This window comes from Streptococcus sp. Marseille-Q6379, from assembly GCF_965119505.1.
Window position 1 is genome coordinate 57,672 of the sequence record NZ_CBCPLV010000002.1, and the last position, 57,671, is coordinate 115,342.

48 protein-coding genes, 2 pseudogenes and 1 CRISPR repeat array (2 of these 51 cut by a window edge) are annotated in these 57,671 nt (G+C 37.9%); of the genes and pseudogenes, 44 read left to right on the forward strand and 6 right to left on the reverse strand.

From position 1 onward, the window contains the following. The 19 genes and pseudogenes from ACWPVZ_RS07025 to ACWPVZ_RS07115 form a co-directional block, all read left to right on the forward strand. Nucleotides 1–237 carry the 3' portion of a chloride channel protein gene (locus ACWPVZ_RS07025; RefSeq protein ID WP_454381564.1) on the forward strand. It extends 1,011 nt beyond the left edge of the window, so the window shows 237 of its 1,248 coding nt (coding positions 1,012–1,248); its start codon lies beyond the left edge, outside the window; the stop codon is at nucleotides 235–237. Further along, nucleotides 234–947 carry a type 1 glutamine amidotransferase gene (locus ACWPVZ_RS07030; RefSeq protein ID WP_201709876.1) on the forward strand — a complete coding sequence of 238 codons (714 nt, stop codon included), beginning with the start codon at nucleotides 234–236 and terminating at the stop codon, nucleotides 945–947. Before ACWPVZ_RS07025 ends, ACWPVZ_RS07030 begins: the two co-directional genes overlap by 4 nt. Before the next feature lie 396 nt (nucleotides 948–1,343). Further along, nucleotides 1,344–2,054 (forward strand): purine-nucleoside phosphorylase, encoded by a 711-nt coding sequence (gene deoD / locus ACWPVZ_RS07035; protein WP_070577184.1) that lies wholly within the window; start codon nucleotides 1,344–1,346, stop codon nucleotides 2,052–2,054. Between the two features lie 340 nt (nucleotides 2,055–2,394). Continuing rightward, nucleotides 2,395–3,855, forward strand: coding sequence for an LCP family glycopolymer transferase CpsA (gene cpsA, locus ACWPVZ_RS07040; protein WP_454381566.1), 1,461 nt, complete (start codon nucleotides 2,395–2,397; stop codon nucleotides 3,853–3,855). Next, nucleotides 3,856–4,587 (forward strand): capsular polysaccharide biosynthesis protein Cps4B, encoded by a 732-nt coding sequence (cps4B, locus tag ACWPVZ_RS07045; RefSeq protein ID WP_048790944.1) that lies wholly within the window; start codon nucleotides 3,856–3,858, stop codon nucleotides 4,585–4,587. Nucleotides 4,588–4,595: 8 nt separating this feature from the next. Further along, nucleotides 4,596–5,288 (forward strand): capsular polysaccharide biosynthesis protein, encoded by a 693-nt coding sequence (locus tag ACWPVZ_RS07050; protein ID WP_048790943.1) that lies wholly within the window; start codon nucleotides 4,596–4,598, stop codon nucleotides 5,286–5,288. Nucleotides 5,289–5,297: 9 nt separating this feature from the next. Further along, complete coding sequence (locus tag ACWPVZ_RS07055; RefSeq protein WP_454381569.1) at nucleotides 5,298–6,038, forward strand: tyrosine-protein kinase; 741 nt, start codon at nucleotides 5,298–5,300, stop codon at nucleotides 6,036–6,038. A gap of 56 nt (nucleotides 6,039–6,094) precedes the next feature. Then, nucleotides 6,095–7,462 carry a sugar transferase gene (locus ACWPVZ_RS07060; protein WP_454381571.1) on the forward strand — a complete coding sequence of 456 codons (1,368 nt, stop codon included), beginning with the start codon at nucleotides 6,095–6,097 and terminating at the stop codon, nucleotides 7,460–7,462. A gap of 32 nt (nucleotides 7,463–7,494) precedes the next feature. Then, nucleotides 7,495–8,667: a beta 1-4 rhamnosyltransferase Cps2T gene (cps2T, locus tag ACWPVZ_RS07065; RefSeq protein WP_454381573.1), complete on the forward strand. Its 1,173-nt coding sequence runs from the start codon at nucleotides 7,495–7,497 to the stop codon at nucleotides 8,665–8,667. 2 nt (nucleotides 8,668–8,669) lie between these two features. Next, entirely contained in the window at nucleotides 8,670–9,815 is a 1,146-nt protein-coding gene (locus ACWPVZ_RS07070; protein WP_454381575.1) for a glycosyltransferase family 4 protein, read from the forward strand. A 60-nt stretch (nucleotides 9,816–9,875) separates the two neighbouring features. Continuing rightward, nucleotides 9,876–10,477, forward strand: a pseudogene (locus tag ACWPVZ_RS07075) (DUF1919 domain-containing protein). A 25-nt stretch (nucleotides 10,478–10,502) separates the two neighbouring features. Continuing rightward, on the forward strand, nucleotides 10,503–11,477 hold the full coding sequence (locus ACWPVZ_RS07080) for a glycosyltransferase (protein ID WP_454381577.1): 975 nt from the start codon (nucleotides 10,503–10,505) through the stop codon (nucleotides 11,475–11,477). Nucleotides 11,478–11,496: 19 nt separating this feature from the next. Then, nucleotides 11,497–12,489, forward strand: a pseudogene (locus tag ACWPVZ_RS07085) (glycosyltransferase family 2 protein). A gap of 28 nt (nucleotides 12,490–12,517) precedes the next feature. Next, entirely contained in the window at nucleotides 12,518–13,684 is a 1,167-nt protein-coding gene (locus ACWPVZ_RS07090) for a polymerase (protein ID WP_454381579.1), read from the forward strand. A 49-nt stretch (nucleotides 13,685–13,733) separates the two neighbouring features. Continuing rightward, nucleotides 13,734–15,149, forward strand: a complete 1,416-nt coding sequence (locus ACWPVZ_RS07095) for a flippase (protein ID WP_454381581.1) — start codon at nucleotides 13,734–13,736, stop codon at nucleotides 15,147–15,149. Nucleotides 15,150–15,151: 2 nt separating this feature from the next. Continuing rightward, the gene (locus ACWPVZ_RS07100) at nucleotides 15,152–16,150 is read left to right on the forward strand and encodes an acyltransferase (RefSeq protein ID WP_454381583.1); all 999 of its coding nucleotides are present in this window, start codon (nucleotides 15,152–15,154) and stop codon (nucleotides 16,148–16,150) included. 13 nt (nucleotides 16,151–16,163) lie between these two features. Beyond that, complete coding sequence (glf, locus tag ACWPVZ_RS07105) at nucleotides 16,164–17,264, forward strand: UDP-galactopyranose mutase (protein ID WP_156246699.1); 1,101 nt, start codon at nucleotides 16,164–16,166, stop codon at nucleotides 17,262–17,264. Next, nucleotides 17,261–18,253, forward strand: a complete 993-nt coding sequence (locus ACWPVZ_RS07110; RefSeq protein WP_454381586.1) for a stealth family protein — start codon at nucleotides 17,261–17,263, stop codon at nucleotides 18,251–18,253. The genes glf and ACWPVZ_RS07110 overlap by 4 nt, the downstream gene beginning before the upstream one ends. A 10-nt stretch (nucleotides 18,254–18,263) precedes the next feature. Further along, nucleotides 18,264–19,316, forward strand: coding sequence for a galactofuranosyltransferase (locus ACWPVZ_RS07115; RefSeq protein WP_454381588.1), 1,053 nt, complete (start codon nucleotides 18,264–18,266; stop codon nucleotides 19,314–19,316). Nucleotides 19,317–19,352: 36 nt separating this feature from the next. On the opposite strand, the gene ACWPVZ_RS07120 is transcribed toward ACWPVZ_RS07115, so the two are convergent. Then, the gene (locus ACWPVZ_RS07120) at nucleotides 19,353–20,372 is read right to left on the reverse strand and encodes a phosphodiester glycosidase family protein (protein ID WP_454381590.1); all 1,020 of its coding nucleotides are present in this window, start codon (nucleotides 20,370–20,372) and stop codon (nucleotides 19,353–19,355) included. A gap of 145 nt (nucleotides 20,373–20,517) precedes the next feature. Here ACWPVZ_RS07120 and ACWPVZ_RS07125 point away from each other — a divergent pair, with 145 nt between their 5' ends. The 10 genes from ACWPVZ_RS07125 to ACWPVZ_RS07170 all read left to right on the forward strand — a co-directional run bounded on the left by ACWPVZ_RS07125 (nucleotide 20,518) and on the right by ACWPVZ_RS07170 (nucleotide 29,523). Beyond that, the gene (locus ACWPVZ_RS07125; protein ID WP_454381592.1) at nucleotides 20,518–21,339 is read left to right on the forward strand and encodes a Cof-type HAD-IIB family hydrolase; all 822 of its coding nucleotides are present in this window, start codon (nucleotides 20,518–20,520) and stop codon (nucleotides 21,337–21,339) included. A gap of 17 nt (nucleotides 21,340–21,356) precedes the next feature. Beyond that, the gene (locus ACWPVZ_RS07130) at nucleotides 21,357–21,959 is read left to right on the forward strand and encodes a histidine phosphatase family protein (RefSeq protein ID WP_454381594.1); all 603 of its coding nucleotides are present in this window, start codon (nucleotides 21,357–21,359) and stop codon (nucleotides 21,957–21,959) included. Further along, entirely contained in the window at nucleotides 21,956–22,564 is a 609-nt protein-coding gene (locus ACWPVZ_RS07135; protein WP_002890907.1) for a histidine phosphatase family protein, read from the forward strand. Before ACWPVZ_RS07130 ends, ACWPVZ_RS07135 begins: the two co-directional genes overlap by 4 nt. Then, entirely contained in the window at nucleotides 22,561–23,157 is a 597-nt protein-coding gene (locus ACWPVZ_RS07140) for a histidine phosphatase family protein (protein WP_454381596.1), read from the forward strand. The genes ACWPVZ_RS07135 and ACWPVZ_RS07140 overlap by 4 nt, the downstream gene beginning before the upstream one ends. A gap of 77 nt (nucleotides 23,158–23,234) precedes the next feature. Beyond that, entirely contained in the window at nucleotides 23,235–24,371 is a 1,137-nt protein-coding gene (locus ACWPVZ_RS07145) for an AI-2E family transporter (protein ID WP_175064805.1), read from the forward strand. A 123-nt stretch (nucleotides 24,372–24,494) separates the two neighbouring features. After that, nucleotides 24,495–25,931, forward strand: a complete 1,437-nt coding sequence (locus tag ACWPVZ_RS07150) for a glycoside hydrolase family 1 protein (protein WP_454381598.1) — start codon at nucleotides 24,495–24,497, stop codon at nucleotides 25,929–25,931. A 246-nt stretch (nucleotides 25,932–26,177) separates the two neighbouring features. Beyond that, nucleotides 26,178–26,456, forward strand: coding sequence for a phasin family protein (locus tag ACWPVZ_RS07155; RefSeq protein WP_013990645.1), 279 nt, complete (start codon nucleotides 26,178–26,180; stop codon nucleotides 26,454–26,456). 17 nt (nucleotides 26,457–26,473) lie between these two features. Then, nucleotides 26,474–28,051 (forward strand): ABC1 kinase family protein, encoded by a 1,578-nt coding sequence (locus ACWPVZ_RS07160; protein ID WP_454381601.1) that lies wholly within the window; start codon nucleotides 26,474–26,476, stop codon nucleotides 28,049–28,051. A 3-nt stretch (nucleotides 28,052–28,054) separates the two neighbouring features. Then, the gene (locus ACWPVZ_RS07165) at nucleotides 28,055–28,675 is read left to right on the forward strand and encodes an SGNH/GDSL hydrolase family protein (protein WP_454381603.1); all 621 of its coding nucleotides are present in this window, start codon (nucleotides 28,055–28,057) and stop codon (nucleotides 28,673–28,675) included. Next, entirely contained in the window at nucleotides 28,672–29,523 is an 852-nt protein-coding gene (locus ACWPVZ_RS07170; protein WP_454381605.1) for a patatin-like phospholipase family protein, read from the forward strand. Before ACWPVZ_RS07165 ends, ACWPVZ_RS07170 begins: the two co-directional genes overlap by 4 nt. 26 nt (nucleotides 29,524–29,549) lie before the next feature. Here the strand turns inward: ACWPVZ_RS07170 and ACWPVZ_RS07175 are convergent, their stop codons facing one another. The 3 genes from ACWPVZ_RS07175 to ACWPVZ_RS07185 all read right to left on the reverse strand — a co-directional run bounded on the left by ACWPVZ_RS07175 (nucleotide 29,550) and on the right by ACWPVZ_RS07185 (nucleotide 33,852). Next, a complete protein-coding gene (locus ACWPVZ_RS07175) occupies nucleotides 29,550–30,890 on the reverse strand; it encodes a D-alanyl-D-alanine carboxypeptidase family protein (protein WP_454381607.1) in 1,341 nt (446 codons plus the stop codon). A gap of 190 nt (nucleotides 30,891–31,080) precedes the next feature. Then, entirely contained in the window at nucleotides 31,081–32,427 is a 1,347-nt protein-coding gene (locus ACWPVZ_RS07180) for a DUF1958 domain-containing protein (RefSeq protein ID WP_454381609.1), read from the reverse strand. A gap of 228 nt (nucleotides 32,428–32,655) precedes the next feature. Then, nucleotides 32,656–33,852, reverse strand: coding sequence for a cation diffusion facilitator family transporter (locus ACWPVZ_RS07185; protein ID WP_454381611.1), 1,197 nt, complete (start codon nucleotides 33,850–33,852; stop codon nucleotides 32,656–32,658). A gap of 213 nt (nucleotides 33,853–34,065) precedes the next feature. Between ACWPVZ_RS07185 and ACWPVZ_RS07190 the strand changes: the two genes are divergently transcribed. The 11 genes from ACWPVZ_RS07190 (at nucleotide 34,066) to cas2e (ending at nucleotide 47,653) form a co-directional block, all read left to right on the forward strand. Further along, complete coding sequence (locus ACWPVZ_RS07190) at nucleotides 34,066–34,719, forward strand: uracil-DNA glycosylase (RefSeq protein ID WP_454381613.1); 654 nt, start codon at nucleotides 34,066–34,068, stop codon at nucleotides 34,717–34,719. 19 nt (nucleotides 34,720–34,738) lie between these two features. Then, nucleotides 34,739–36,007: a dihydroorotase gene (locus ACWPVZ_RS07195; protein WP_454381615.1), complete on the forward strand. Its 1,269-nt coding sequence runs from the start codon at nucleotides 34,739–34,741 to the stop codon at nucleotides 36,005–36,007. Nucleotides 36,008–36,082: 75 nt separating this feature from the next. Continuing rightward, nucleotides 36,083–38,026 carry a DUF2207 family protein gene (locus ACWPVZ_RS07200; RefSeq protein WP_454381617.1) on the forward strand — a complete coding sequence of 648 codons (1,944 nt, stop codon included), beginning with the start codon at nucleotides 36,083–36,085 and terminating at the stop codon, nucleotides 38,024–38,026. A 298-nt stretch (nucleotides 38,027–38,324) separates the two neighbouring features. Continuing rightward, a complete protein-coding gene (gene cas3, locus ACWPVZ_RS07205) occupies nucleotides 38,325–41,105 on the forward strand; it encodes a CRISPR-associated helicase Cas3' (RefSeq protein WP_454381619.1) in 2,781 nt (926 codons plus the stop codon). Next, complete coding sequence (locus ACWPVZ_RS07210; RefSeq protein ID WP_454381621.1) at nucleotides 41,092–42,759, forward strand: type I-E CRISPR-associated protein Cse1/CasA; 1,668 nt, start codon at nucleotides 41,092–41,094, stop codon at nucleotides 42,757–42,759. The genes cas3 and ACWPVZ_RS07210 overlap by 14 nt, the downstream gene beginning before the upstream one ends. 9 nt (nucleotides 42,760–42,768) lie before the next feature. Beyond that, nucleotides 42,769–43,362 (forward strand): type I-E CRISPR-associated protein Cse2/CasB, encoded by a 594-nt coding sequence (gene casB, locus ACWPVZ_RS07215; protein ID WP_454381623.1) that lies wholly within the window; start codon nucleotides 42,769–42,771, stop codon nucleotides 43,360–43,362. Continuing rightward, entirely contained in the window at nucleotides 43,352–44,419 is a 1,068-nt protein-coding gene (gene cas7e, locus ACWPVZ_RS07220) for a type I-E CRISPR-associated protein Cas7/Cse4/CasC (protein ID WP_454381625.1), read from the forward strand. The genes casB and cas7e overlap by 11 nt, the downstream gene beginning before the upstream one ends. A gap of 13 nt (nucleotides 44,420–44,432) precedes the next feature. Further along, on the forward strand, nucleotides 44,433–45,158 hold the full coding sequence (cas5e, locus tag ACWPVZ_RS07225; protein WP_024704120.1) for a type I-E CRISPR-associated protein Cas5/CasD: 726 nt from the start codon (nucleotides 44,433–44,435) through the stop codon (nucleotides 45,156–45,158). A 4-nt stretch (nucleotides 45,159–45,162) separates the two neighbouring features. Then, on the forward strand, nucleotides 45,163–45,801 hold the full coding sequence (gene cas6e, locus ACWPVZ_RS07230) for a type I-E CRISPR-associated protein Cas6/Cse3/CasE (protein ID WP_024704119.1): 639 nt from the start codon (nucleotides 45,163–45,165) through the stop codon (nucleotides 45,799–45,801). Nucleotides 45,802–45,804: 3 nt separating this feature from the next. Next, nucleotides 45,805–46,746: a type I-E CRISPR-associated endonuclease Cas1e gene (gene cas1e / locus ACWPVZ_RS07235; protein ID WP_454381627.1), complete on the forward strand. Its 942-nt coding sequence runs from the start codon at nucleotides 45,805–45,807 to the stop codon at nucleotides 46,744–46,746. A gap of 1 nt (nucleotide 46,747) precedes the next feature. Beyond that, a complete protein-coding gene (cas2e, locus tag ACWPVZ_RS07240) occupies nucleotides 46,748–47,653 on the forward strand; it encodes a type I-E CRISPR-associated endoribonuclease Cas2e (RefSeq protein ID WP_454381629.1) in 906 nt (301 codons plus the stop codon). Nucleotides 47,654–47,673: 20 nt separating this feature from the next. Further along, a CRISPR array of direct repeats spans nucleotides 47,674–48,862; the repeat unit is 28 nt; unit sequence GTTTTTCCCGCACACGCGGGGGTGATCC. A 709-nt stretch (nucleotides 48,863–49,571) separates the two neighbouring features. On the opposite strand, the gene ACWPVZ_RS07245 is transcribed toward cas2e, so the two are convergent. Continuing rightward, nucleotides 49,572–50,861 carry a hypothetical protein gene (locus ACWPVZ_RS07245; RefSeq protein ID WP_454381631.1) on the reverse strand — a complete coding sequence of 430 codons (1,290 nt, stop codon included), beginning with the start codon at nucleotides 50,859–50,861 and terminating at the stop codon, nucleotides 49,572–49,574. Further along, the gene (locus tag ACWPVZ_RS07250; RefSeq protein ID WP_454381633.1) at nucleotides 50,851–51,966 is read right to left on the reverse strand and encodes a hypothetical protein; all 1,116 of its coding nucleotides are present in this window, start codon (nucleotides 51,964–51,966) and stop codon (nucleotides 50,851–50,853) included. The genes ACWPVZ_RS07245 and ACWPVZ_RS07250 overlap by 11 nt, the downstream gene beginning before the upstream one ends. Before the next feature lie 335 nt (nucleotides 51,967–52,301). Between ACWPVZ_RS07250 and ACWPVZ_RS07255 the strand changes: the two genes are divergently transcribed. From ACWPVZ_RS07255 to lpdA, 4 genes are all read left to right on the forward strand, one after another. Then, nucleotides 52,302–53,273, forward strand: a complete 972-nt coding sequence (locus ACWPVZ_RS07255) for a thiamine pyrophosphate-dependent dehydrogenase E1 component subunit alpha (protein ID WP_021144192.1) — start codon at nucleotides 52,302–52,304, stop codon at nucleotides 53,271–53,273. Nucleotides 53,274–53,297: 24 nt separating this feature from the next. Next, a complete protein-coding gene (locus tag ACWPVZ_RS07260; RefSeq protein ID WP_013990622.1) occupies nucleotides 53,298–54,296 on the forward strand; it encodes an alpha-ketoacid dehydrogenase subunit beta in 999 nt (332 codons plus the stop codon). 235 nt (nucleotides 54,297–54,531) lie between these two features. Further along, nucleotides 54,532–55,914, forward strand: a complete 1,383-nt coding sequence (locus ACWPVZ_RS07265; RefSeq protein ID WP_070577207.1) for a dihydrolipoamide acetyltransferase — start codon at nucleotides 54,532–54,534, stop codon at nucleotides 55,912–55,914. 173 nt (nucleotides 55,915–56,087) lie between these two features. Beyond that, nucleotides 56,088–57,671 carry the 5' portion of a dihydrolipoyl dehydrogenase gene (lpdA, locus tag ACWPVZ_RS07270; protein WP_454381636.1) on the forward strand. It continues 174 nt past the right edge of the window, so the window shows 1,584 of its 1,758 coding nt (coding positions 1–1,584); it begins with the start codon at nucleotides 56,088–56,090; the stop codon falls past the right edge of the window.

A 57,671-nucleotide genomic window follows, 5' to 3' on the forward strand; every position in this document is an offset into this window, starting at 1 on the left:
GTCGGATCGGGTTTCTTATTAACAAGGTGTCTTGAGACTTTTGGTTTATCCCTAAATCCTAATCTAGGAATGTTACTTGGTGCAACTATATTTTTAGTAACAACTTTGGATGCTCCTCTGACGGGAATAGCCTTAGTTCTAGGTTTTACCGGTCAAGGAGGACTGGTAGCAGTTCCTCTAATCTTAGCGGGTCTACTATCAAGGATAATTAATAATAGATGGAAGAAAAAACAATGAATATTCATTTTATCTTACACGAAACGTTTGAAGTTCCAGGAGCCTATTTAAAATGGGCTCAAGACCGTGGACATAATATCACATCAACCAAGGTATATGAGGAAGAGTTCCTTCCTGAAACCGTTGAAGGTATTGATTTTCTAATTGTGATGGGTGGTCCTCAGTCACCTGATGAGGATCGTCAGACCTTTCCTTATTATGACCCAAACGCTGAGATTGTATTTATGCAAAAAGCAATTGCTGCTGATATCTATATTGTTGGTGTATGTTTGGGAGCTCAGCTTCTGTCTGTAGCCTATGGTGGTAAGTATGAGCATAGTCCAGAACGCGAAATTGGTGTGTTTCCAATAACACTTACGGATGATGGATTAGCTGATGAGCATGTCAAAGGTTTTGGCACAACTCTCAATACTGGCCACTGGCATGGTGATATGCCTGGATTGACTGATAATGCAGTTGTTCTTGCTACTAGTCAAGGTTGTCCACGTCAAATTATTCGCTTTAGTCCTAAACACTATGCCTTCCAAGCACACCTAGAGTTTGATTCCCAAGCCATTGATTTACTCATAGCTGCGGATGGCGAAGAACATTTGCGTAAGCAAAATAAGGAGTTACCTTTTGTTCAAACACCTGAACAATTGCGTACCCACGATTATTCAGAAATGAACAAGAAGTTATATGATTTTCTTGATTCATTGACTCAAGCTTAATCCACTTTTAAAAAGTATTTCTTTATCAACTATATAATAGTAGAAAAATTATTTAAAAATAAAAAATAAGAATGGTAGATAGTGTGTTCAGGTTGCTCTTTTACCATCTAAAATAGAAATTACGGGTTAACTGTATTCACTAAATTGAATACGGGCGGAGAACGAAGTAAAAAGATAAACTGTCTAGCATTTATAATGTGTTGTCAGTTTCCAATTATTATTTTGTTCTCTGTCGCCTGTCCTGTATATAAAAAATGAAAGGAAGGGTAGTTCAGGTTTGAAACTGAACCCGGACTAGAGTATGTGTAAAAAAGATAAATCCTCCTAGATGCGAAGCATCTTTGTTGGATTTCCTATTTTTACTTTGCCTCTTTAACGCCCTTGGTATCTTATATTATGTCTATCCATATTGCTGCTAAGCAAGGTGAAATTGCTGATAAAATTCTCCTACCTGGAGATCCTTTACGTGCGAAATTCATTGCCGATAATTTCCTCGAAGATGCTGTATGTTTCAATGAAGTTCGTAATATGTTTGGTTACACAGGAACATACAAAGGTGAACGTGTCTCAGTAATGGGAACTGGAATGGGGATGCCATCTATCTCTATCTATGCTCGTGAGCTTATTGTTGACTACGGGGTTAAAAAATTGATCCGTGTGGGAACTGCTGGTTCATTGAATGAGGATGTTCACGTTCGTGAGTTAGTTCTAGCGCAAGCGGCAGCGACAAACTCTAACATTATTCGTAACGATTGGCCACAATACGATTTCCCACAAATTGCAAGTTTCAATCTCTTAGATAAGGCTTACCACATTGCTAAAGAGCTTGGTATGACTACACATGTTGGTAATGTCTTGTCTTCTGACGTCTTCTATTCGAACTATGGTGAAAAGAACATCGAGCTTGGTAAATGGGGTGTGAAAGCTGTAGAAATGGAAGCAGCAGCACTTTACTACCTTGCGGCTCAACACCAAGTAGATGCTCTTGCCATCATGACTATTTCTGATAGTTTGGTTAATCCAGATGAGGACACAACAGCTGAGGAACGTCAAAATACTTTCACTGACATGATGAAAGTTGGTCTTGAAACACTAATTGCAGACTAGTTTGTAAAAGGACGCCATTTGGTCGTCCTTTTGTGTTGTAGCTAATATCTGTTCGAAGTGACAATAGGTTAAAATTTTTCAAACTACTATAAAAAAATAAAAATATTCGGAAGAAGGATGCTTTTAAGGAATAAGTAAATATCCGACAATTTAAAAAACAACCGCTAAAAATGTGAAAAAGAACTTACAAAACAATGAAAAATGATAGAAATTAAATGCTTGATATCATAATGAAAAACGGTTTCTTCTTTTTTAAAAAGAATGACAATTGAAATGAAGTTATAGTAATGTTATAATGATAATGGGAAATGTCTAATTTTAATTTTTAGGAGCAATTTATATGAGTTCGCGTACGAATCGTAAGCAAAAACGTACGAGTAATAGATCGTGGGGGATGGTCAACGTTGGGTTGACCATTCTGTATGCTATTTTAGCATTGGTCTTATTATTCACCATGTTCAATTATAATTTCCTATCCTTTAGGTTTTTGAACATCATTATCACCATTGGTTTGTTGGTAGTTCTTGCTATTAGCATCTTCCTTCAGAAGACTAAGAAATCAGCACTAGTGACAACGGTTGTACTGGTTATCTTCTCGCTAGTTTCTCTGGTTGGTATTTTTGGTTTTAAACAAATGATTGACATCACTAACCGTATGAATCAGACGGCAGCATTTTCTGAAGTAGAAATGAGCATCGTGGTTCCTAAGGAAAGTGACATCAAAGATGTGAGCCAGCTTACTAGCGTACAGGCACCTACTAAGGTTGATAAGAACAATATCGAGACCTTGATGTCAGCTCTCAAAAAAGATAAAAAAGTTGATGTTAAAGTTGATGATGTTGCCTCATATCAAGAAGCTTATGATAATCTTAAGTCTGGCAAATCTAAAGCTATGGTCTTGAGTGGCTCTTATGCTAGCCTATTAGAGTCTGTCGATAGTAATTATGCTTCAAATCTAAAAACAATTTATACTTATAAAATTAAAAAGAAGAATAGCAACTCTGCAAAACAAGTAGATTCAAAAGTCTTCAATATTTATATTAGTGGTATTGATACCTACGGTTCGATTTCAACAGTGTCACGTTCAGATGTCAATATCATTATGACCGTTAACATGAACACACATAAGATTCTCTTGACGACCACTCCACGTGATGCGTACGTTAAGATTCCTGATGGTGGGGCAGACCAGTATGATAAATTAACCCACGCAGGTATTTATGGTGTCGAAACATCTGAAAAAACTCTGGAAAACCTTTATGGCATTAATATTGATTACTATGCACGAATTAATTTCACATCTTTCCTTAAGTTGATTGACCAACTTGGTGGTGTGACAGTCCATAATGATCAAGCTTTCACAAGTCTTCATGGGAAGTTTGATTTCCCAGTTGGAGATATCCAAATGAATTCAGAGCAAGCACTTGGATTTGTTCGTGAACGCTATAGTTTAGATGGCGGAGATAATGACCGTGGTAAAAATCAGGAGAAAGTTATTTCTGCGATTGTAAACAAGTTGGCTTCACTAAATTCAGTATCAAACTTTACTTCAATCGTTAATAATCTCCAAGACTCTGTTCAGACAAATATGTCTTTGGATACCATTAATGCTTTGGCTAATACACAACTTGATTCAGGCTCTAAATTTACAGTAACGTCTCAAGCAGTAACAGGTACAGGTTCAACCGGACAATTGACCTCTTATGCTATGCCAAATTCTAGTCTTTACATGATGAAACTAGATGATTCGAGTGTGGCAAGTGCCTCTCAAGCTATCAAAAATCTGATGGAGGAAAAATAAGTGATTGACGTTCACTCACATATTGTTTTTGATGTTGATGATGGTCCTAAAACTTTAGAAGAAAGTTTAGACCTTATTGGTGAAAGCTACGCCCAAGGGGTACGTAAGATTGTTTCAACATCTCACCGTCGTAAGGGGATGTTTGAGACTCCAGAGGATAAAATTTTTGCCAACTTTTCTAAGGTGAAAGCAGAAGCAGAAGCACTTTATCCAGACTTAACTATTTATTATGGTGGTGAACTTTATTACACCTCAGACATTGTGGAGAAACTTGAAAAGAATCTTATTCCGCGTATGCACAACACTCAATTTGCTTTGATTGAGTTTAGTGCTCGCACATCTTGGAAAGAAATTCATAGTGGGCTTAGTAATGTTTTGCGAGCGGGGGTAACGCCTATTGTTGCTCATATTGAGCGCTATGATGCCCTCGAAGAAAATGCTGACCGTGTTCGAGAAATCATCAACATGGGGTGCTATACTCAAGTTAATAGCTCTCATGTTCTAAAACCAAAGCTCTTTGGAGATAAAGATAAAGTAAGAAAAAAACGTGTTCGTTATTTCTTGGAGAAAAATTTGGTTCATATGGTTGCTAGTGACATGCATAATCTTGGTCCAAGACCACCATTTATGAAAGATGCTTACGCTATTATCGAAAAGACTTACGGAACGAGACGTGCTCGTAACCTTTTTATCGAAAATCCACAAACACTACTTGAAAATCAATATATATAGGAGAAACTATGACTCAGGAAAACACGAAGCGTGTTGAAATCGATGTACTTGCACTATTGCAAAAACTTTGGACTAAAAAAGTATTTATTTTATTTACAGCCTTTTATGTCGCTGTCTTTGCCTTCTTGGGAACTTACTTCCTCATTCAGCCAACATATACATCGTCTACACGTATTTATGTGGTTAATCAAGCTAATGATGGCAAAAACCTTTCTGCTCAAGATTTGCAGGCCGGTACATTTTTGACAAAAGACTACAAAGAAATTATTACATCAAACGATGTCTTGTCAGAAGTTATCAAAGATGAAAAATTGAATATGACAGAAGCAGAACTTGCTAAAATGATTTCAGTTAATATTCCTACTGATACTCGTCTTATTTCAATTTCTGTTAATGCTAAAACTGGTCAAGATGCGCAAACACTTGCCAATAAGGTTCGTGAAGTTGCTTCAGAAAAAATCAAGAACGTTACAAAAGTTGAAGATGTCACAACACTTGAAGAAGCAAAATTGCCAGAGTCACCATCTTCACCAAATATCAAACGTAATGTGCTTCTTGGAGCAGTGCTTGGAGGATTCCTTGCAGTGGTTGGTGTGTTGGTACGTGAAATCCTAGATGATCGTATTCGCCGTCCAGAAGATGTGGAAGATGCCCTTGGAATGACACTTCTTGGAATTGTCCCTGATACAGATAAAATTTAAGGAGAAGAAATGCCTCTATTAAAGTTAGTAAAATCTAAAGAAAACTTTGCCAAACAAACAGAAGAGTATTACAATACCATTCGCACAAATATTCAATTTTCTGGTGCTCAGATGAAAGTGATTGCGGTTAGCTCTGTTGAAGCTGGTGAAGGAAAATCAACGATATCTGTTAACTTGGCGATTTCATTTGCTAGTGTTGGGCTCCGAACACTTCTCATTGATGCGGATACCCGTAACTCTGTTTTGTCAGGTACATTTAAATCAAATGAGCCTTATAAAGGCCTTTCAAATTTCCTTTCTGGAAATGCTGATCTAAATGAAACGATTTGTCAAACTGATATTTCAGGTTTGGATGTCATTGCATCTGGTCCTGTACCACCTAATCCAACAAGTCTTTTGCAAAATGACAATTTTAGACATTTGATGGAAGTTGCTCGTAGTCGTTATGATTATGTCATCATTGATACGCCACCAATTGGTTTGGTCATTGATGCTGTTATTATTGCCCATCAGGCTGATGCCAGTCTTTTGGTTACAGCAGCTGGAAAAATTAAACGTCGTTTCGTTACTAAGGCCGTTGAACAATTGGAACAAAGTGGTTCACAGTTCTTAGGTGTCGTCCTTAATAAAGTTGACATGACAGTTGATAAATATGGATCATATGGTTCTTACGGATCATATGGTGAGTACGGGAAAAAATCAGACCAAAAAGAAGGTCATTCAAGAGCACATCGTCGTAGAAAAGGATAGCATTAATGGGGATGATGCGGCTCCTTATACCTTAACAGATTAAAAAGGGGTTTAGAGTGAAAGAAAAACAAGAAATTCGTCGCATTGAAATTGGTATTATACAGTTGGTTGTGGTTGTTTTTGCAGCCATGGTAGCTAGTAAAATACCATATACAGAGATTACCCAAGGAAGCATTGTCCTTTTAGGTGTCGTACATGTAGTGTCTTACTATATCAGTAGTTATTATGAAAATCTTAAGTATAGAGGCTACTTGGATGAACTCATTGCAACTGTCAAATATTGTTTCATATTTGCTCTAATTGCAACTTTCCTCTCGTTTTTTGCAGATGGAAGTTTTTCTATCTCACGTCGCGGACTTCTTTATGTTACTCTGATTTCAGGTGTTCTCTTATACGTTACAAATACTGTTCTTAAGTATTTCCGCTCTTCTATCTATACACGTCGTAAAAGTAACAAGAATATTCTTTTGATTTCTGATCAGGCACGTCTTGATAATGTTTTATCTCGTATGAAGGACAATATGGATGGTAGGATTACAGCAGTTTGTGTCTTGGATAATCCTTATTTCTCTGATCCATTTATCAAGAGTGTTAAACCTGAAAATTTGATTGAATATGCGACTCACTCAGTGGTAGACCAAGTTTTGATTAATCTGCCAAGTGAGCAGTATAAGATTTGGGATTATGCATCACCTTTTGAGCTCATGGGAATTCCGGTATCCATTAATTTGAATGCCTTTGAATTTATGAGTCAGGGTGAAAAACGTATCCAACAATTGGGTCCTTTCAAGGTTGTTACCTTTTCAACGCATTTTTATAGCTATGGAGATATCTTGGCGAAACGCTTCCTTGATATCTGTGGAGCTCTAGTTGGTTTGGTGCTCTGTGGGATTGTTGGAATCTTCCTTTATCCACTTATTCGTAAAGATGGTGGACCAGCCATTTTTGCTCAAGATCGTGTAGGTGAGAATGGACGTATCTTCAAGTTTTATAAATTCCGTTCTATGAGAGTAGATGCTGAAGAAATCAAGAAGAATTTGATGGCACAGAATCAAATGTCTGGTGGTATGTTTAAGATGGACAATGATCCACGTATTACCAAAATCGGACATTTCATTCGTAAAACGAGTCTTGATGAACTTCCACAATTTTGGAATGTTCTAAAAGGTGATATGAGCTTAGTAGGGACACGTCCACCAACCTTGGATGAGTACGAATCTTATACACCTGAACAAAAACGTCGCCTCAGCTTTAAACCAGGAATTACTGGTCTTTGGCAAGTAAGCGGTCGAAGTGAAATTACGGATTTTGATGAAGTTGTAAAACTAGACGTTGCTTATATGGACGGATGGACAATCTGGCGCGATATCAAAATCTTATTGAAAACAATTAAAGTAGTAGTAATGAAGGATGGAGCAAAGTGATGGCTTTCTCCATTTCTTTTAATGGTGATTAAATGACAAAAACAGTTTATATCGTTGGTTCTAAGGGAATTCCAGCAAAATATGGTGGATTTGAGACCTTTGTTGAGAAGTTAACTGAGTTCCAACAAGACAAAGATATCCAATACTATGTAGCTTGTATGCGTGAAAACTCTGCTAAATCAGGTATTACAGCAGACACTTTCGAACATAATGGTGCTAAATGCTACAATATTGACGTCCCAAATATTGGGCCTGCACGTGCCATCGCTTATGATATCGCAGCTCTCAATAAGGCCATTGAAATTGCTAAGGAAAATAATGATCAAGCACCAATCTTTTATGTTTTGGCCTGCCGAATTGGTCCTTTTATCTCAGGTATTAAAAAGAAAATCAAGGCTATTGGTGGTACCCTTATGGTTAACCCAGATGGTCATGAATGGCTTCGTGCAAAATGGAGCCTTCCAGTTCGTAAGTATTGGAAAATCTCAGAGCAACTCATGGTAAAACATGCAGATTTCTTGATTTGTGATAGTAAGAACATTGAATCATATATTCAAAAGGATTATGCGAAGTATCGTCCTCAAACAACCTATATTGCCTATGGGACAGACACAACTAAATCTCGATTGACTAAGGTTGATGATAAGGTTCGCACATGGTATTTTGAAAAGGGTGTCATTGAAAACAATTATTACCTAGTTGTAGGACGCTTCGTGCCTGAGAATAACTATGAAGCAATGATTCGTGGTTTTATGGCATCTAAGTCTGACAAGGACTTTGTTCTCATTACCAATGTTGAAGAAAACAAGTTCTATGACAAATTGCGTCAGGAAACTGGTTTTGACAAGGATCCTCGTGTGAAGTTTGTCGGGACTGTCTATGACCAAGAATTGCTCAAATACATTCGTGAGAATGCTTTTGCTTACTTCCATGGTCATGAAGTAGGTGGTACCAATCCATCCCTTCTTGAGGCTCTTGAGTCTACTAAGCTCAACCTCTTGTTGGATGTTGGCTTTAACCGTGAAGTCGGTGAAGATGGTGCTCTCTATTGGAAGAAAGACCAATTGGCAAGTGTCATTGATCAAGCTGAGCAATTGGATGAACAAGCTATCGAAGACCTTAATCAAAAATCAAGTAAACGTATCGCTGAAGCCTTTACTTGGGAAAAAATTGTTACAGACTACGAGAAAGTATTTAAAGGATAGAAATGCAGAAAATTTTATATCTTCACGCTGGTGCCGAAATGTATGGTGCTGACAAGGTTTTGTTGGAGCTTATTAAGGGGTTGGATAAAGATGCCTTTGAAGCTCATGTCATCTTGCCTAACGATGGTGTCTTAGTGAGTGCATTGAAAAAGGTTGGGGCTAAGGTAAAAGTTATCGATTATCCAATCTTGCGCCGTAAATATTTTAATCCTAAGGGAATTCTTGAGTATTTTGGTTCTTATAATCGTTATTCAAAGCAAATTGCTAAATATGCTAAGGAAAATGGCATTACTCTTATTCACAATAATACGACTGCGGTACTTGAGGGAATTTATCTCAAACGTAAGTTGAAACTTCCTTTGATTTGGCATGTTCACGAGATTATCGTCAAACCAAAAGCAATCTCTGATTTCATCAACTTTTTGATGGGACGTTATGCTGATACGATTGTGACAGTTTCAAATGCTGTGGCCAACCACGTGAAGCAGTCTCGCTTTGTAAAAAATGACCAAGTTCAGGTCATCTATAATGGTGTTGACAATGCCGTCTATCATGAAATGGATGCCAGCGCAGTTCGTGACCAGTTTGGTATCGCACAGGATGCTTTGGTTATCGGAATGGTTGGTCGAGTGAATGCTTGGAAAGGTCAAGGCGATTTCTTGGAAGCATTGACTCCAATCTTAAAGGCTAATCCAAAAGCAGTAGCCTTTCTGGCAGGGAGTGCTTTTGAAGGTGAAGAGTGGCGTGTTGATGAGTTGGAAAAGGCAATATCAGACTCACCAGTAGCTGGACAAATCAAGCGTATCGATTATTATAGTAAGACAACAGAGCTCTATAATATGTTTGATATCTTTGTCTTGCCAAGTACCAATCCAGATCCCCTACCAACCGTAGTTCTCGAATCAATGGCTTGTGGCAAACCTGTAGTCGGCTACCGTCATGGTGGTGTCTGTGAAATGGTTAAAGAAGGCGAAAACGGCCTTCTTGCCACACCAAATCATCCTGCAGAATTGTCTAAAGCTATTCAAGAATTAGCTGATAACGCTGAGAAGAGAGAACAATTTGGCAAGGCCTCTGTCAAACGCCAAACAGAACTCTTTTCATTACAAAGTTATATTCGTAATTTCTCGGAGTTATATAAGAAATAAAAAGAAGTTCTAAGAAGTACTAATATGAACAGTGAAACACTAAAAAATAAATTATAACCAATCGTTTATCCAATTATTAATTTTATTCCTAGACGAAGACTTAAGAATAAAAATTTTACGATCATTTGTGATAATTGTTGGGCTGGAAAAGTCTATCAGGAATTGGGCTTACCTTATCAAACACCATTTGTAGGGATGTTTGTCTTTTCTCCTGATTACATCAAGATGCTTAAGAATTTAAAACACTATTTGAGTGGTAGTATCTCTTTGACATTTGTTAAGGAATCGAAATACATCAAAGACTTTGATAATGCCTATCCTTTAGCACTTCTTGATGATATTGAACTTCATTTCCTGCATTATGCTGATGAAGAGGAAGCAACTCAAAAATGGAACCGCCATTTGAAGAGAATACATTGGGATAATTTGTATTTCAAGTTCAATGATAATGATGCTTGTACTACGAGCTGATGAAAGAGTTCGAAGAGCTTCCATACAAGAGTAAGGTGATTTTCTCTTCGAAGAATTACAGTGATCTACCTTCATTGGTCCATTTTAAATCAGCTGAGAAGCAAGGACATGTTGGGATTGATTTGAAAACTTACCACCGCTATTTTAATGTTGTAACTTGGTTGAATAAGGGCGGAGAAGATTTAACATAAAATAAAAAATTTAGGTGAAGAATCCATGAAACCACTTTTAACTGTTGTAATTCCAGTATATAATGTCGAAAAGTATTTAAAACGTTGTGTAGAAAGCGTTCTTGTCCAAGAGTGGCATAATTATGATATTTTACTTGTAGATGACGGAAGTACTGATAGTTCTCCTCAAATCTGTGATGATTATGCTAAAGTTTATGACTTTATCTCAGTAATTCATAAAGAAAATGGAGGGCTTTCTGAAGCTCGCAATACAGGGATTTTACATGCAAAGGGTGACTATGTTTATTTCCCTGATTCTGATGACTGGCTTGAACCACAAACTTTTAAAGAATTAGCAGAGGTGCTGGAATCTCAAGAGTTTGAGATTGTTTCTTTTAACCGTGAGTTTGTGAAGGGTGAAGAAGATGCTATAGTTTCAGATCCATTAGTAACTCAAGTGTTTGAAGGTAAAGATGCTTTTGTCCAAATGCTAAAGCATAGTTATATCACAGGTTTTGCAAACGACAAAATATATAAAAGGTCTCTATTTATTGATAATAATATTTCTTTTCCGAAAGGAAAATATTATGAAGATTTGGGAACCAATTACAAGCTTTTTCTTTCAGCCAAAAATGTCTTTGCTACCAATCAAAAGTATTATCACTATTTAATTGATAATCCTGATTCCATTACACAGTCTTGGAAAGAGCAGAAGTTTAGTGATATGTTTGGATTTTATAAAGATATTTTCTATTCTGATTTTGTTCGTTCTCAATTGAATCAAGAAGAAATACAAATTTTACAGCTATATTATGTGAATGGCTTGACTCATATCTTGGCAAGTTTATATAAATCTAAATTAGATAAAAAATATATAGACATTACTAAAGAAGTAAAACAAGAATTAGTTAAGAATAGTGTTTCTCTTTCTCAAATGAAAGACCAACCAAATAAGTTAAAATATATACTGTTTAGACTTAAAGTATTAAGACTAGCCTTCAGTATTCAAAACATTTTCTGAAATGATTTAGGAGTTTAATTTGAAATACTCTGTTATTATTCCAGTCTATAACGTTGAAAAGTACATAAATCGTTGTGTAAAAAGTATTCTTTCTCATCGTTATAATGACTTGGAAATTATATTGATAGATAACGGTTCTACAGATAGTAGTGGTAGTATTTGCGATACTTATGCTAGTGAGTACTCAAATATCTCAGTCTATCATATTGAAAACCATGGTGTTGGTGCGGCACGTAATTTTGGCTTGTCCAAAGCCAGGGGAGAGTTTATCTACTTTGTTGATAGTGATGATTATCTTGTTGGTAATCTCTTTGCTGATTTTGCTGATAAGCTAGTGTTAGATTTGGATTTGGCTGTTTTTAGTTATTACAATTCTTTTTAGGAAGATTTAACTGAGAAGCATCGTACTGAAAAGTCACTTCCATTTAAAGGGAATTACGAAAAGGATGGTTTTATCAAGATATTTAAAGAACTATTCCTATCGGATATGCTTTACACAGTTTGGAATAAGATATATCGCAGAGAATTTCTTCTTGAAAATAACCTTTCTTTTGAGCAGTATGAGTTAGGTGAAGATGTTCGTTTTAATCTTGATATTTATCGTAAAGTCAACAAGATTTATCTTTCTCAAGATTCCTACTACGTTTATGTCATTGGTAGAAAAGGTTCCGCCATGTCGGGTTATAACCCCAAACGTCTTCAGTATCAACTTCAAGAATTGAAGATGGTTGATGATCTACTTTCTGACTGGAATTTGGATAGTTCAGAGCTTGTTAATACTGTAAAAGCAAGAATACTGATGAGTAACATCTACAATATAACGAAACAGGATTTATCTGTAAATTGAAAAGTTAAGCTCGTTAAAGATACATGTGAAAGACAAGAGATAGAGGATTTTATAAAGAATGATTCTTCTGCATTGAATCCACTCATAAAACTGTTGTTGAAATGTCGAATGTATGTTGTTCTGATTTATCTTAAAAAAATACAGATGTTATTACAACATTTATAAGAATAATTGAAAGGTATGGAAAGTACTTGTGAATAGCAGTCGCTTTATCTCAGAGAAAATCTATTTATTTACTCTTTTTATTTGGGTATTATTTGCATCTCTGGTAACTACAACTTATTTTGTAAGGGTGGATGGTTTTTTGTCACTCTATCGTATCTTGCTATATTTTACAATAGTTTTGATTACGATAAAGGAACTCATTAATCTTCCTGATACCATAAATTATTTCAGATACCACTTGAAGGAATTAATAATTTTCCTATTATTTACCTTGACCATGTTAATTGTGTCAAAAAATCGAGATGGTCTTCCTGATATTAATGTTTTGCTGTTGGTTTTTTCAGCTAGGGATATAGAGTTCAAGAAGTTATTAGGGACTTTCTCCTTCGCCACCTTTTTAGTGCTGTTTGTAACTATTCTAGCTAGTAAGATGGGCATTATTTCTAATATGTTGATGAGTGCTGATAGTGGTTATCGTTATAGTTTAGGATTTAACTATGTTTCCTTTGCTTCTCAACGTATGTTTTTTGCCCTATGTAGCTATCTTATGTTTAGAGGGAAGAAGGTTACTTATATAGAGTTGTTAGCTCTACTATTTGCTACGTTTTATATGTACCAACAGACCTCAACCTCAAGTCCACTTTATCTAAGTCTCTTGATTTTGACTTATGCTTTAATTAGTCTTAAGGTCTTTAAATTTGATTTTATAGATAGAAATGTTATAACAGCAAATCTTGCCAAATATGGTTTTATTATAGCATTGGCTATAATCCTCTATTTCTGTTTCTATTCAACTGGTGATTTATTCCATCTTGTTGACCAATTTACACATAATCGTCTAAGACTTAGTGTTCAAGGATTCCGAAACTTCGGAGTTTCCTTATTAGGTCGACCAATTTCATTTACAACCATGGACATCTTCGGTAATTTTTCAAGCAACTATAACTTTATTGATAGCTCGTTTGTGCAGTTACTCGTAATTGATGGATTGGCTGTTAGTGCATTTATGTTATTTGCTTTAACACGTGTCATGAATTATTTTGTGACTAATCGAAAAGATATTGTCCTTGCTTGCTTAGGTGTTATGATTATTCATGGCATGTTTGATCCGCAAATGCTTGTTCTTCGTTACTCACCTCTTATCTTATTGATTAGTCGACTCTTTGTGATGAAGACTGATAAAGATTTTTTGTAATTGAAACAGAGGTATATCATCAAGAAAGTCTAAACAGAGTCATATACATATGAAAGTTTTAAAAAATTACGCCTACAATCTTTCCTATCAATTACTGGTCATTGTTTTACCAATCATTACGACACCTTATGTTACTAGGATTTTTAGTTCAAAGGATTTAGGTACTTATGGTTACTTTAATTCGATTGTGACCTACTTTATTCTTTTGGCAACTTTAGGTGTTGCTAACTATGGTACTAAAGAGATTTCAGGACATCGAAAGGATATTCGTAAAAATTTCTGGGGTATTTATACCCTCCAATTGATTGCGACTATTTTGTCTCTTATCTTGTATACATCATTATGTTTGTTCTTTCCTGGTATGCAAAATATGGTGGCTTATATCTTAGGATTAAGCTTGATATCGAAAGGAATGGATATTTCTTGGTTATTCCAAGGTTTGGAGGATTTTCGTCGTATTACCGCAAGGAATACAACGGTAAAGGTTTTAGGAGTTATTTCTATCTTCCTATTTGTGAAAACACCTGGTGATTTGTATCTCTATGTTTTCCTATTGACCTTCTTTGAATTGCTTGGGCAATTAAGTATGTGGTTACCAGCGAGACCTTACATTGGAGAACCACAATTTGATTTATCCTATGCTAAGAAACATCTTAAACCTGTTATTTTGCTGTTTCTCCCTCAGGTTGCCATTTCACTATACGTGACTTTGGATCGTACAATGTTGGGTGCCTTGTCATCGACAAATGATGTAGGGATTTATGATCAGGCTTTGAAAATAATTAATATTTTGTTGACGTTGGTGACTTCATTGGGAAGTGTAATGCTTCCAAGGGTATCTGGTCTTTTGTCTAGTGGAGACTATAGGGCTGTTAACAAGATGCATGAATTCTCTTTCTTGATTTATAATCTCGTCATTTTCCCAATTATTGCTGGTCTCTTGGTTGTCAATAAAGACTTTGTTAGTTTTTTCCTAGGAAAGGACTTCCAAGCAGCTAATATTGCCATTGCCATCATGGTCTTTAGGATGTTCTTTATTGGTTGGACAAATATTATGGGAATCCAGATTTTGATTCCACACAATAAACATCGTGAGTTTATGCTCTCTACGACTATTCCGGCTGTTGTCAGTGTTGGACTTAATCTCTTGTTAATTCCTCCATTTGGCTTTGTTGGGGCCTCAATTGTATCAGTTCTAACAGAGGCTTTGGTATGGTTCATTCAATTGTACTTCAGCCTTCCTTACCTCAAGGAAGTACCGATTCTTGAGTCTATGGCAAAAATTGTATGCGCATCTGCTATGATGTATGGCTTGTTGCTAAGTGCAAAACCATTCTTGCATTTTCCACCTACTTTAAATGTTCTTGTGTATGCAGTGCTTGGTGGCCTCATTTACCTTCTTGCTATTCTAGTTTTGAAAGTGGTAGATGTTAAAGTATTAAAAGAAATAATAGGAAAAAATTAGGAATGAAGAAAACACGGAATATAAACTTAGACTTGATAAAAGTAATTGCTTGTATAGGAGTTGTTTTGCTTCATACTATGATGCCAGGGTTTAAGGAAACAGGGCGATGGAATTACTCATCTTATTTATATTATCTAGGTACTTATTCAATTCCCTTGTTTTTTATGGTAAATGGTTATTTATTATTGGGTAAGAGCAAGATAACATATCCCTATATACTACATAAAATAAAATGGGTTCTAATAACAGTGTCTTCATGGACCGTTATCATTTGGTTTCTTAAAAGAGACTTCACAATTAATCCAATTAAAAAAATTTTGGCTTCTTTGATACAAAAGGGTTATTTCTTCCAATTTTGGTTTTTCGGCTCACTAGTACTTATTTATTTATGCTTGCCGATATTGAAGAAGTATTTACATTCAAAAAGAAGTTATTTATACTTTCTATCTGTATTAACAATTATTGGTTTGATTTTTGAATTGATAAATTTTTTGCTTCAAATGCCAGTGCAAATTTATGTTATACAGACGTTTAGATTATGGACTTGGTTCTTTTACTACATTTTAGGTGGTTTTGTAGCACAATTCAATATAGATAATTTAAAATCAATCTTTAAGGGATGGATGAAAATAGTTAGCATACTTTTGTTATTGATTTCACCGATAATATTATTTTTCATAGCAAAAACTACTTATCATAATCTTTTTGCTGAATATTTTTATGACAATCTTTTGGTAAAAGTAATTAGTTTAGGACTATTTCTTACCTTATTGACGCTAACCATTGATGCTTCTAAACATAGAATGATCTACTTGTTATCAGTCCAAACGATGGGGGTATTTATTATACATACCTATGTTATGCAAATATGGCAAAAGTTGATAGGGTTTAACATAGAAGGTGCACACTTATTTTTCCCTGTTTTCACATTAGTGATTAGTTTTCTAATAAGTATGATATTAATGAAAATCCCTTATATCAATCGAATAGTTAAATTATAAAAAGGAGTTTATAATGTACGATTATCTTATCGTTGGTGCTGGTTTGTCTGGAGCAATCTTCGCACATGAAGCTACAAAACGTGGCAAAAAAGTAAAAGTGATTGACAAGCGTGATCACATCGGTGGCAATATTTACTGTGAAGATGTTGAAGGTATCAACGTTCACAAGTATGGTGCTCACATTTTCCATACCTCAAATAAAAAAGTTTGGGATTATGTCAACCAATTTGCTGAGTTTAATAACTATATCAACTCACCAATTGCTAACTACAAGGGCAGTCTTTACAACCTTCCATTTAACATGAATACATTTTATGCTATGTGGGGCACTAAGACTCCGCAAGAAGTTAAGGACAAGATAGCTGAGCAAACGGCTGATATGAAAGATGTTGAGCCTAAAAACTTGGAAGAACAAGCTATCAAGTTGATTGGCCCAGATATCTACGAAAAGTTGATTAAGGGATACACTGAAAAACAATGGGGACGTTCTGCCACAGACCTTCCACCATTTATCATCAAACGTCTCCCAGTCCGTTTGACTTTTGATAATAACTACTTTAATGACCGTTACCAAGGAATTCCGATCGGTGGTTACAATGTCATCATTGAAAATATGCTTGGAGATGTAGAAGTAGAGCTTGGAGTCGACTTCTTTGCCAATCGTGAAGAGCTTGAAGCTTCAGCTGAAAAAGTTGTCTTTACAGGAATGATTGACCAGTACTTTGATTATAAACATGGTGAGTTGGAGTATCGCAGTCTTCGTTTTGAACACGAAGTCTTGGATGAAGAAAATCATCAAGGAAATGCCGTGGTCAACTACACAGAGCGTAAGATTCCTTATACTCGTATCATTGAGCATAAGCACTTTGAGTATGGTACACAACCTAAGACAGTTATTACACGTGAATACCCAGCTGATTGGAAACGTGGAGATGAACCATATTACCCAATCAATGATGAAAAGAACAATGCCATGTTTGCTAAGTACCAAGAAGAAGCTGAGAAAAATGACAAGGTTATCTTCTGTGGTCGTCTTGCAGATTATAAATACTACGACATGCACGTGGTCATTGAGCGTGCCTTGGAAGTCGTTGAGAAAGAATTTACTAAATGACACAAGAAAAGATTGATATCGTTGTTCTCTGGGTTGATGGTAGTGATCCAGAGTTTATCCGTGAGAAGCAAGCTGTGATTGGTCAAGTTGCAGATTTGGACCAAGAAATTGATGGAGAGCAACGTTATCGTGATTATGGCATTTTTAATTACTGGTTTCGAATGATTGAAAAGCATGCTCCTTGGGTAAATCGTGTTTACTTAGTCACCAATGGACAAAAACCTGAATGGTTGAACTTGGAGCATCCAAAACTTAAATTGGTAACTCATAAGGAATTTATCCCTAAAGAGTATTTACCTACTTACAATTCAGCAGCAATTGAGCTTAATCTCCATCGTATCGAAGGCTTGTCGGAAAACTATCTCTATTTCAATGATGATATGTACTTGATTAAAGATAGTCAGCCTTCAGATTTTTATAAGAATGGGCAACCTAAGCTTTTAGCTGTATATGATGCTTTGGTTCCTTGGTCACCATTTACGAATACTTATCACAATAATGTTGAATTGATCTATCGTCATTTTCCTAATAAGAAGGCTTTGAAATCTTCACCTTGGAAATTCTTTAATTACCGTTATGGGTCCTTGATTTTGAAAAACCTGTTACTCTTGCCATGGGGACCTACGGGATATGTAAACCAGCATTTACCTGTTCCGATGAAAAAGAGTACCTTAGCACATTTGTGGGAAATTGAGGGACCAACATTAGATAAAACGTCACGAAATAAAATTAGAGACTATGGAGTAGACGTCAATCAATACATCTGTCAGCATTGGCAAATTGAAAGTAATCAGTTTTATCCTATGTCAAAGAATTTTGGAGAGTCGATAGATCTGAATCAAGTTGATAGGTTAGAGAGTATCTTTAAAGATAAACATAAAAAACTGCTTTGTGTGAATGATGATGTTGACTTTAAAGAGGAGAATATCCTTCGTTTTAAGGAAATCTTGAAAGAACGCTATCCTGAAAAATCAGCTTTTGAAAAATGAGAAATAAGAGATGAAATACTATTTAAAAGAAGAATTTTTACACGATAACAATGTTAAAAATGCCGGTAATAAGGCACGGAATGATGTTGAAGAAATTGTAAAGAGAGAAGGTTATCAAGCCTTGGTTCTTTCAGTTGATAATTGGTACGAGATGAGTACACTTAAAGCACAGCTTCATAAATCTAAGGCTTTTGATCAGGCCTTAAATGAACTAAAGCAAGGTGATGAGTTACTTATCCAGTTCCCAATGCTTCATCATAGCTTTTTCACAACACATCATGTAAAGAAAGCACAGAAAAAAGGCGTAAAAGTTAATTTTATTATCCACGATTTAGAAGCTCTTCGTTATATCAATGTTGAGAATTTCCCATTGAAGCATAAGGTTCGCATTCAAATTCAAGAATCAGGTCTTCTTGGTGCTGCTGATGGTATCATTGCCCACAATCCAATTATGAAATCTGTTTTAGTGGATAAAGGGGTTGCAGAAGATAAGATTGTCAGTCTTGGTATTTTTGACTATTTGATTCCAAATTTCCAAGAGAAGACAGGTTTCACGAAGAATCAGCCAATTATTGTAGCTGGTAACTTGGCACAAGAAAAAGCTGGTTATCTTTACTCTCTTCCTGCAGAACCTGCTTATAACCTTTATGGTGTCGGCTTCGACGAAAGCAGAGCTCTTGAGAATGAGAACTACTTTGGTTCCTTCCTACCTGATGAGCTTCCTGCAGCTCTTGAGGGTGGTTTTGGGCTTGTCTGGGATGGCGACAGTGCTGAGACATGTAGTGGTGTTTTCGGCGAGTACCTTCGCTATAACAACTCTCACAAGGCGTCACTTTACTTGGCCTCAGGATTCCCGCTTGTCGTTTGGAAACAGTCAGCCTTATCTCATTTTGTGCTTGAGAACGGCTGTGGAATTGCAGTAGAGTCACTTCATGAATTGAAGGCGACAATTGACAATCTTTCAGATACTGATTACCAAGATTTGGTTGAAAACACCAAGCGTATCGGTAAAGGTATTCGTGATGGTCACTACCTACTTACTGCATTGAACAATTTAAAATAAGATAAAAAATCCTCATTTTAGTGAGGATTTTTTGCATTATTTGGAGACTTCAAACTGGTATTGGGTTCCTGGAACTTTTCCATTTGAATAGATTGCTTCAATATAGTCGTCATAAGTGATTGACTTGGATTTACCTACTTTTACGAGCTCTGGATCACGCCATATATTTGGATCAGCAGCATTAGTATCACGCTTGGTGAGGTAGAGGTACTCAATATAGGTTCTATTGTCGACAAAGGCACCAGCAACCTTTTCCTTACCATTATCAGATCGCGTGTACATACGAGTCGTTCCACCACCATCTAGTAGGAAGGCAAGACGAATATTACAGTAGCCTATATTTTTTAAAAGCTTATAGACGTCTTCGTGATTCAAGCCCTTATTAAGGGAGTTGTGGCCATAGGTTTGGATAATACGGATAATACCATCATAGGTCTCTACGTAAATGGAACGAGCATTTGGTTGGTCAGGATCACCTTTTTCCCAGGTTTTATCTACTTTTTTATCTTTAATGAGAATACCAAAGGCACCTGTATCCCAACCGTTGCTTCCCATGTGGGTAAACATTTTAGCTGTGTCGATATTTGGATAGGTTCCGGCAGTGATATTATTTTGATCATCTCCATATAGAAGGCCTGTTTTGCCCAATTCGATTTCTTTTTGAGCGAAAGGACGATCTAGCCCTTCGTAAGACCAAAAACCAGAGTTAATAAGAGCAAGAGCTTCTCGTCGCTTAGCTTCGTACTTAATACTTTGCTCTGTGAGTTCAGGATTATTATCTTCGGTTCTTCCTTTTTGTAGGACATACTTTCCGTCCTTCTTGAAGGAGAGAATCTGCATGTCTACATTTTTAATATTGCCTTTTTCAAGTAAGACAGATTGATCTAAGAGCTCTTTATTCTTTATGGTGAAGTTCAATCCATCCTTATTTGATGGCATGGAAAGCTTCTTAATATCTCGATTGTTGAAATAGATGGTGAGGTAGAGCAGTCCACCAACTATGGCACCTATCATTAGAAGAGAAAATAGTATTCTTAAAATATTCTTCAATTTCATACTATAATTATAAACAATCTAGGCTTACAAAACAATCCTAAGACCATTAAATATCCAAGAATAGTATCAGTTTTTCCTAGTATGGTACTGGTAAGCGTTTTCCAAAAGGGTTATAATAGGGATAAGTTAGTCAAGGAGGTGCTTTATGACCATTAAGGTGATTGCATCAGATATGGATGGAACATTTTTAGACGATAAAGGGAGCTATGATAAGGAGCGTTTTAGTCAGATTTTGGATGCCATGGCTGCGTGTGATATGCACTTTGTTGTTGCATCAGGTAATAGTATGAGTCGCCTTAAACCGATGTTTGCGGAGACTTTTGACCGCCTGCATTTTGTCGCCGAAAATGGTGGTCAGGTGGTTAGCTATGGCAAGCTTCTGTGTCAGGAGTTTATGGCATCAAATGATGTTGAAAACTTGCTAAGCTATTTTAATTATGATTTGTTAGATAAACCGACTATATTTAATGGGTCCAAATCTGCTTATATGCTATCAGGAACGAAACTACATTTCGGTAAAGAGATGATAACAGAAGAAGAGCAAGCCGCTATGGAAGCATCCATTCAACGTTTGAATAGGTTGGAGGATTTAGAGGATGATTTCATCAAAATTACCATGTTGCTGAGTCCTGAAGAGGCTAATCAGGTTTCGCAAGCCTTTAATCGTGATTTTGATGGTAATCTTGTCGCTGTTCCAAGCGGTTTTGGTGCTATTGACTTCATTCAAAAAGGCATGCACAAGGCTTGGGGACTTAAGCAGCTTCTTAACCATTGGAACTTGAATGAGGCAAATGTTATGGCTTTTGGTGATGGTGACAATGATATTGAGCTCCTGCGTATGGCTAGTCATTCTTATGCGATGGAAAATGCCAGCCCTGCTCTTTTGCAAGTGGCAGACCAAGTAGCACCGCATCATAAGGATCAAGGTGTCTTGACTATCTTAGAAGATTATTTAGGTTTATATTAAAAAAGGGTGTTAAAGTAATGAAATTATATTTAATGCGACATGGTGAGACATTATTTAATACACAAAAGCGTGTTCAGGGATGGTGTGACTCTCCCCTAACTGAAAATGGAATCTGTCAGGCAGAACAAGCTAAGCAGTACTTTGCAAAGAAAGGTATTTCTTTTGATGCTGTCTATTCATCTACGCAAGAGAGAGCAACTGACACAGCAAAGATTGTGGCGCCTGAGTACACTGTAATCCAGCTCAAGGGAATAAAAGAAATGAATTTTGGGTCTTTTGAAGCTCAACCAGAGCATCTCCTACCCAAACATCGTCCAGGTTCACGATCCTTTGAAGATCTCTTGGTCCCATACGGTGGCGAAGATATTCGCAAGGTTGGACAGAGAGTTTTAAAGACTGTTTTAGAAAAAGCAGAAGAACACACTAAAGATGGTGCTGAGAATCTACTATTTGTCAGTCATGGGGCGGCTTTATGGGGATTAATCATTACCATGGACTTAGCCTTTCCTGAAGGAGTACGTTTTGGGAATTGTAATATTTGTGTTTATGATTATAACCAAGGACAAATGGAGCTTCTTCAGGTGATTGATCCGATTTCTGGTTTAGAGGTAACATTATGAAAGAATTTTATTTAATGAGGCATGGGCAAACACGATTTAATGTTCAGCATAGGCTTCAGGGGGTCTGCGATGCCCCTTTGACGGAAGTCGGGATTGAACAGGCTAAAAAGGCTGGTCAGTATCTAGCCAAGCAAGAGCCAATTTTTGATCATGTCTTTACGTCAACCTCTGAGAGAGCTAGCGATACTTTAGAAATTGTGACTGGACGAACAGATTATGAAAGACTTAAAGGTCTTAAAGGACAGGATTTTGGTGCTTTTGAAGGGCAGCCAGAGTATCTTACTCCTAAAACCTTACCTGATGGACAAGGCTTTGGTGATTACTTTGTTCAATTTGGTGGCGAGAGTACGAGCCAGGTCCGGGATCGTATGGAGTTGACGATTAGGGCCATCATGGAGAGTGTGGCCGATGGTTCTAAGTCCTTGCTGGTTAGTCATGGTCCATCTATTTTGCAATTCTGTAGACGTGTTTTAGATCCTGTTCCAGATATTCGTGGTCTTAAAAATTGTTGTATTTTACACTTTACTTATGACCAAGGTCAATTTGATCTGGTCTCAGTTTATAATCCAGTAGAAGAAGAGTATATCTATGGAGGTGAAGTATGACACGATTCTATTTAATGCGACATGGACAAACACTTTTTAACACACTCAATCGAATTCAAGGTTGGTGTGATTCCCCTTTGACTGAAAAAGGTCAGGAACAAGCTCGTCAGGTGCGTGCCTATTTTGAAAAACATGGTTTGACTTTTGATCAGTATTATTGCACGACTACTGAAAGAGCTTCTGATACGCTTGAATTGGCTACTGGGCGTACTGATTATAAACGTGTTAAGGGACTTAAAGAGATGCATTTTGGTATTTTTGAAGGTCAGCCAGAGTATCTTCATCCTAAAATTCAAATTCAGGGGCATTTCGGTGACCATTATGCTCAGTTTGGTGGGGAAAGTCAAGATCAGTTTGTAGAACGAGTGGTAAACGGTGCAAGAGAGATAGTGGATAAACATCCTAACCAATCTATTTTGGCTGTCAGTCACGCAGGAGCCTTGATGACTTTTCTTCATGCTGTGGAGCCGGAGCGTGCCTTTCAGTCTTGTCCAGGCAATTGCGCCATCTTAGTCTTTGATTACGATGGATCGAACTTTCACTTTGTCAAACTGATTGATCCTTTAACGGATCAAGAGTTGGTGGAATTTTAGTGGCTTTCATGATCAAAGATAGTAAGAACCCCTTTCTTAGTGTATAATGGAAGGGTATTTTAAATTATGGAGTGCCTATGAAATTTACAAAAAATCAGTTCATTTGGTTGGCTGTCCTCTTTTTCAGCTGTTTCTTGATCTATACTTACTGGGAAACAGTTGTTTCAATTTGTAACACCATTTACGTTGCTAGTCAGCCCTTCCTGGTTGGAGCAGGGATTGCCTTTGTGGTCAATATCCTGATGTCTTTTTATGAGAAGCTGCTGGTCAAGTTTATTCCATTTGGTTTTATTACTAAGATTAAGCGTCCGATTGCTTTACTTGCAGCATTGGGAACCATTGGTTTGGTCTTTACTTGGGTCGTGTTCACTGTTCTTCCTGATTTGATTGACAGTATCAACACCTTAATTAGTCAAGACCGCTCAGCTATTAATAACTTGATTAATTGGTTGCTTAAAAACAAATCCTTGCAAAAAATTATTCAAGATTTTGGTGGTGTGACACAGGTTAGAGAGCTAATCAATAGCTATAGTGCTCAGTTGCTTCAACAAATCATGAATGGTTTGACCAGTTTCTTGACTTCTTTAACGAGTCTGCCATCAACCTTGATTAATCTTTTTATCAGTATTGTCTTTTCTTGTTATGTCTTAGCTGGAAAAGAGAAACTTGGAAATCAGGTCAATCGTTTGGTAGACGTCTATTTAGGACGTTATGGTAAGACTTTCCACTATGTAGTTGCTATTCTCAATAATCGATTTCGTAATTTCTTCGTCTATCAGTCGCTTGAGGCTTGTATTTTGGGGACCTTGTGTTATATTGGGATGAGTATCTTTAATTTCCCTTACGCCGCGACTATCTCTATCTTGATTGGTTTTTCAGCAATGATTCCAGTTGTGGGGGCTTATATTGGTGTGACGATTGGTACCATCTTGATTATGACGCACTCTGTGACCTTGGCGCTTTTGTTTGTTGCCTACGTGGTTATTTTGCAGCAGTTTGAAGGGAATCTCATCTATCCTTATGTGGTCGGTGGATCTACCGGACTTCCTGGTATTTGGGTTATCTTCGCAATCACCATAGGTTCTGCCTTGGGTGGTATCTTGGGTATGTTGGTTTCTGTGCCAGTAGCCGCAACCCTATATCAGATTGTTAAAGATAATGTTGTTAGGCGAGAAGAAGCCAAAGCAGCAAATGCTCTTGAAAGTAATGACTAATTCAAACAGACTTCGGTCTGTTTTTTTCGTGTTATAGTATCAGATTTCAATAAGATAGTATATGTGTAATCGTTTTCTAAGTGTTATACTATTAGTATATTGAACAATGCAAGGAGATAAAAGATGACATATACATTTCCAAAAGATTTTCTCTGGGGTGGTGCAACAGCTGCCAACCAGTTTGAGGGTGCTTACAACCTAGATGGCAAAGGCTTGTCCGTACAGGATGTAACGCCAAAAGGCGGTGTTCCCTTTGAACCCGGGGCCTTGAATCCTTTGATTACTGACCAACCAACACCAGATAATCTAAAACTAGAAGGTATAGATTTCTATCACCGTTATAAAGAAGACATAGCACTTTTTGCAGAGATGGGGTTTAAGGTCTTCCGCATGTCAATTGCATGGACTCGTATCTTTCCAAATGGTGATGATACCGAGCCAAATGAAGCAGGTCTAGCCTTCTACGATAAGGTTTTTGATGAATTGGCCAAGTATGGCATCGAACCGCTTGTAACCTTGTCCCATTATGAAACACCACTCAACTTGGCGCGTGAGTACAATGGATGGACTAATCGTAAATTAATTGGTTTTTATGAGAATTATGTTCGTACAGTCTTCACACGTTATAAAGATAAGGTCAAATATTGGTTGACCTTTAATGAAGTGAACTCTGTTTTACACGCACCGTTCATGTCAGGTGGGATTGCAACTCCGATGGAAGAGCTCTCTAAACAGGATCTTTACCAAGCAGTTCACCATGAGTTAGTCGCTTCGGCTTCAGCAACCAAGATCGGTCATGAAATCAACCCTGACTTTAAGATTGGTTGTATGGTTCTTGCCATGCCAGCTTATGGAATGACAGCTAATCCTTTGGATCAGTTGGCTGTTCACGAGTTTGAAAATCAAAACTATCTCTTCTCAGATATCCATGCGCGTGGGAAATATCCAAACTATATTCAACGCTATTTCAAAGAGAATGGTATTGAAATACAATTTTCTCCAGGTGATGAAGAAATCTTGAAGAATACCGTTGATTTTATTTCATTCTCATATTATATGTCTGTGGCAACAGCACACAATCCGCAAGACTATAAGGTTGGAAAAGGCAACATCTTAGGTGGTGTAGAAAATCCCTACCTTGAAAAATCTGAATGGGGTTGGGCTATTGATCCAATCGGTCTTCGACTAGTTTTGAATGACTTTTATGATCGATATCAGTTGCCATTGTTTATCGTCGAAAATGGTCTAGGTGCCAAGGATGTTCTCGTTGATGGCCCAGATGGTCCAACAGTTGAAGATGATTATCGTATTGATTACCTTCAAAAACACTTGATTCAAGTTGGCGAAGCCCTTCAAGATGGTGTAGAACTTTGGGGCTATACGACTTGGGGGCCAATTGATTTGGTATCAGCTTCAACGGCTGAACTCAGTAAACGTTATGGCTTTATCTACGTTGATCGTAATGATGATGGTAGTGGTAGCTTGGCTCGTTATAAGAAAAAATCATTTGTTTGGTGTAAGTCTGTTATCGAAAGTAATGGTGAAGCCCTTTACAAATAGAATATGGCTAAGAATCTCAAAAATATTCGAGATTCTTTTTTAGTATTAACGTACAACTTTGATATATCAGGATTACTGTTGTCATGAGTAAAAAGAGAGTATTTTAATACACAATAACTTTGTTTATGTTATTCCACATATTTTCTGAAAAAGTGGTAGAATAAAAGCGTGAAAGCGTTCTTATATTTTCCAAAGAAGTAGCGAGTCTATCTCTTTGCTTTTCCTACTTAGATGGAGGTAACGATAATGAATGATTTGAAAAAAGTTCTCTTAGCTGGAATCGGGTTGACTGCTATGACAGTTGATAAGGCCGATAGCTTTGTCAAAGAGTTGGTTGAAAAGGGGCGTTTGACTGTTGAAGAAGGTAAGGAACTGGAACAAGAGCTCAAACGTCAAAGTAAGGAAGAAGCTCAAGAATTTTTAGCGAAACTTGATGCTAAGAAATCTTCAGTTGAGTATGCGACTAAGGATGATGTGAAACGTCTTGAAGAAAAACTTGACGCTTTGCTCAGTCAAAATAAATAAAATGTAAGGAGTCTAAAATGGCTAGTAAACGATTGAGACATGTGTTGAAGGTTTTCTCGTCAGTTGGTCTCCTTTCTTATCGTGAAAAGCATCTTCCTCAAGACCAACAGACAACACCTGTCAAGCTACGCCAAGCCTTTGAGCAATTAGGACCTAGTTTTGTTAAAATTGGTCAAATCCTATCCACGCGCTCTGATCTTTTGCCAGAAAACTATATCAAAGAATTATCAAAGCTCCAGAGCTCAGTTCCTCCCTTGAATAAAGAGGAAGTCATGACTGCCATTAGGCGAGAATTACCTAATGAGCTTTCTGACAGTTTCCTTGATTTTTCGGAAGAGCCCTTAGCTTCTGGTTCTGTCGCTCAGACCCATAGAGCTAGATTATTGTTTGGTCAGGAAGTGATTGTAAAAATCCAGAGACCTGGTATTGATGAGGTTGTTAAGGAAGATATTCAACTTCTCATTAAGCTTGCACGGCATATACCAAAGCATTTTATCCCCATGGTCGATGTTCAGGAGGTTTTGGAAAATCTGCGTGAAACCTTAATTAAGGAGCTAGATTTCAGGAATGAAGCAGAGGCCATGAAGTGCTTTAAGGCCAATAACAGGGCTGTTGCTTGTCTAGGTGTCCCCGAGGTCTATGATACCTTCACGACACCTCACCTCATAGTTGAAGAGTATATCAATGGGATTCCGCTTAATCACTACAGCCAACTGGCTGAAGCTGGTTATGATTTGGAAGATGTGGGCAAGAAGCTTATGCTGTCATTTATCAAGCAAGTCTTCAAAGATGGCTATTTTCATGGTGACCCCCATCCTGGAAATCTGTTGGTACGTGATGGCAAGATTTATTTCATTGATTTTGGAATTATGGGTGAGTTGGAAGTGGGGATGCGTGCGTCCTTAAATGACATCCTGTACAGTTTTACCGCACAAGATGTTGATGGTATGACCAAGGCCATCTTGTCCGTTACACAATTTGATAATGGTCTTAATCGTGCAGTCCTAAGTCAAGATGTAGAGCAAATGTTAGGTCGTTATTCTGGTATTGACTTGGGAAGTCTCTCTATAACAGATTTGCTGCAGGATTTGATGGCTATTTTCCAGAAAAATCATCTTAAAGCCTCCTCTCAAATTACCATTTTGGAGAAGGCTTCGCTTCAAATTGAGGGGATTTTCCGAGAGTTAGCGCCAAATATGGATCTTATGACCCTTGCCAAGGATTACTTCCTAGAAAATATGGGACCTGATATGCTTAAGCAGGCCCTGAATAAAGAGAGTATCTTGATTGAACTCTTTTATCTGATTCGCAATGGGAAGAACATTCCACGTCGTCTACATCAGCTCTTGGAGCAAATTTTAAACGGACGAATTGTGGTGAACCATGATTTTATTAACTTTTCGGGTCGAATTAAAGTTTTTGAGAAAGTATTAAATAATCTGGTTTTAGCCTTATTGACATTGGGATTTCTACTTTCCGGTGCCCTTTTGGCTAATAAATCAGGTTTTGAAAATCTTGCCTGGCTATTTCTTGGACTTGGAACTTTTCTAGCTTTAATCACAGTAGTGCGTATAATATTTAAGAAAAAAGGATAAAGTATGATTGAAACAACTAGGCCTGAGCTTGTGGCCTATCAAGAAGAGCGTTTAGCCAAATTTGTAAATGAAAATCAAAAGTTAGACAAAGGCCAAATCGTTTTTGCAGGGGACTCCATCACGGAGTTTTTTGCATTGAAAAAATATTTGGGTCGAGAGTTTCCCCTTGTTAACCGTGGGATTGCAGGAACAGACTCGGTTTGGCTTTTAGAACACCTTAAAGAGCAGGTCTTAGATTTGGAACCAAGTAAATTGGTGCTCTTGATTGGCATTAACGACATCGGAAGAAGTTACCCTATTCGAGATATTGTCACTCGTATTTCCGATATTATCATGACAGTTCGTCAGGAATCCCTCTTTACTGAGGTCTATTTGCTGAGTGTCTTTCCAGTTAGTGAAGAATCACAGTATGCTTCTAAGGTTAAGATTCGAAATAATACGACTGTACGTGAGCTAAATCAACAATTAGCTGTCCTCCCCGGTGTGACCTATGTCGATCTTTTTGATTACCTTACTGACGACATGGGACAGTTAAATGACAACTATACAACGGATGGTTTGCACTTGAGTCCACAAGGTTATCAAGTCCTTGCGGAACCAATCATAAAGGAGATTTTAGAATGAAAGTTGGCTTAGTCCTCGAAGGCGGGGGGATGCGTGGCTTATATACGGCTGGTGTGTTAGATGCCTTTTTAGAAGCTGGAATTAAGGTGAATGGCGTTGTTTCAGTATCGGCTGGAGCACTTTTTGGTGTTAATTACCTTTCTAACCAGCCTCAAAGAGCCCTTCGCTACAACAAGCGTTTTATGGGAGACCGTCGCTATATGAGTTTCTGGTCATGGCTGACAACAGGTAACTTCGTTAATAAGGAATTCTCCTATTATAAGGTTCCCATGGAGTTGGACGTTTTTGATCAGGAGGCCTTTGCTGATTCAGGTGTTCCCTTCTATGTGGTCACTACAGATATTGAGACCGGAAAACCAGACTATATCAAGATTGACCATGTCTTTGAGCAAATGGAAGCCCTTCGTGCAAGTTCTGCCCTACCTCTGGTTTCTGAAATTGTCGAGTACAAGGGTAAACGCTACATGGATGGTGGTCTGTCTGATAGTCTCCCTATTGATTTTATGGAAAATTTGCGCTTTGACAAACTGATTGTAGTTCTGACACGTCCTAAAGGCTACCGTAAACAGCCATCTAAAACGAGTAAGCGAATCTACAAGCTCTTTTATCGTAAGTATCCTGAATTTGTCCAAGTGGCTTCAAATCGCCACATCCACTACAATAAGAGTATTGAAAAGATAGAGGCTTTGGAAAAAACTGGAAATCTTTATGCTATCCGTCCAGAACACGCACTTGAAGTTAGTCGTTTGGAGAAGGATCCTGAAAAGTTTGAAGCCATTTATCAAGAAGGATTGGATCAAATGCGTAATGATATGTCTAATCTCAAAACATTTCTTGGAGACAACTAAAAACGTGCTCGGTTGAGCACGTTCTTTTAGTTATTCATTTGTCGAGCTTGACGGCGTTCTTTGGTTTTTTGACGACGCTTTTTCTCATTGATAAGAATCAAGTAGATCACGTAAAGTGGTAATAGGAGGAAGCAGAACAGGGCAAAGTGTTTCATAAAGTTATGCTTATTACTTGTTTGTTTGTCCTTCTGACCGCCTGAAAAGAGGAAGAAGCCAGTTACAGTTGCCTTGACAGTACTTGCTTTAATCTTAGGTGAGACTGTTTTTAAGCCATTATCTACAAGGACATAATCATCTTTGACACTGATCTTAGGTTCTTGTCCTTTTTTGACTGTAGCATAAACATCCTTTTGGACATCGTATTTTTTACCACCAATCTTTTGTTTACCCTTGCTTAGGACCTTCTTGTAGGAATAGTCTTTAAACATCTTCTCAATGAGGGAGTTACCGAAAGCATGGCGAATTTTTTCACTACTTTCATCTTCCCAATTTCCAACACCGAGGATGACCGAAATGACACGCTGATTGCCACGTTTACATGTAGAGATGTAGTTGTAATCTCCTCGTGGACTTGAGCCTGTTTTTAAGCCATCAATACCTTTGAGGCCGTAATCAGCACCAGGTAGGGAGTAGTTGTAATTTTCAAAGGTTTCCTCGTATGGTGTTCCTTTTTTGACAGTTACTGTCTGTTGGCTAGTGTATTTAAGGATTTCAGGGTGATGTTTGATAAGGTTATAGGCCATGATAGACAAATCACGGGCTGTCGTCTGGTTAGAATGGTTATTGTCATAACGTTTAGGTGTGTAGTACCCTTTGTAGGATGCTGCACCAGCTCCAGAGGCATTGTACCATTTGGTATTTGTCATTCCGAGCTCTTTAGACTTTTCGTTCATGCGATCAATCCATTTGTCAGGATCGTTGTCACTGAGATAGTTGGCAAGCATGACTGTAGCAACATTCGAAGATGGCACAGCTGTCATAGTGATCAGTTCCGAAACCGTGTATTTAACTCCAGAAACAATCTTGTTATTTGAAATTTCGTAGATATTAGCAATAGCCTCATCAGTAGGCTTGGCTGTAATCACGGTGTCTTCTTTGATTTCCCCTTTTGATAGTGCATCAAAAACCAAGTAGAGGGACATGGCCTTACTCATGGAAGCAGGGTCGCGGACTTCATCGATATTATCTTGCCAAAGGATATCACCAGTATTGGCATCAATCAAAAGTGATGACTTAGGTCTGTATGTCTCGGTGGCTTCCTTGTAGCCCGCTTTTTGTGCAATATCTACGAGTTGGTCAGCAGACGACAGACTGGGAGCTAAAGCCATACTAGCTACCAGGAAGAGTCCAAATAATTTCTTTTTCACAAATAATCTCCTTAGTAACAGCGTTTAGACGCTCTTTTAAAAGGCATCCTTTAATCTATTTTTGTTATATGTCTCCTAATAAAATGTCATATCCTACCATTATAGCATAGTTTTTGGTGATTTTATCATTATTCTTAGGGTGATCTCCTTTAATAGGGGATAAAAAAACGTGTCATGGACACGCTTTCTTTTATTTATTGATTTGTCTTGCTTGACGACGTTCTTTAACTTTTTGACGACGTCCTTTTTCATTAAGGTAAATCAAGTAGAGGAGTCCAACTGGGACAAGACATAGCAACCAGAAATAAACTGGGAGTTGGCTTTTATCTGTTGTTTTAGTAGCCTTTTTATCTTTCTGGTTACTTCCAAAATCGAACCATCCCTTAACTTTAGTTGCCCTAACAGAAGTAGCTTTGATATTAGGTGACACTGTCTTCAGACCATTATCAATGACAATGTGATCATCTTTAACAGAGATTTTAGGGTCTTTACCTTTTTTAACGGTGGCATAGACGTCTTTTTCGACATTGTATTTTTTACCGTCGATTTCTTGTTCACCCTTGCTAAGAACTTTCTTGTAAGAGAAGTCTTTGTACATCTTCTCAACGAGAGCATTACCAAAGGTATGACGAATCTCTTCACCTGTTTGGTCAGACCAATCACCAGAACCCATGATGACAGCAATCATACGTTGATCACCACGCTTGATGGTATCAATATAGTTGAAAGCACCTTCTGGGCTAGATCCTGTCTTCAACCCATCAACCCCATCAATTCCGTATTTGGCACCTGGAATAGAGTAGTTGTAAGTCTCGAAGGTTTCCTCGTAAGGTGTTCCCTTTTTAACAGTGACAACAGGTTTGCTAGTGTACTTGAGAATGTCAGGGTATTTCTTGATGAAGTTATAGGTCATGATAGCCAAATCACGCGCAGTTGTTTGGTTGGTTTGGTTGTTATCATAACGTTGAGGACTGTAGTAACCTTTGAAGGCAACAGCAACGGCACCAGAAGCGTTGAACCATTTGGTATTGGTCATCCCTAGCTCTTTAGATTTCTCATTCATCATGTCTAGCCATTTATCAGGATCATTATTGGTCAAGTAGTTGGCTAGCATCACGGTTGTAACGTTAGAGGAAGGCACCGCTGTCATAGTGATGAGTTCTGAAACGGTATAATCAACACCCGCAACAATCTTGTTGTTGGAAATTTCGTAAATATCGGCAATAGCTTGGTCGGTTGGAGTAGCTGTAATAACAGTATCTTCAGAAATCTCTCCTTTAGACATAGCTTCAAAGACCAAATAAAGTGTCATGGCCTTAGACATAGAAGCTGGGTCACGCACCTCATCAGCATTTTCTTCCCAGAGGACATCTCCGGTATTTCCATCGATTAAGAGGGTTGATTTTGGGCGATAGGCCTCAGTGGCTTCAGTATAACCAGCAGCGCGTGTGATATCCATCAATTCGTCTGCACTAGACAAACTCGGTGCTAGGGCTAGACAAGCTGCTAAAAGGACGGCAACAATTTTCTTTTTCACAATGTGTCTCCTTTAATATCTATGGGGTTCTGTAGCTGGCAGAACCTATTTTTATCTATTAATATCATTTGCCAGTCAAAACCCTAAATTCGGTAGTGACAAACATCTTCATTATAACATATAAAAGTTAGAGTTTTCCTAACATTTAGTATTTTAATGTAATTTTTAGAATCGATTGAATGTTACACAAAACTATTTGAAAGCAGAAAAAACGAGCTTGCTTGCTCGTTACTTTTCATCTTTTATCCTTGTGACTTGGTGGTAAATCATGAACCAGGTTTCATTTCGACGCCAGATACTAGTGTGGAAATTTCCTTCCAACTCATAACTAATTAATTTCGTTTTTTGACTAACAGATGTCATCTTGAAGCTGTCAAAATTATTGAGAAGTGGTTGGTGATTGGCAATGACTTCTTCACGATTGTGGTGGTGACCATTTTCATCGATTAAGTAGAAGTCTGGTGCTAAGAGATTTTCATAGTCAGGAATTTTTGACAGAATAATCTTTTCATTGCGAGAGAGTTTGTGAAGGACATTGCCATAAATTTCATCTTCGGGAATAGCAGCTGGTTCTACATGGACATCAGTGTCATAGACAGAGAAACGCTTGCTGAGAACCTCTTCAATTTGTTCAGTAATGGCATGACTCTCGTAAACAGAGAGGTCAGGATTCATTTCAACCACAATATCAAGATAGACGTTGCTACCATAAGAACGGCCACGCTGCTTCTTAACCTTAGTGACTTTTGGAATCTCAAGAATCGCTTTCTCATAGGCTTTGAGGTTTCTCTCATCGAAACCGTCTGACAAACTAAAGGTTGCTGACATGAAGATATCATAGGCTGTCTTTAGAATGAAGGAGGTAATGATAATGGCTGTAATATAGTCAATAATCGTGAGGTTGAAGGATGCTGCAACAATGGCGATTGACGTTCCAATAGAAGTTACGGCATCGGAGAGATTATCCTTAGCGGCCGCAATCAAAGCGCTAGATTTCAGCTTTTTGGCAAGTCCTTTATTGTAAAAGTAAACGCCACACATGACGATAGCAGAAAGAACTCCGACGGTTGCACCAAGGGGATCGACTACAGTTTCCTCTCTTAGAAAAATCTTTTGGATTGTTTGAATTAGGACTTGGAAGCCTACCACGAACATGATAAAGGAAGTGACTAGGCTTGATAAGTCTTCAATCTTCCAATGACCAAACCTATGATCTGCATCAGCAGGTTGACTAGCTAGGTGCAATCCAATGAGTAGGGCCACGTTCCCTAAAATATCTGACAAGTTATTGAAACCATCGGCAATCAAAGAGCTAGAATTTAAAAAGTGTCCAGCTAGAAGTTTTGCAATGGTAAGAAGAAGGTAGGCAGCGATGCTGACAATGGGACCTCGTCTGGCTGCTCTTAAATTTTCATACGTAGTCATAGGATTACCTTTTCTGTTAAAATACAAGTTTAAATTATAGCATAAAACTATAACGAGTTAAAGGTTGTAAGCCTTTTAAACTTGTGGAGTAATGTATTTTTAAAACTTGATAGGAAATGCTTCGTAATCATGGTGTTTTTTCAGTATTTTCCGAATATTCCCTACAAATTATGGTATAATTTAGGGTGTAAAACAGTCTAAAAAGAGGTTTTTATGGAACATTTGACATGGCACAAGCTTCTGAAAGAGGAGTTGCCTGACCATTATTTTTCAAAGATAAATCAGTTTATGGACCAGGTTTATAGCCAGGGGACGGTTTATCCGCCACGTGACAAGGTTTTTAATGCATTGTTGGAGACTCCGTTTGAAGAAGTGCGGGTGGTAATCCTTGGTCAGGACCCTTATCATGGGCCTCATCAAGCACAGGGACTTTCCTTCTCGGTACCTGATAGCCTTCCAGCTCCCCCGTCTTTGAAAAATATTCTCAAGGAATTAGAGGAAGATTTAGGTCCTAGATCCTTTCATGATTTAACGTCATGGGCAAAGCAAGGGGTGCTTTTGCTTAATGCCTGTCTAACAGTTCCAGCAGGTCAAGCAAATGGGCATGCTGGTCAGGTTTGGGAACCTTTTACAGATGCTGTGATTAAGGTTCTCAATCAAAAGGATACTCCTGTTGTCTTTATACTTTGGGGTGGCTATGCTCGTAAGAAGAAGGCACTAGTGACTAATTCTAAACATGCCATTATTGAGAGTGCCCATCCGAGTCCCCTGTCGGCCTATCGTGGTTTTTTTGGCAGCAAGCCATTTTCAAAAGCCAATGCCTACCTTGTATCTCAGGGCCAATCCCCAATTGATTGGTTGAAGTAAAATAGAAAGTTGGAAGATTATGTTACTGATTAAAAATGGTCGTGTTGTAGACCCTAAGTCTGGTTTGGATACGCAAGCTGATGTTCTTGTTGATGGTAAAAAAGTCGTTAAGATTGCTGAAAATATCGAAGCTGGAGATGCTCAAGTCATTGATGCGACTGGTCTTGTGGTTGCTCCTGGCTTGGTGGATATCCATGTTCACTTCCGTGAGCCAGGTCAAACTCATAAGGAAGACATTCATACTGGTGCCTTGGCAGCGGCTGCGGGTGGTTTTACAACAGTTGTAATGATGGCTAACACTAATCCAACGATTTCAGATAAGGAAACCTTGGAGGAGGTCTTGACTTCGGCAGCTAAGGAAAATATCCATGTTAAGTCTGTTGCGACTATTACTAAGAATTTTGATGGTGAAAACATCACTGATTTCAAGGGTTTGCTTGAAGCCGGTGCTGTCGGATTCTCAGATGATGGTATTCCATTGACCAATGCTGGTATTGTCAAAAAAGCCATGGAGCTAGCTAAGGAGAATAATACCTTTATCAGCCTTCACGAGGAGGATCCTGATCTAAATGGTATTCTCGGTTTCAATGAAAATATTGCTAAAAAAGAATTCCATATTTGTGGGGCAACAGGTGTAGCTGAGTACAGTATGATTGCGCGTGATGTCATGATTTCTTATGATACACAAGCCCATGTTCATATTCAACACTTGTCAAAAGCTGAATCTGTAAAAGTGGTTGAATTTGCTCAAAAACTTGGAGCACAAGTTACAGCCGAAGTGGCACCACAACATTTCTCTAAGACAGAAGACCTCTTGCTCTCAAAAGGTGCTAATGCCAAGATGAACCCACCACTTCGTTTGGAATCTGACCGTCAGGCCGTCATCGAAGGGTTGAAATCTGGAGTCATCTCAGTCATTGCCACAGACCACGCGCCACACCATGCCGATGAAAAGAATGTCGATGATGTGACTAAAGCACCATCAGGAATGACTGGTCTTGAAACATCTCTATCTCTTGGATTGACCTACTTGGTTGAAGCAGGACACTTAAGCTTGACGGAACTCTTGAAAGTAATGACTAGCAACCCATCTGATCTTTATGGCTTCGATGCTGGTTATTTGGCTGAAAATGGACCAGCTGACCTTGTGATTTTTGCAGACAAGGAACAACGTCAGGTCACAGCAGACTTTAAGTCTAAAGCAGCCAATTCACCATTTGTAGGCGAAGAGCTTACTGGAAGTGTTAAATACACTATCTGTGACGGTGAGATTGTTTATCAAGCCTAAATAGCAGATCAGAGCAGGGCACATCGAGACACTTGGTGTTGCACCTGCTTTTTTAGTCCTTAAAGGAGCAAAATGATGAAAAAGATACTGAAAGGTCTTGTTAAATACCTTGCTTTAACTGTTTTGTTAGCCTGTTTTCTGCCACTTTCTTTGCAACACGTTCAAGCTGACGAGGATGAGGTAGAGTATAGTCTACCTTCCTATGTTGGTCACCTTTCTATACATGATGATGGTAATGCGACGTTTACTCAGGAAGTGACTTATGATTTTGATAGTGACTATAAAGGTCAGTATGTAACCTTGGGGAAAGTTGGTGGTTATTCTATTATGGATGATCCCAAGGTTTCAGCAACCGTAAATGGGAAAGAAAAAACAGATATTACAGTTGAAAAAACAGACTCTTATGATGGTGTTAAACTCAAAGTTTATAATTCAGGTTCAGATGGTGATAGGGTTGTCCTCAAAGTTACTTGGCAAATCCAACAGTTGTTGAATCTATATTCAGATATTGCAGTTTTAAATTGGTTTCCAATCTCTGATTGGGATAAAGGATTTGGACAGGTTGATTTCACAGTTGATGGTCTAGATGCAAGTCAAGGAGAGCTTTACGCCCACACGGGCTATTTTGGAAAAGACCCACAGGTTAAACGTACTGCTACAGGTTATCAGGTTCATGTAGACAATTTACCATCATCAGGTAAATTGGAATTACATGCCTACTGGCCGATGACCAGTACTTTACGGGAAAATAATCAGGCTTATTTATTACATAAGACAAATGAGGCAGAGTTTCTAAAAAAAGAAAGAGATATCAAAAAGTCTAAAGAAAACTACCGACGCATTTTTTATGTCATTTTGCCACTTGTAATTTTAAGCTTTGTTCTTATTGGTATTTTCTGTTACCTTATTGTTCTTTATAGCACTAGAACGCCTTCTTTCCCTCGCAATGCACGTCTTTATGAAGCCCCTCAAGATTTAGCACCTTTGGTCTTAGCTAAGAATGTTTATAATCAGTCTTTCGATAAAACAGGGCTAAAAGAAGAAACGGGTCCTTTGAAGTTCAAATATATGGTGCAAGCTACCATCCTCGATTTGATTGATAGAGGTTATCTCACTTTTAGGCGAGAAGGTGATAGTAATATTCTGACACGTATTGAAAAGGAAGGTCTCTCTTCGTTTGAAGTATCATTCTTAGATATGTTGTTTGATGGTCGCATGGAAATTAGAGATAGTGAAATGTTCTCGCGCTATTATCTTGATAAAGATGCTCTAGAAAAACAATTCAAGAGTGCTAGAACAAGCTATGAGCGAGAAACTATTCGATCTCAGGGAAAACGTGTCAAATATCAATTCTCTAATGACGGCTATCAAGTAGCCAAAGGCGTTGAAAAAGAGGAATTTGCGCTAGGACTTCCTAAAATTTATAGAGATTTTAGTGCGAAAGAAAAGACATTTAACATATTGGGAGTAGCAGCTTTGGCACTTTCAATGATGCTTTGTATACTTTCAACTTTGTTCTTATTTGGTGCATTTGGATCAGGAGTTGGTTTTTACTATATCCTCGGACTTCTACCTATAGCAGGACTTACCGTTTTATTCTGGTTCTTGGTGAAAAGACGTCGTCAGAGATGTCTTGATGAAACTCAAATTTCAACGTATTACCAGTGGCATAGCTTTAAAAATATGATTCAGAGTATTCCTAGCTTTAAAGAGTCAGAATTAGAATCTGTCATCCTATGGAATCGTATCTTGGTTTATGCGACACTCTATGGACAGGCGAAAAAAGTTAGTGATGTGCTAAAACGATACAACATCCACCTCAGTAATCCATCTCTAGATGAGTTTACTTATTCTGCAACACCATTTATTATGCTGAACAATGTCAATTATCTAGAATCTTATGTTTCTGCCTCAGATACCGTAAGTAGCTTTTCTATCAATTCAAATAGTGGTAGTGGCGGCTTTGGAGGCGGTGGCTTCTCTGGTGGTGGCGGAGGAGGCGGTGGTGGCGCCTTTTAAGACCTGAAAAACAATTACTTACCAAATGTATCGTATCGGCTTTTAATAACTATACTTTGTAGTTGAAGGTTGATACTTAAAAATATAAAATAACTAGACTCCCTTTATAGAGACAGTGACAATAACACATTATTTCACTAGAAACTATAAGGGGAGTTTTTTGGTGTTAAAAGTGATAGCTAGAAATGAATAAAGAGCTATTAAATGAAGTATTGGAAGCTCTTTCAATTATATATTGTTTATTTTTTGTGTTAGGTATAAAATATAGTGGTGATACAATGTTAAAGGGAATTTGTATATGAAACATATTAATGATAATTTTTGGGCTAAGAAAACAGAGGAAAATAGTAGACTTCTTTGGTTACCATTAACTCAACACTTAGAAGACACGAAAAATATTGCAGGCCTCTTATGGGAACATTGGTTAAGTGAAGGACAAAAGGTATTAATTGAAAATTCTATTAATGCTAAAGCAAATATTGAAAACCAAGGGAAAAGATTGGCACAATTCCTAGGGGCTGTTCATGATATCGGTAAAGCAACACCAGCTTTTCAGACGCAAAAAGGTTATGCAAATTCAGTAGATTTGGATATTCAATTGTTAGAAAAATTGGAACGCGCAGGTTTTTCTGGGATTAGTTCTCTCCAATTAGCCTCCCCTAAAAAGAGTCATCATAGCATTGCAGGTCAATATTTGTTATCCCATTATGGCGTGGACGAAGATATTGCAACAATTATTGGTGGACACCATGGACGACCAGTTGATGATTTAGACGGTTTAAATTCTCAAAAGAGCTATCCCTCCAATTATTACCAGGATGAAAAGAAAGATAGTCTCGTTTATCAGAAATGGAAGTCAACTCAAGAAGCTTTTTTAAACTGGGCTTTAACAGAAACAGGGTTTAATTCTGTGTCTCAGCTTCCAAAAATCAAACAGCCTGCTCAAGTTATTCTATCAGGTTTACTTATAATGTCTGACTGGATTGCTAGTAATGAGCATTTTTTTCCTTTGTTAAGTTTGGATGAAACTGATGTGAAAAGCAAGAGTCAACGTATTGAAACTGGGTTTAAAAAGTGGAAAAAATCTAACTTGTGGCAACCTGAAACTTTCGTTGACCTTGTTACTCTTTATCAGGAAAGATTTGGATTTAGTCCACGAAATTTTCAGCTGATACTCTCACAAACAATCGAAAAGACGACTAATCCTGGGATAGTGATACTGGAAGCGCCAATGGGACTCGGGAAAACAGAGGCGGCTCTAGCGGTATCAGAGCAGTTATCTAGTAAAAAAGGATGTAGTGGATTGTTTTTTGGATTGCCCACACAAGCAACCTCCAATGGAATTTTTAAGAGGATTGAACAGTGGACAGAGAATATAAAGGGTAACAATTCTGATCATTTTTCCATTCAGCTGGTTCATGGAAAAGCAGCCTTAAATACGGATTTTATCGAGCTACCTAAAGGAAATACAATTAATATGGACGACTCGGAAAACGGTAGTATTTTTGTCAATGAGTGGTTTTCTGGGAGAAAAACTTCAGCATTAGATGATTTTGTAGTTGGAACAGTCGACCAATTTTTAATGGTGGCTTTAAAACAAAAACATTTGGCTTTACGACATTTGGGGTTTAGTAAAAAAGTTATCGTTATTGATGAAGTTCACGCTTATGATGCCTATATGAGCCAATATTTGTTGGAAGCCATCAGATGGATGGGAGCTTATGGTGTTCCTGTAATTATTTTATCAGCAACGTTACCTGCCCAACAAAGAGAAAAACTCATAAAAAGCTATATGGCTGGAATGGGAGTGAAATGGCGAGATATTGAAAATACAGATCAGATAAAAATAGACGCCTATCCTTTAATCACTTATAATGATGGCCCTAACATTCATCAAGTTAAAACGTTCGAAAAGCAAGAACAAAATAATATCTACATTCATCGTTTACCAGAAGAACAGTTATTTGATATTGTAAAAGAAGCTCTTGATAATGGTGGAGTAGTGGGAATAATTGTCAATACGGTGAGAAAATCTCAAGAATTGGCAAGAAATTTTTCAGATATTTTTGGAGATGATATGGTAGATTTGCTTCATTCTAATTTCATAGCAACTGAAAGAATCCGAAAAGAAAAGGATTTACTGCAAGAAATTGGGAAAAAAGCAATGCGTCCACCAAAGAAAATCATTATTGGTACACAGGTGATTGAACAGTCGTTAGATATTGATTTTGATGTACTGATAAGCGACTTAGCGCCTATGGATTTACTTATTCAACGTATCGGACGACTACATCGTCACAAAATCAAACGTCCCCAAAAGCACGAAGTAGCAAGATTTTATGTTTTAGGAACATTTGAAGAGTTTGATTTTGATGAAGGAACGCGTTTGGTTTATGGGGACTACCTATTAGCTAGAACTCAATACTTTTTACCAGATAAAATACGACTTCCTGATGATATTTCACCGCTAGTCCAAAAGGTTTATAATTCAGACCTAACAATTACGTTTCCAAAGCCAGAATTTCATAAAAAATATTTGGATGCTAAGATAGAACATGATGATAAGATTAAAAATAAAGAAACAAAGGCAAAGTCATACCGTATTGCTAATCCTGTCTTAAAAAAATCGAGAGTTCGAACTAACAGTCTGATTGGTTGGTTAAAGAACCTCCATCCAAATGATAGTGAAGAAAAAGCATATGCTCAAGTTCGAGATATTGAAGATACAGTTGAAGTGATTGCTTTAAAAAAAATATCTGATGGGTATGGTTTGTTCATAGAAAATAAAGATATATCTCAGAATATTACTGATCCTATAATTGCAAAAAAGGTAGCACAAAATACTTTACGACTTCCGATGAGTTTATCCAAAGCCTATAATATTGATCAAACGATTAATGAGCTTGAAAGATATAACAATAGCCACTTAAGTCAATGGCGAAACTCATCATGGTTAAAGGGATCTCTTGGGATTATTTTTGATAAAAACAATGAGTTTATACTGAATGGATTTAAACTATTATATGATGAAAAATATGGTGTTACCATAGAAAGGTTGGATAAGAATGAGTCGGTTTAATTTACTTGATGAACCCTGGATTTCTGTTGTTTATGACGAGAAAGGATCCACAAAAGATGTTTCTTTACAGGATTTATTTACAAATGCTCATCAGTATAAAGAATTAGCAGGAGATACGAAAACACAAGATTTTGCGGTATTACGAGTATTGTTGGCTGTTTTGCATACAGTTTTTTCCCGATTTGATATAGATGGAAATGCTTATGAGTATCTTACTATTGATGAAGGATGGAATCAGCTTGAACCAGTGGATGAGATGGATATTGAGAATTATGAAGAAGCTCTTTATGAAACATGGGAAAAACTTTGGACTAATAAAAGATTTCCAAATATTGTTAATCAATACTTAGAAAAATGGCGAGATCGCTTTTACTTATTTGACCAAAAGTATCCATTTTTTCAGGTAACGAAAGAAGAGATTGCTGGAGATAAAATTAGCAAAGCTAAAGGAACTAGTATTTTGGGTAAAAATATAAATAGAATTATATCTGAGAGTGGAAATAAGATAGCTTTATTTTCCTCAAAAGATGAAGAAAATAAAAATACTCTAACTGCCGCAGAATTAGCTAGATGGCTAATCACATTTCAAGGGTATTCAGGAGTATCCGATAAGGTCATTTTTGGAAATGAAAAATATACACCTTCGAAAGGATGGCTATTTGATATTGGTGCTATTTATATTAAAGGTAACACTTTATTCGAAACGTTGTTACTAAATTATATTTCACCGTATAATGAATGTGGTAATGTAGAAAATATTCAGCGACCTTGCTGGGAACGTAAAAGTTCTGATATCATTAAAAGTTACCTTGATGAAAAAGATATTACCAATATAGCTAGTTTATATACTATTTGGAGTAAAGGAGTCTATATTGACCCAGACTTTAATTTAAATAAAGCTTTCTCTTTTGATATTGTGAAATTACCTGATATCAATCATAGGGATAATTTTTTGGAGCCAATGACACTTTGGAAGTATAATGTTTCGGGTAAAAATAGGGATAGCTATACACCAAAGAAACATCTTTTGAATCAGTCTTTATGGCGATCTTTTGGCTTGTTATCTATAAAAGATACTAGTCTTCAACATAGAAAACCAGGCGTTATCGAATGGCTTACAAATATTGATGATATAATAGGAAATCGACTATCAAATATTGTTGCAATTAGTATGCAGGACGATGGAAACCCTCAATCAAGGCTTCCAACGGATGAGGTTATTGACTCAATTTTTATCAATGATTTGGTTTTAACGGATTTAGACGAGGGTGGTTGGGTTCCTCGTATCAATGAAATAGTAGAAGAAACAAAAATAATTATTTCTAGAACATATAAAACGTATATTAATGATATAAAGGAAATTCGAAATATCTCTAATGGTAGTTATACTCAACAGATGGTTGAAAGTCTATATTTCAAAATCGACCAACCTTTCCGACAATGGTTAGCTAGCATTCAACCAGAAGATGATAAAGATTCTAAGATACAAGAATGGAGAGATTTACTGAAGAAAATAGTTAAAGCTGAAGCAGAAGTTATTTTACATCAAGGGGGTACGAGAGACTATCTTGGTATCCAAAAAGATGGGCGAATTAAGAATATTGCAACTGCCTATAATTCGTTTGATTATTGGCTTCGTCAACAGTTAAAATAGGAGTAGAGAATGTCACAACAAACTAAACAAACAGTTTGGACTGTTACAAACAGGATTATTTTTAAATTGAGTAACCAAAAAGAGGAAACGTATGATAAAGCTACACTAGCAAAAATTAGGAAAACATTGGGGAAACCCTTGAGTGAAGCAACAGAAATGTGGCCAATTCTGTTCAAAAATTTACCAGAGGAATTTTTAAGTTCTTATCAGCAACCAAGCTATGAGGAATTAGCTATTTATACAGCGCTTCAATTGTATGCATTGCATCAGCAAGGTGTTTCAACAAGTGTGATGCTAGATGATTCTAAGCCCTATGAAAATATAGGTTTTGCACTTGGTAAGCTTAGGAAAGAAGATGATACCACTTCAATTGATAGACGATTCAATACCATGATTACCTCATCAACGTTTGAAGAACTTACTTATCATTTAAGGCATTTGATTTCGCTACTTAAAGTGGAGTCACCAGTGATTCAGGTTAATTACTCTGGCCTAGCAAATGATTTATATTGGTTTTTAAATAATAGTCAAGAAAATGTCCGCCTAAATTGGGCAAGAGCATATTATAAACAAATTAAAGGAGAAAAAAACAATGACAACTGAACAACGATTATTTTTAGATATTCATGCTATTCAAACCTTACCACCTTCAAATATGAATAGAGATGATACAGGTAGCCCGAAAACAGCTCAGTATGGAGGAGTTAGAAGATCTCGCGTAAGTTCTCAAGCATGGAAGAAAGCGATGAGAGAGTATTTTAATACTCATGGTGATCAGTCGAATGTTGGTATTAGAACAAAAGAAATTGTGAGATATGTTGCAGATAAAATAGTAGAACTAGATAGTTCTATCAGTATTGAAGATGCTTTGGAAAAAGCTGATAAAGTATTGATAGCTGCTGGAATCAAGAAAAAAGGTGAAGTTAAAGCACTTTATTTTATGGGTGATAGTCAAGCTAAGAAGTTAGCTCAAGCAGCCTATGACAATATAACACATAAAAAAGAGCTTCAAAAGTTGGCTAATGCAGATCCAGCTATTGATATCGCCCTGTTTGGTCGAATGGTAGCTGAAGATCCAACTCTTAATGAGGATTCTTCTTCTCAGGTTGCACATGCCATCTCCACACATGCTGTACAAACTGAATTTGATTTCTTTACGGCTGTTGATGATTTAGCTCCAGAGGATAATGCAGGGGCAGGTATGCTTGGAACGGTAGAGTTTAATTCTTCTACACTATATCGCTATGCAAATGTTGCGATTCATGAATTATCAAAACAATTAGGAAATGAGGAATCGTTGGAGAATAGTTTATCTTTGTTCATTGAGGCTTTTGCAAAGTCACTTCCAACAGGGAAAGTAAATACATTTGCTAATCAAACGCTACCACAGACTTTAATTGTAACGGTTCGAAGTGATCGTCCGGTTAATCTTGTCAGTGCGTTTGAAGAACCAGTTAAATCAATAGAAGGCTATGTTATTAAATCTATCGATAAACTCGCCAAAGAGTTTATTAAGGTTGAGAAATTTGTAGACAAACCACTTATGACCTTCTATGTTACTTTGCATGAGAGCGACAGTCTAAAACAAATTGGGGAGGAAAAAGATTCAGTTTCAAAATTATTGGAAGATTTTTCAGAAATGATAGCCCAATATATTTAAAAAGGTGAATGCTATGAAGACGATATTGTTGAAATTTGCTGGCCCCTTACAATCATGGGGAACGAGTTCACATTTTGAAACTAGGCATACAGATTTTTATCCTTCCAAAAGTGCGGTAATTGGACTACTTGCTGCTAGTTTAGGTTATAGGAGAGACGAAGATGAAAAAATTCAAAAACTAAATGAACTTGATTTTGCTGTTCGTGTCGATCAGCAAGGAAATCTGTTAAGAGACTTCCATGTTGCACAGAAGTATACAGAAAAGGGTAAATTTGATAGAAATTATGTTACGAATCGGTATTATCTAGAAGACGCTGTATTTGTTGTAGCCCTCTCCCATACAGATGATAGCTTTATAGATATCATTAAAGGTGCTCTAAAAAATCCCTATTTCCAACCTTTTATGGGAAGAAGGGCACTCCCAATAACTGCAGACTTTATCTTAGGTGAGACAGATGTTAATCCATTAGAGAGCCTAAAATCGCTGAAATGGCAAGCTTCTCTATGGTTTATGAAAAAATCTCATGATAAGGATGCTATTTCTTTGGAAGTTTATCTAGATAGTCAATTAGTCAACAAGGATGTTTATCAGCTGAGGCAAGATTATGTTAGGTCATTTTCACAAAAAGGGAGAAGATTTGGTTTTAGATATGAAGTACGTGAATTAATCAGTGTTCAAAATCCTCACTATTTAAATAAGAATACAGAGCATAACATTTTTGAGAGTATAGGAGATTGAAGTAATGTACATTTCTAGGGTAGAAATTGATCGATATAATAGACGAAAGGTTAGAGATTTAACGCATGTAGGAGCTTATCATGCTTGGGTGGAAGAGAGTTTTCCATCGGAATTAGAGCAATCAATCCGTACAAGAAAATTATGGCGAATCGATCGTATTCAAGGTAAGGATTATCTTATTATTGTAAGTAAAGAAAAACCTAATTTACAAAAACTTGAAAAATATGGTGTTGTAGGAAGCGCTCAAACTAAGGACTATCAACATTTTTTAGATAGCATCAAAACTGGTTTTCGAATGAATTTTAGAATAGTGCTAAATCCGGTTATTTCAATTACTTCACCCGATAAATCAAAACGAGGAGTTGTAAAACCGCATGTGACGATTAAACATCAGATGGACTTTCTAGTGAAACAATCTGAGAAAAATGGCTTCTCATTAGTAGGAGAAAGTTTCTCAATTGTTGAACGTGGTTATGAAGTTTTTCAGAAACCAGAAAAACCCATACGACTATCAAAAGTTGTTTACGAAGGAACTTTAACTGTTAGTGATGATACGCTTTTCAAAAAAATGCTGACCGAGGGAGTTGGAAAGAAAAAAGCATATGGTTTTGGCTTGATGACAGTGGTACCACTTGAGGAATGAGTCATGGTAGAAAAAAATGGAGCTAAGAAAACTTCTTTGAGAGAACTACCTAAAATTAGCGATCGTGTTAGTTTTATTTACGTTGAACATGCTAAAATAAATCGTGTTGATAGTGCAATCACAGTTCTGGATAGTAGAGGAACAGTTCGAATACCTGCTGCTATGATTGGTGTATTGTTATTAGGACCAGGTACCGATATTAGTCATAGAGCTGTAGAATTGATTGGAGATACTGGAACCAGTATGGTTTGGGTTGGCGAGCGTGGTGTTCGTCAATATGCACATGGGAGATCTTTGGCACACTCAACAAAATTTTTAGAGAAACAAGCAAAACTTGTCTCAAATTCTCGATTACGCTTAGTGGTTGCACGTAAGATGTATCAAATGAGATTCCCAGATGAAGATGTATCTGCGATGACTATGCAACAACTACGTGGACGGGAAGGAGCAAGAGTTCGAAGAGTCTATCGGTTGCAATCTGAAAAATATCAAGTTTCTTGGACTAAAAGAGAGTACAATCCTGATGACTTTGAAGGTGGTGATATTGTTAATCAAGCTTTGTCAGCTGCCAATGTAGCTTTATATGGATTAGTACATAGTATAGTAGTTGCATTAGGAGCTTCACCAGGTTTAGGATTTGTACATACGGGCCATGATTTATCTTTTATCTACGACATAGCAGATTTATATAAAGCTGAATTAACGATTCCGTTGGCGTTTGAAATCGCAGCTAATTTTACTGAAATTGATGATATTGGAAAGATTGCTCGTCAGAAGGTTAGAGATTCCTTTGTTGATGGTAAATTAATAGTTCGAATTGTACAGGATATTCAATATTTATTTGATCTTGACGATGATGAAGAACTACTTGTCGATACTCTATCTTTATGGGATGACAAAGATATGCTTGTAAAGCATGGTGTTAGCTACAAGGAGGAGCTGTGAGATGCCCTTTACAGTAGTGACATTAAAAAGTGTACCTCCGTCTCTTAGGGGGGATCTCACTAAATGGATGCAAGAGATTGCTATAGGAGTTTACATCGGTAATTTTAATTCTAGGATTCGAGAGAAATTATGGAATAGAATTCAGGCAAATGTTGGTGAAGGAGAGGCGACTATTAGTTATTACTATCGTAACGAGATTGGTTATCAGTTTGATACGATAAATTCCCAAAAATCTGTGGTGGATTTTGATGGTATTCCACTAGTATTAATACCTAACTCAAAGACAACTTCAGAAAATCATCCTAAATTAGGATATAGTAACGCTGCGAAGTCTCGTAAAATAAAACGATATTCTAGTTATAGAGGACCACAAGCTAACTCTTTAAAACCATATGTTGTTATTGATATCGAAACTGATGGCCTAGACGAGAAAAAGAATACAATCATTGAAATTGGAGCAGTCAAGTTTAATGGACAACAAGTAGAGGAATTTAATGCTTTGATTAAGTATGAGGAGAAATTACCTCCTACAATTTTTAAATTGACAGGTATTTCTAAATCCTTATTAGATCAAGAAGGACGTGATTTAAAAGAAGTACTTTCTGAATTCTTATTGTTTATTGGTGATTTAACTTTAGTTGGCTATAATATCCATTTTGATATTCAGTTTATCAATAATAAACTGAATAAATTTGGTTTACCCTTATTAATAAATAAAACTCATGATATAATGAGATATGTCAAGGATGAGAAGTTATTCTTGGATAATTATCAATTGCAGACTGCCCTAAAGTCATATGGAATCGAGGATTCAGTTCCTCATAGAGCTTTGAAAGATGCTAGACTAATCTATCATTTATCAACTAAAGTAAATAAATTTTTAGCTAGAATGAAAGAAAAGTCTTAATTTCATTGGGATCTTTTAGTGTTTTTCCCGCACACGCGGGGGTGATCCCGCAATTGTACGCTTTGCGAGACGAATTATTAAGTTTTTCCCGCACACGCGGGGGTGATCCTACAATCAAGAATATATAAATCAGGTATCCAATGTTTTTCCCGCACACGCGGGGGTGATCCCACTGACTATTCGTTCAATATTCAGACGTTTGCGTTTTTCCCGCACACGCGGGGGTGATCCCGATACTTGAATCTGCTTAACTGACAAGGTGCTGTTTTTCCCGCACACGCGGGGGTGATCCCGGCTTTAGCATCGGATTGGTTAGTCAAATTGAGTTTTTCCCGCACACGCGGGGGTGATCCCGGCTTATCTGTTTTGCTGTTGACAGTAACGCTGTTTTTCCCGCACACGCGGGGGTGATCCTAGCCATGCAGTAGCAACCCCATTATTTTCTAAGTTTTTCCCGCACACGCGGGGGTGATCCCGCATGGAGTTATCCGGCACTGGTAAACTCACAGTTTTTCCCGCACACGCGGGGGTGATCCCACAAGTAATTGTATCGGTTACTACCACTTTGCGTTTTTCCCGCACACGCGGGGGTGATCCCAAGATTGCTAATGGTTTTGATGTAAGTTCTATGTTTTTCCCGCACACGCGGGGGTGATCCCAGTAAAACAATACCCGCAAACATTAATAACCAAGTTTTTCCCGCACACGCGGGGGTGATCCACGGACAATACCGTGCCAAGTCTTGTTTAACAAGTTTTTCCCGCACACGCGGGGGTGATCCTATCTCTTAGAATACACCATAGCATGTAGAAACGTTTTTCCCGCACACGCGGGGGTGATCCCGATCGTACCCATTCCCATCGAGCCAATGGAAAGTTTTTCCCGCACACGCGGGGGTGATCCTGACATTTCCATACGGGTCTGCAATTATATTTTGTTTTTCCCGCACACGCGGGGGTGATCCCAATCGGACACTTTTCCAAGGCTTCGTTATAATGTTTTTCCCGCACACGCGGGGGTGATCCTGTCCGACTTATCCAATCCTTGCTAGACACTGAAGTTTTTCCCGCACACGCGGGGGTGATCCTGTGAAACATCGGATAACGCTCATAATTTACATGTTTTTCCCGCACACGCGGGGGTGATCCTGAGGCTAAAGGTTGGAACGTTGACTATGATGAGTTTTTCCCGCACACGCGGAGGTTATCCTAGACTTCTTCGCTAGATGACGATTTACTTGTTTTTTTCCCGTACATGTGAGTATGATTCTATTAATTAGGAAACGCCTGACTTTAGCTAACAGTATGGTACAATTTAATTGAATTAACAGTGAATTTTTTGTTTTTTTATGGAAAATAATCAATTTACATTTATCCTATAGTTAATTGTTTGCACGTAGATCAGATGTAATCAAGGATTGTTATTGCTCGATTTGAGAATAGGAGCATTTGTTATTATCTCTAATTGTACAATTGTTAAAAAAACAATTAATCTATTTCGGGAGTTTTAAAGATTGTAGATATAGAAAGTATTGGTTTGATGGAGAAACAAACAAAAGTTTAATGCTATCGAATGACATATGATTATGGCATTAATCTGTTTGTATTTACTGAAGATTATGAATCCACACCAGATTTGTTGATTGAAGGTGGGTGTATGATTCAAATACGGCAACATCTAAAAAAGAATTGGGCTGATAGAATTTTTCCAATGGGAAGACGTGCACGAATAAATGGGAAACCTTTTCCACAGTGGAAACTAAAAAATAGATTTTATAAAAGGTAGAAATGCTGTCACACCTTGTCATAGACTATTCCTTATTGTTTTGAGCTGTGTTGTTTCGAATGGTTTCAAAGCAATCGCTTTCTTTTTATATGCACACCAAAAAAAGAGCCGGTGGCTCTTTTTAAATATGATCTTAATAACCAGGTTCAAAGATTTCAATAATTTGAGTCAGATAACCTGCATGTAAACCTATGCGATAGTCAACATTTGGCAAACTCTTTACTAAATCATTCAGTTCTTTATCTTTGTTAACCTTATCAGCCAAAACTGGTAATTCAACAACAAGGAGTTGTGAGTGATCTAGTTGAAGGTAACTACTATTGACCTTGACGTCAGGACGAAGTAGTTTAAATATCGCTCTTTCCGAAGCTTGGAGCAGTTGATATAAATCGAGGTCAGATAAAGGAATCTCACCAAACTGAGGACTGATGTTTATAGCAATATCAATATGGGCAGCTCGCATTTCTAAAATGCGGTTAGAGAGGAAACTAGATATTATTGGATTGCTAAGCCTATCCAAGTTTTCTTGAGTCTCTGGATTACCAATGCTAGCATTGTCCGTTTTATAAATCTCAAGTAGACTAGTAGCTTTGGCAGTATCTTCATTTTCCAAGGCAAGAGAAACCTCCTTGAGATTTTTCTTGAATAAGTCGAAGGACGTTTGCTTTTGCATAATAATCTGGATAAAGGATTTGCTATAGTTAGTCATGGTACCCAACAATTTATGACGTTCTTTGTTAAGTCTATCGATAGATTGTTGGTGGACAGCTTGGTTCCAGTTGTAAAAATCCCATAGTAGTAGGGCAATATAGAGAACTAAGATAACAGAACTATTAGGACTGACCTTGAAAACTATTTCAAATAAATTTTTAGGGTCATTTGCTGTTGGAAGAATACTGTTAAGACCATGGATAACAGTAAAGAAGACATAATAGACAGCTAGGAAGGCAGTGCTTCGCAACCAGTTACGTCTAGCCCAAGCTTCGTCAAGACTACTCATCTGATTTAGGTCTACGGCGAAGATTTTAAGCATTAGGTAAATGATTAATGGTGCTAAGATGTAGGCCAAGATATGTAAGTTAGTGTTGAGGGTAATATCACCTTTGATATGTAAGACATGAGGGATAATGACAATTGAAAGTAGTCGTGTTGCCATATCAAAAAGGATAGTTGGATAAAAAGCGTAAAGCAATCGATGATAGAAAGAACGCTCTTTGACAAGGGCCAAATCGGCAACAAGGAAGAAAAGCGGGTCCACAACGATTTTTACGAGACTAAAATAGGACGCTGCAGCTACATAGGACAAAAATAGAAGTAAGAGGTGTCCTCGTAGTGGCTTAATCTTAGACATAGTCTGGTAGAGGTACCAAATAGAAATGAAACTAACGGCCTGTAAGAGAGGATTGATAATATTAGTAATCATTGTAACCTCCTTTAGTCATGTCAATCTCAATTTGTAAGCGATAAATCCCAGCACGTGTATTTGAAACAATGTTAATGTTTGGATAAGTAGATAGAATAGTATTGACGCGTTTTAGTTCAGAATCAGAGAAATCAGATGTAATAGCTGAATCTTCTTTAGTACTTGAACTTTCAACGACAAAGTGTTGACTATCCTCATCTTTAAAATAAGCATAGCTAAGGTATTTCTGTTCACTATCTTGTGCTTGGTCAATGACATGATCCAAGATAGTTGATAGGACATATACCCAGTCTAAAGGATAAATAGGATAGACGGTAATAGGTTCTGGGACCTCCATACTAACCCAAACATCCAGTTCTTTTGCCTTTAGAAATTTAGCTTCAAAGAGTACCTGTAAATCTGGCAGTTTAATATTTTCTAGTTTGTCTCGATAAAAATGATCAATCTTCTTATCTAGCGGATTCGGTGTCAGTAAGTAGTCAATTAACTCCTGAGCTTCCTCATTTTGTTGAAAACGGATGATATCGTAGAGGTTTTCAGCTTCGTCTTTGATGAAGAGCTCTTGGCTAGTCTTTTTCTGGTACCAGGTATTGATGTTCTGACTTGATTTTTGAAGAAGGAGAGAATGTTCCTCTTGGGCTGCTTGTGTTTGAGCATTGAGGTCTTTTCTATAGAGATTAACCTGCTTAGATAGAATCAGAGCCGTAATGATAAGAAAGGCAATGGTAAAGTGAATGTCTGTTGAAACGAGTTCAGAAGCAAAGTAAATAAAGGCTAAGCTAGAAAGAGCGACAGACGTTGACCTGTACCATGGTCTTGCTTTATCAATTTGCATCATTCGAGAGTAGTCCACCTGAAGAAGGGCACTTTGTGCAAACCAAAGTAAAAAAGCAAGAAAGAGAATAAAGGGACCAGCAAAATAGTAATCCAAGACTGCAGGGAAAAAAATTGGAATAATCAGGAAAATGACCAATCTTACCGTTAAGGCAAAGGTGAAAGGTATGAAGAAAGTCTCCAAAATGGTATGTCTTAGATTTTTGTAGGATTTGGCAGCTAGAAAGAGTACAAGTGCAATAAAACCGGATTTTGGATACAAAATGCCCAAATAACTAGAGGCAAAAATTGCTATACCAGCTAAAATAATAATCCAGTATCTAAGCGGCCTTTGCGTGGTCACCTTGAAGATAATAATTTGTAAAATAAAAGCTATACATGCCGTAAGCCCGTGAATTATGACATCACTCAATATCAAATATTCTCCTATTCGGGTAAAATCTATACAATCATGCTATTATACCATATCACAAACAAAAAGAGCATACGAATTGCCTATAAGTGATAAAGATGTAAGGCTTTTCATTTTTCAAGCATATTTCTTGCCCATTAAGTTTTTTTAACCTATCCTAGATGTATAGTAAAATTTCGATAGAGGAGATCGATATGGTAAAACTTTCTAAAGAGACACATCTTGAGATGTTCACTAAAATGGAACGTATCCGTGAATTTGATTCACGTATTAATAAATTGGTTCGTCGTGGTTTTGTTCAAGGAATGACTCACTTTTCAGTTGGTGAGGAAGCAGCCAACGTTGGAGCTGTTCAACACTTGAGCTATGACGATATCTTCTTTTCAAATCACCGTGGTCACGGACAATCTATTGCCCAAGACATGGATTTGAATAAAATGATGGCGGAGCTTGCAGGTAAGGCGACAGGTGTTTCTAAGGGCCGTGGTGGTTCTATGCACTTGGCTGACTTTGAAAAAGGTAACTACGGAACTAACGGTATTGTTGGTGGTGGTTATGCTCTTGCAGTAGGTGCAGCTCTCACTCAGCAATACAAAGAAACAGGAAATATTGTTGTGGCCTTTTCAGGAGATGGTGCAACTAATGAAGGCTCATTCCATGAGTCAGTCAATATGGCAGCTACTTGGAAATTGCCGGTTATCTTCTTTATCATCAATAACCGTTATGGTATCTCAATGGATATCCATAAAGCAACAAACACACCTCACCTTTATACACGTGCGGAAGCTTATGGTATTCCTGGTTTCTACTGTGAAGATGGTAACGATGTTTTGGCTGTATACGAAACAATGGGCAAGGCTGTTGAGCATGTCCGTGGTGGTAACGGTCCCGCTATCGTTGAGGTAGAATCTTACCGTTGGTTTGGTCACTCAACTGCTGATGCAGGTGTTTACCGTACTAAGGAAGAAGTTGACGAGTGGAAGAACAATAACGACCCAATTATTAAATACCGTGACTATCTCGTTTCTGAAAATATCGCAAGCGCTGAAGAGTTAGATGCTATCCAAAGCCAAGTCAAGGCAGAGGTTGATGCAGCTTATGAGTTCGCCCAAAATAGCCCAGATCCAGAACTTTCAGTTGCCTTTGAAGATGTATGGGTAGACTAAAGAGAAAGGTTGAGGAATACAAGTATGAGTGAAACAAAATTGATGGCCTTGCGTGAGGCAGTAAACCTTGCTATGAGCGAGGAGATGCGTAAAGACGAAAACATCTTCCTTATGGGTGAAGATGTCGGTATCTATGGTGGTGACTTCGGTACATCAGTTGGGATGCTGGCAGAATTTGGTGAAAAACGTGTTAAAGATACACCAATTTCAGAGGCAGCTATCGCTGGTGCAGCTGTTGGATCTGCCATCACAGGTCTTCGTCCAATCGTTGACTTGACTTTCATGGACTTCATCACGATTGCCCTTGATGCTATCGTTAATAATGGTGCGAAAAACAACTACATGTTTGGTGGTGGTTTGAAGACTCCTGTAACCTTCCGTGTAGCTTCTGGTTCAGGGATTGGTTCTGCGGCACAGCACTCACAATCTCTTGAGTCATGGTTGACTCACATTCCAGGGATTAAAGTGGTTGCTCCAGGTAATGCAAACGACGCTAAAGGTCTTTTGAAATCTGCTATTCAGGACAATAACATTGTTATCTTCATGGAACCAAAAGCACTTTACGGTAAGAAAGAGGAAGTGACTCAAGATCCTGATTTCTACATTCCACTTGGAAAAGGTGAAATCAAGCGTGAAGGGACTGACCTTACTATTGTCACATATGGTCGTATGTTGGAACGTGTTCTTAAGGCTGCTGAAGAAGTGGCTGAACAAGGTATTAACGTTGAGGTCGTTGACCCACGTACGCTTATCCCACTTGATAAGGAATTGATTTTCGAGTCAGTTAAGAAGACTGGTAAACTGATGTTGGTCAATGATGCATATAAGACTGGTGGATTCATCGGTGAGATTGCTGCTATGGTTACTGAAAGTGAAGCATTTGATTACCTTGACCACCCAATTGTACGTTTGGCAAGTGAAGATGTTCCTGTACCTTATGCGCGTGTCTTGGAACAAGCGGTTCTGCCAGATGTTGAAAAGATTAAGGCTGCTATTATCAAGATGGCCAATAAAGGAAACTAACTTTCTAGCGACGGTTAAGTGATATGTCTCGCTAGTAAAATGTGTTTCTTGTTTTAACTGTGAGAGTATCGGAAAATATAATTTAAAGTAGAAAGGAGAGGGCGTTAAAGCGTTTGAGTTGATTTGAACTCAAACGAAATGCTTCGGAATTTAGATAGTTTTACTTGTGTGCAAGCACACTAACGTAAAACTCCTAAAATTCTGTCGCATTTTAGCGTTCTTAGTATCATAAAATATGGCTTTTGAGATTATTATGCCAAAGCTTGGTGTGGACATGCAGGAAGGCGAAATCATCGAGTGGAAGAAACAAGAGGGTGATGTGGTTAATGAGGGGGATATCCTTCTTGAAATCATGTCAGATAAAACGAACATGGAACTTGAAGCAGAAGATTCTGGTGTTCTTTTGAAGATTACCCGTCAGGCTGGTGAAACTGTACCAGTTACTGAGGTTATTGGTTATATTGGAGCAGAAGGTGAAGTTGTGGCCGATAATGCTGCGAGCGCACCAGCTACAGAAGCTGCTCCGCAAGTTGAAGAAGTTGCTACTGTGGAAGCACCTGTAGTGGCAGCCCAAGCCCCTGTCGTACACGAAGGTGGCAAAGTACGTGCAACACCTAAAGCACGTAAAGTAGCGCGTGAGTTGGGGATTGACCTCGCTCAAGTCCCAGGAACTGGAGCGAAAGGTCGTGTTCATGCTGATGACGTTGAGAACTTTAAGGGTGCTCAACCTAAGGCAACTCCATTGGCACGTAAGATTGCAAAGGACCTTGGTATTGATTTAGCTACCGTATCTGGAACAGGTTTTGGTGGTAAGATTACCAAGGAAGATGTCCTTGCAATCAGTGCCCCAGCCCAAGTTAAGGAAGCTGCAGCTGCACCTGTGGTTGAAGCTAAGCCAGAAAAAGTCTTGCCAGAAGGTGTGGAAGTTATCCCAATGTCTGCTATGCGTAAGGCTATTTCTAAGGGAATGACGCACTCTTACTTAACTGCGCCAACCTTTACCCTTAACTACGATGTGGACATGACTAACCTTATGGCTCTTCGTAAGCAAGTCCTTGATCCAATCATGAATAAGACTGGCATGAAGGTGACCTTCACTGATTTGATTGGTTTGGCAGTTGTGCGTACCCTTATGAAAGAGGAACACCGTTACCTCAATGCATCCTTGATTGATGATGCGCAAAATATCGAATTACACAAATTTGTTAATCTCGGTATTGCCGTTGGTCTCGATGATGGCTTGATTGTACCGGTCGTTCATGGTGCAGATAAGATGAGTTTGTCTGACTTTGTGGTGGCCTCTAAGGATGTCATCAAGAAAGCTCAGGCTGGTAAATTGAAGGCGGCAGAAATGTCAGGTTCTACTTTCTCTATCACTAACTTGGGAATGTTTGGAACCAAGTCATTTAACCCAATCATCAACCAACCAAACTCAGCTATCCTTGGTGTTTCAGCAACTATTCAGACACCGGTTGTTGTTGATGGTGAAGTTGTCGTACGTCCAATCATGGGTCTATGCTTGACTATTGACCACCGTATTGTAGATGGTATGAATGGTGCCAAATTCATGGTTGATTTAAAACATTTGATTGAAAATCCAATGGAATTGTTGATTTAAGTAAAAAAATATCTGAAAACTGAAGTTTTAAATAGAAAGGAGAGGGCGAACCAGAGGGTATAACTGAACCCGAGCGGAAAGCTTGGAAAATAGACCGTCTGTCTACGTCAGCAGGCTGACGTGTCAGACGCCTAATTTTCAGTCGCTTTCTGGTCGCTCTTGGTATCTTATAAATGGCTTTTGAGATTATTATGCCTAAGCTTGGTGTGGACATGCAGGAAGGCGAAATCATCGAGTGGAAGAAACAAGAGGGTGATGTGGTTAATGAGGGAGATATCCTTCTTGAAATCATGTCAGATAAAACGAACATGGAACTTGAAGCAGAAGATTCTGGTGTTCTTTTGAAGATTACCCGTCAGGCTGGTGAAACTGTACCAGTTACTGAGGTTATTGGTTATATTGGAGCAGAGGGTGAAGTTGTGGCTGATAATGCAGCCGGTGCACCTGTTGCAGAAGCAACTGCTCAATTAGAATCTGCTGGTCTTGAAGTTCCTAAAGCTCCTGCCACAGCTGCTCCAGCAGCTCCTGCAGAAAAAGCACCACTTGCTGATAATGAGTACGATATTATTGTTGTCGGTGGTGGTCCTGCTGGTTACTATTCTGCCATTCGTGGGGCACAACTTGGTGGTAAGGTTGCTATCATTGAAAAATCTGAATTTGGTGGAACATGTTTGAATAAAGGATGTATTCCAACTAAGACCTACCTTAAAAATGCAGAAATCCTTGATGGGCTTAAGATTGCTGCAGGTCGTGGTATCAACTTAGCGTCAACAAACTACACTATCGATATGGATAAGACTGTTGACTTTAAGAACTCTGTTGTTAAGACACTTACTGGTGGTGTTCAAGGTCTTTTGAAGGCTAACAAGGTTACTATTTTCAATGGTCTTGGTCAAGTTAACCCAGATAAGACAGTTACTATTGGTTCAGAAACAATCAAGGGACGTAATATTATCCTTGCTACTGGATCAAAAGTTTCACGTATCAATATCCCTGGAATTGAGTCACAACTTGTGATGACATCAGATGATATCCTTGACTTGCGTGAATTGCCTAAATCACTTGCTGTTATGGGTGGTGGTGTCGTTGGTATCGAACTTGGTCTTGTTTATGCTTCATACGGTGTAGAAGTAACTGTTGTTGAGATGGCTGACCGCATTATCCCTGCTATGGATAAAGAAGTATCACTTGAACTTCAAAAAATCCTTGCTAAGAAGGGCATGAAGATTATGACTTCTGTTGGTGTTTCTGAAATTATTGAAGCCAACAACCAATTGACCCTTAAACTTAATAATGGTGAAGAGATTGTAGCTGATCGCGCCCTTCTTTCAATCGGTCGTGTTCCTCAGTTGGATGGTCTTGAAAATCTTAACCTTGAATTAGACCGTGGTCGTATTAAAGTGAATGCTTATCAAGAAACCTCAATCCCTGGTATCTATGCACCGGGTGATGTAAACGGAACTAAGATGCTTGCTCACGCTGCTTACCGTATGGGTGAAGTTGCAGCTGAAAATGCTATGCATGGTAACGTTCGTAAGGCTCACCTTGACTACACACCTGCTGCTGTATACACACACCCAGAAGTCGCAATGTGTGGTCTTACTGAAGAAGATGCACGCGCTAAATATGGTGATGTCCTCATTGGTAAATCAAGCTTTGCTGGTAATGGACGTGCTATTGCTTCAAACGAAGCTCAAGGTTTTGTTAAAGTCGTTGCAGATGCGAAGTACCATGAAATCCTTGGTGTTCATATCATT

Excerpts from the sequence above, each read along its gene's own strand:
- ACWPVZ_RS07030 (WP_201709876.1), top strand. The coding sequence starts at position 234 with ATGAATATTCATTTTATCTTACACGAAACGTTTGAAGTTCCAGGAGCC.
- ACWPVZ_RS07200 (WP_454381617.1), top strand. The coding sequence starts at position 36,083 with ATGAAAAAGATACTGAAAGGTCTTGTTAAATACCTTGCTTTAACTGTT.
- ACWPVZ_RS07165 (WP_454381603.1), top strand. The coding sequence starts at position 28,055 with ATGATTGAAACAACTAGGCCTGAGCTTGTGGCCTATCAAGAAGAGCGT.
- casB (WP_454381623.1), top strand. The coding sequence starts at position 42,769 with ATGTCACAACAAACTAAACAAACAGTTTGGACTGTTACAAACAGGATT.
- ACWPVZ_RS07130 (WP_454381594.1), top strand. The coding sequence starts at position 21,357 with ATGAAATTATATTTAATGCGACATGGTGAGACATTATTTAATACACAA.
- ACWPVZ_RS07050 (WP_048790943.1), top strand. The coding sequence starts at position 4,596 with ATGACTCAGGAAAACACGAAGCGTGTTGAAATCGATGTACTTGCACTA.
- ACWPVZ_RS07150 (WP_454381598.1), top strand. The coding sequence starts at position 24,495 with ATGACATATACATTTCCAAAAGATTTTCTCTGGGGTGGTGCAACAGCT.
- ACWPVZ_RS07095 (WP_454381581.1), top strand. The coding sequence starts at position 13,734 with ATGAAAGTTTTAAAAAATTACGCCTACAATCTTTCCTATCAATTACTG.
- cas5e (WP_024704120.1), top strand. The coding sequence starts at position 44,433 with ATGAAGACGATATTGTTGAAATTTGCTGGCCCCTTACAATCATGGGGA.
- ACWPVZ_RS07115 (WP_454381588.1), top strand. The coding sequence starts at position 18,264 with ATGAAATACTATTTAAAAGAAGAATTTTTACACGATAACAATGTTAAA.
- ACWPVZ_RS07265 (WP_070577207.1), top strand. The coding sequence starts at position 54,532 with ATGGCTTTTGAGATTATTATGCCAAAGCTTGGTGTGGACATGCAGGAA.
- ACWPVZ_RS07190 (WP_454381613.1), top strand. The coding sequence starts at position 34,066 with ATGGAACATTTGACATGGCACAAGCTTCTGAAAGAGGAGTTGCCTGAC.
- ACWPVZ_RS07145 (WP_175064805.1), top strand. The coding sequence starts at position 23,235 with ATGAAATTTACAAAAAATCAGTTCATTTGGTTGGCTGTCCTCTTTTTC.
- ACWPVZ_RS07100 (WP_454381583.1), top strand. The coding sequence starts at position 15,152 with ATGAAGAAAACACGGAATATAAACTTAGACTTGATAAAAGTAATTGCT.
- ACWPVZ_RS07260 (WP_013990622.1), top strand. The coding sequence starts at position 53,298 with ATGAGTGAAACAAAATTGATGGCCTTGCGTGAGGCAGTAAACCTTGCT.
- deoD (WP_070577184.1), top strand. The coding sequence starts at position 1,344 with ATGTCTATCCATATTGCTGCTAAGCAAGGTGAAATTGCTGATAAAATT.
- ACWPVZ_RS07160 (WP_454381601.1), top strand. The coding sequence starts at position 26,474 with ATGGCTAGTAAACGATTGAGACATGTGTTGAAGGTTTTCTCGTCAGTT.
- ACWPVZ_RS07055 (WP_454381569.1), top strand. The coding sequence starts at position 5,298 with ATGCCTCTATTAAAGTTAGTAAAATCTAAAGAAAACTTTGCCAAACAA.
- cas7e (WP_454381625.1), top strand. The coding sequence starts at position 43,352 with ATGACAACTGAACAACGATTATTTTTAGATATTCATGCTATTCAAACC.
- cas6e (WP_024704119.1), top strand. The coding sequence starts at position 45,163 with ATGTACATTTCTAGGGTAGAAATTGATCGATATAATAGACGAAAGGTT.
- cas3 (WP_454381619.1), top strand. The coding sequence starts at position 38,325 with ATGAAACATATTAATGATAATTTTTGGGCTAAGAAAACAGAGGAAAAT.
- ACWPVZ_RS07125 (WP_454381592.1), top strand. The coding sequence starts at position 20,518 with ATGACCATTAAGGTGATTGCATCAGATATGGATGGAACATTTTTAGAC.
- cas1e (WP_454381627.1), top strand. The coding sequence starts at position 45,805 with ATGGTAGAAAAAAATGGAGCTAAGAAAACTTCTTTGAGAGAACTACCT.
- ACWPVZ_RS07210 (WP_454381621.1), top strand. The coding sequence starts at position 41,092 with ATGAGTCGGTTTAATTTACTTGATGAACCCTGGATTTCTGTTGTTTAT.
- cpsA (WP_454381566.1), top strand. The coding sequence starts at position 2,395 with ATGAGTTCGCGTACGAATCGTAAGCAAAAACGTACGAGTAATAGATCG.
- cps2T (WP_454381573.1), top strand. The coding sequence starts at position 7,495 with ATGACAAAAACAGTTTATATCGTTGGTTCTAAGGGAATTCCAGCAAAA.
- ACWPVZ_RS07135 (WP_002890907.1), top strand. The coding sequence starts at position 21,956 with ATGAAAGAATTTTATTTAATGAGGCATGGGCAAACACGATTTAATGTT.
- ACWPVZ_RS07195 (WP_454381615.1), top strand. The coding sequence starts at position 34,739 with ATGTTACTGATTAAAAATGGTCGTGTTGTAGACCCTAAGTCTGGTTTG.
- ACWPVZ_RS07245 (WP_454381631.1), bottom strand. The coding sequence starts at position 50,861 with ATGATTACTAATATTATCAATCCTCTCTTACAGGCCGTTAGTTTCATT.
- ACWPVZ_RS07070 (WP_454381575.1), top strand. The coding sequence starts at position 8,670 with ATGCAGAAAATTTTATATCTTCACGCTGGTGCCGAAATGTATGGTGCT.
- glf (WP_156246699.1), top strand. The coding sequence starts at position 16,164 with ATGTACGATTATCTTATCGTTGGTGCTGGTTTGTCTGGAGCAATCTTC.
- ACWPVZ_RS07110 (WP_454381586.1), top strand. The coding sequence starts at position 17,261 with ATGACACAAGAAAAGATTGATATCGTTGTTCTCTGGGTTGATGGTAGT.
- ACWPVZ_RS07155 (WP_013990645.1), top strand. The coding sequence starts at position 26,178 with ATGAATGATTTGAAAAAAGTTCTCTTAGCTGGAATCGGGTTGACTGCT.
- ACWPVZ_RS07185 (WP_454381611.1), bottom strand. The coding sequence starts at position 33,852 with ATGACTACGTATGAAAATTTAAGAGCAGCCAGACGAGGTCCCATTGTC.
- ACWPVZ_RS07120 (WP_454381590.1), bottom strand. The coding sequence starts at position 20,372 with ATGAAATTGAAGAATATTTTAAGAATACTATTTTCTCTTCTAATGATA.
- cas2e (WP_454381629.1), top strand. The coding sequence starts at position 46,748 with ATGCCCTTTACAGTAGTGACATTAAAAAGTGTACCTCCGTCTCTTAGG.
- ACWPVZ_RS07140 (WP_454381596.1), top strand. The coding sequence starts at position 22,561 with ATGACACGATTCTATTTAATGCGACATGGACAAACACTTTTTAACACA.
- ACWPVZ_RS07080 (WP_454381577.1), top strand. The coding sequence starts at position 10,503 with ATGAAACCACTTTTAACTGTTGTAATTCCAGTATATAATGTCGAAAAG.
- ACWPVZ_RS07170 (WP_454381605.1), top strand. The coding sequence starts at position 28,672 with ATGAAAGTTGGCTTAGTCCTCGAAGGCGGGGGGATGCGTGGCTTATAT.
- ACWPVZ_RS07255 (WP_021144192.1), top strand. The coding sequence starts at position 52,302 with ATGGTAAAACTTTCTAAAGAGACACATCTTGAGATGTTCACTAAAATG.